At 63.4% G+C, this 52,015-nt stretch carries 70 protein-coding genes (1 of these 70 cut by a window edge); 46 read left to right on the top strand and 24 right to left on the bottom strand.

Features of this window, described 5'->3' with window-relative positions:
• The 13 genes from HNO88_RS14690 to HNO88_RS14635 all read right to left on the bottom strand — a co-directional run.
• Window positions 1–112 carry the start of a RecT family recombinase gene (locus tag HNO88_RS14690; RefSeq protein ID WP_184247001.1) on the bottom strand. 941 nt of this gene lie to the left of the window's left edge, so only the first 112 of its 1,053 coding nucleotides appear in the window; it begins with the start codon at window positions 110–112; its stop codon lies beyond the left edge, outside the window.
• Entirely contained in the window at window positions 112–687 is a 576-nt protein-coding gene (locus HNO88_RS14685) for a 3'-5' exonuclease (RefSeq protein WP_184246998.1), read from the bottom strand. Before HNO88_RS14685 ends, HNO88_RS14690 begins: the two co-directional genes overlap by 1 nt.
• A gap of 13 nt (window positions 688–700) precedes the next feature.
• Window positions 701–1,507: a hypothetical protein gene (locus tag HNO88_RS14680; protein WP_184246995.1), complete on the bottom strand. Its 807-nt coding sequence runs from the start codon at window positions 1,505–1,507 to the stop codon at window positions 701–703.
• Window positions 1,508–1,523: 16 nt separating this feature from the next.
• Window positions 1,524–1,916 (bottom strand): hypothetical protein, encoded by a 393-nt coding sequence (locus tag HNO88_RS14675; protein WP_184246992.1) that lies wholly within the window; start codon window positions 1,914–1,916, stop codon window positions 1,524–1,526.
• Window positions 1,913–2,092, bottom strand: a complete 180-nt coding sequence (locus HNO88_RS14670) for a hypothetical protein (protein WP_184246989.1) — start codon at window positions 2,090–2,092, stop codon at window positions 1,913–1,915. Before HNO88_RS14670 ends, HNO88_RS14675 begins: the two co-directional genes overlap by 4 nt.
• Entirely contained in the window at window positions 2,089–2,211 is a 123-nt protein-coding gene (locus HNO88_RS22700) for a hypothetical protein (RefSeq protein ID WP_281384031.1), read from the bottom strand. The genes HNO88_RS14670 and HNO88_RS22700 overlap by 4 nt, the downstream gene beginning before the upstream one ends.
• Window positions 2,208–2,504 (bottom strand): hypothetical protein, encoded by a 297-nt coding sequence (locus HNO88_RS14665; RefSeq protein WP_184246986.1) that lies wholly within the window; start codon window positions 2,502–2,504, stop codon window positions 2,208–2,210. The genes HNO88_RS22700 and HNO88_RS14665 overlap by 4 nt, the downstream gene beginning before the upstream one ends.
• Window positions 2,501–2,773: a hypothetical protein gene (locus HNO88_RS14660; protein WP_184246983.1), complete on the bottom strand. Its 273-nt coding sequence runs from the start codon at window positions 2,771–2,773 to the stop codon at window positions 2,501–2,503. Before HNO88_RS14660 ends, HNO88_RS14665 begins: the two co-directional genes overlap by 4 nt.
• On the bottom strand, window positions 2,770–3,171 hold the full coding sequence (locus HNO88_RS14655) for a helix-turn-helix domain-containing protein (RefSeq protein WP_184246980.1): 402 nt from the start codon (window positions 3,169–3,171) through the stop codon (window positions 2,770–2,772). The genes HNO88_RS14660 and HNO88_RS14655 overlap by 4 nt, the downstream gene beginning before the upstream one ends.
• A complete protein-coding gene (locus HNO88_RS14650; RefSeq protein ID WP_184246977.1) occupies window positions 3,168–3,485 on the bottom strand; it encodes a hypothetical protein in 318 nt (105 codons plus the stop codon). Before HNO88_RS14650 ends, HNO88_RS14655 begins: the two co-directional genes overlap by 4 nt.
• Before the next feature lie 79 nt (window positions 3,486–3,564).
• Entirely contained in the window at window positions 3,565–3,993 is a 429-nt protein-coding gene (locus HNO88_RS14645) for an HIRAN domain-containing protein (RefSeq protein WP_246381824.1), read from the bottom strand.
• Entirely contained in the window at window positions 3,994–4,635 is a 642-nt protein-coding gene (locus HNO88_RS14640; protein WP_184246974.1) for a hypothetical protein, read from the bottom strand. It abuts the gene before it with no gap.
• A 14-nt stretch (window positions 4,636–4,649) separates the two neighbouring features.
• Window positions 4,650–5,315 carry a S24 family peptidase gene (locus HNO88_RS14635; RefSeq protein ID WP_184246972.1) on the bottom strand — a complete coding sequence of 222 codons (666 nt, stop codon included), beginning with the start codon at window positions 5,313–5,315 and terminating at the stop codon, window positions 4,650–4,652.
• A 93-nt stretch (window positions 5,316–5,408) separates the two neighbouring features.
• Here HNO88_RS14635 and HNO88_RS23040 point away from each other — a divergent pair, with 93 nt between their 5' ends.
• Window positions 5,409–5,633 carry a carph-isopro domain-containing protein gene (locus HNO88_RS23040; RefSeq protein WP_376768778.1) on the top strand — a complete coding sequence of 75 codons (225 nt, stop codon included), beginning with the start codon at window positions 5,409–5,411 and terminating at the stop codon, window positions 5,631–5,633.
• A 60-nt stretch (window positions 5,634–5,693) separates the two neighbouring features.
• Here the strand turns inward: HNO88_RS23040 and HNO88_RS14630 are convergent, their stop codons facing one another.
• A complete protein-coding gene (locus tag HNO88_RS14630) occupies window positions 5,694–5,960 on the bottom strand; it encodes a hypothetical protein (RefSeq protein WP_184246969.1) in 267 nt (88 codons plus the stop codon).
• A gap of 104 nt (window positions 5,961–6,064) precedes the next feature.
• On the opposite strand from HNO88_RS14630, the gene HNO88_RS14625 reads away from it, so the two are divergent.
• From HNO88_RS14625 to HNO88_RS14475, 32 genes are all read left to right on the top strand, one after another.
• Window positions 6,065–6,313 (top strand): hypothetical protein, encoded by a 249-nt coding sequence (locus tag HNO88_RS14625; RefSeq protein WP_184246966.1) that lies wholly within the window; start codon window positions 6,065–6,067, stop codon window positions 6,311–6,313.
• A complete protein-coding gene (locus tag HNO88_RS14620; protein WP_184246963.1) occupies window positions 6,306–6,761 on the top strand; it encodes a hypothetical protein in 456 nt (151 codons plus the stop codon). The genes HNO88_RS14625 and HNO88_RS14620 overlap by 8 nt, the downstream gene beginning before the upstream one ends.
• A 104-nt stretch (window positions 6,762–6,865) precedes the next feature.
• Window positions 6,866–7,543, top strand: a complete 678-nt coding sequence (locus HNO88_RS14615) for a hypothetical protein (protein ID WP_184246959.1) — start codon at window positions 6,866–6,868, stop codon at window positions 7,541–7,543.
• Window positions 7,544–7,625: 82 nt separating this feature from the next.
• Window positions 7,626–8,231, top strand: coding sequence for a hypothetical protein (locus HNO88_RS14610; protein WP_184246956.1), 606 nt, complete (start codon window positions 7,626–7,628; stop codon window positions 8,229–8,231).
• Entirely contained in the window at window positions 8,228–8,449 is a 222-nt protein-coding gene (locus HNO88_RS14605) for a hypothetical protein (protein ID WP_184246953.1), read from the top strand. The genes HNO88_RS14610 and HNO88_RS14605 overlap by 4 nt, the downstream gene beginning before the upstream one ends.
• Complete coding sequence (locus tag HNO88_RS14600) at window positions 8,446–9,141, top strand: hypothetical protein (protein WP_184246950.1); 696 nt, start codon at window positions 8,446–8,448, stop codon at window positions 9,139–9,141. Before HNO88_RS14605 ends, HNO88_RS14600 begins: the two co-directional genes overlap by 4 nt.
• Before the next feature lie 8 nt (window positions 9,142–9,149).
• On the top strand, window positions 9,150–10,046 hold the full coding sequence (locus HNO88_RS14595) for a hypothetical protein (protein WP_184246947.1): 897 nt from the start codon (window positions 9,150–9,152) through the stop codon (window positions 10,044–10,046).
• A gap of 13 nt (window positions 10,047–10,059) precedes the next feature.
• Window positions 10,060–10,500 carry a hypothetical protein gene (locus HNO88_RS14590; RefSeq protein ID WP_221420034.1) on the top strand — a complete coding sequence of 147 codons (441 nt, stop codon included), beginning with the start codon at window positions 10,060–10,062 and terminating at the stop codon, window positions 10,498–10,500.
• Window positions 10,475–10,852, top strand: coding sequence for a hypothetical protein (locus HNO88_RS14585; RefSeq protein WP_184246941.1), 378 nt, complete (start codon window positions 10,475–10,477; stop codon window positions 10,850–10,852). The genes HNO88_RS14590 and HNO88_RS14585 overlap by 26 nt, the downstream gene beginning before the upstream one ends.
• Before the next feature lie 38 nt (window positions 10,853–10,890).
• Window positions 10,891–11,058: a hypothetical protein gene (locus HNO88_RS14580; protein WP_184246938.1), complete on the top strand. Its 168-nt coding sequence runs from the start codon at window positions 10,891–10,893 to the stop codon at window positions 11,056–11,058.
• The gene (locus tag HNO88_RS14575; RefSeq protein WP_184246935.1) at window positions 11,058–11,759 is read left to right on the top strand and encodes a hypothetical protein; all 702 of its coding nucleotides are present in this window, start codon (window positions 11,058–11,060) and stop codon (window positions 11,757–11,759) included. The genes HNO88_RS14580 and HNO88_RS14575 overlap by 1 nt, the downstream gene beginning before the upstream one ends.
• A 212-nt stretch (window positions 11,760–11,971) precedes the next feature.
• Window positions 11,972–12,514, top strand: coding sequence for a hypothetical protein (locus HNO88_RS14570; protein WP_184246932.1), 543 nt, complete (start codon window positions 11,972–11,974; stop codon window positions 12,512–12,514).
• Window positions 12,507–14,648: a terminase gpA endonuclease subunit gene (locus HNO88_RS14565; RefSeq protein WP_184246928.1), complete on the top strand. Its 2,142-nt coding sequence runs from the start codon at window positions 12,507–12,509 to the stop codon at window positions 14,646–14,648. The genes HNO88_RS14570 and HNO88_RS14565 overlap by 8 nt, the downstream gene beginning before the upstream one ends.
• Window positions 14,645–14,899, top strand: coding sequence for a gpW family head-tail joining protein (gene gpW, locus HNO88_RS14560; protein WP_184246924.1), 255 nt, complete (start codon window positions 14,645–14,647; stop codon window positions 14,897–14,899). The genes HNO88_RS14565 and gpW overlap by 4 nt, the downstream gene beginning before the upstream one ends.
• 1 nt (window position 14,900) lies before the next feature.
• Window positions 14,901–16,523 (top strand): phage portal protein, encoded by a 1,623-nt coding sequence (locus HNO88_RS14555; protein ID WP_184246921.1) that lies wholly within the window; start codon window positions 14,901–14,903, stop codon window positions 16,521–16,523.
• Window positions 16,520–17,413, top strand: a complete 894-nt coding sequence (locus tag HNO88_RS14550) for a S49 family peptidase (RefSeq protein ID WP_184246918.1) — start codon at window positions 16,520–16,522, stop codon at window positions 17,411–17,413. The genes HNO88_RS14555 and HNO88_RS14550 overlap by 4 nt, the downstream gene beginning before the upstream one ends.
• Before the next feature lie 170 nt (window positions 17,414–17,583).
• Window positions 17,584–17,988, top strand: coding sequence for a hypothetical protein (locus HNO88_RS14545; RefSeq protein WP_184246915.1), 405 nt, complete (start codon window positions 17,584–17,586; stop codon window positions 17,986–17,988).
• 1 nt (window position 17,989) lies between these two features.
• Entirely contained in the window at window positions 17,990–18,388 is a 399-nt protein-coding gene (locus HNO88_RS14540) for a head decoration protein (protein ID WP_184246912.1), read from the top strand.
• 30 nt (window positions 18,389–18,418) lie between these two features.
• Window positions 18,419–19,450, top strand: coding sequence for a major capsid protein (locus HNO88_RS14535; RefSeq protein WP_184246909.1), 1,032 nt, complete (start codon window positions 18,419–18,421; stop codon window positions 19,448–19,450).
• A 13-nt stretch (window positions 19,451–19,463) separates the two neighbouring features.
• On the top strand, window positions 19,464–20,201 hold the full coding sequence (locus HNO88_RS14530; RefSeq protein ID WP_184246906.1) for a hypothetical protein: 738 nt from the start codon (window positions 19,464–19,466) through the stop codon (window positions 20,199–20,201).
• Between the two features lie 3 nt (window positions 20,202–20,204).
• Window positions 20,205–20,552: a hypothetical protein gene (locus HNO88_RS14525; protein ID WP_184246904.1), complete on the top strand. Its 348-nt coding sequence runs from the start codon at window positions 20,205–20,207 to the stop codon at window positions 20,550–20,552.
• Window positions 20,545–21,027, top strand: coding sequence for a hypothetical protein (locus tag HNO88_RS14520; protein ID WP_184246901.1), 483 nt, complete (start codon window positions 20,545–20,547; stop codon window positions 21,025–21,027). Before HNO88_RS14525 ends, HNO88_RS14520 begins: the two co-directional genes overlap by 8 nt.
• 19 nt (window positions 21,028–21,046) lie before the next feature.
• Window positions 21,047–21,406, top strand: a complete 360-nt coding sequence (locus HNO88_RS14515) for a hypothetical protein (protein ID WP_184246898.1) — start codon at window positions 21,047–21,049, stop codon at window positions 21,404–21,406.
• Window positions 21,407–21,430: 24 nt separating this feature from the next.
• Window positions 21,431–22,624: a hypothetical protein gene (locus HNO88_RS14510; RefSeq protein ID WP_184246894.1), complete on the top strand. Its 1,194-nt coding sequence runs from the start codon at window positions 21,431–21,433 to the stop codon at window positions 22,622–22,624.
• 59 nt (window positions 22,625–22,683) lie between these two features.
• Window positions 22,684–23,481: a hypothetical protein gene (locus HNO88_RS14505; RefSeq protein WP_184246891.1), complete on the top strand. Its 798-nt coding sequence runs from the start codon at window positions 22,684–22,686 to the stop codon at window positions 23,479–23,481.
• A gap of 29 nt (window positions 23,482–23,510) precedes the next feature.
• Window positions 23,511–23,633, top strand: coding sequence for a hypothetical protein (locus tag HNO88_RS22695; RefSeq protein ID WP_281384030.1), 123 nt, complete (start codon window positions 23,511–23,513; stop codon window positions 23,631–23,633).
• Window positions 23,620–24,339: a hypothetical protein gene (locus tag HNO88_RS14500; RefSeq protein WP_184246888.1), complete on the top strand. Its 720-nt coding sequence runs from the start codon at window positions 23,620–23,622 to the stop codon at window positions 24,337–24,339. Before HNO88_RS22695 ends, HNO88_RS14500 begins: the two co-directional genes overlap by 14 nt.
• Window position 24,340: 1 nt before the next feature.
• Complete coding sequence (locus tag HNO88_RS14495) at window positions 24,341–29,098, top strand: M23 family metallopeptidase (protein WP_221420033.1); 4,758 nt, start codon at window positions 24,341–24,343, stop codon at window positions 29,096–29,098.
• Window positions 29,098–31,950 (top strand): hypothetical protein, encoded by a 2,853-nt coding sequence (locus tag HNO88_RS14490; protein ID WP_184246885.1) that lies wholly within the window; start codon window positions 29,098–29,100, stop codon window positions 31,948–31,950. The genes HNO88_RS14495 and HNO88_RS14490 overlap by 1 nt, the downstream gene beginning before the upstream one ends.
• Window positions 31,947–32,489 carry a hypothetical protein gene (locus HNO88_RS14485; protein WP_184246882.1) on the top strand — a complete coding sequence of 181 codons (543 nt, stop codon included), beginning with the start codon at window positions 31,947–31,949 and terminating at the stop codon, window positions 32,487–32,489. The genes HNO88_RS14490 and HNO88_RS14485 overlap by 4 nt, the downstream gene beginning before the upstream one ends.
• A 12-nt stretch (window positions 32,490–32,501) precedes the next feature.
• Window positions 32,502–32,891 (top strand): hypothetical protein, encoded by a 390-nt coding sequence (locus HNO88_RS14480; RefSeq protein WP_184246879.1) that lies wholly within the window; start codon window positions 32,502–32,504, stop codon window positions 32,889–32,891.
• Window positions 32,891–33,253 (top strand): hypothetical protein, encoded by a 363-nt coding sequence (locus tag HNO88_RS14475; protein ID WP_184246875.1) that lies wholly within the window; start codon window positions 32,891–32,893, stop codon window positions 33,251–33,253. The genes HNO88_RS14480 and HNO88_RS14475 overlap by 1 nt, the downstream gene beginning before the upstream one ends.
• Here the strand turns inward: HNO88_RS14475 and HNO88_RS23035 are convergent.
• Window positions 33,250–33,432 (bottom strand): CrpP-related protein, encoded by a 183-nt coding sequence (locus HNO88_RS23035; RefSeq protein ID WP_376768777.1) that lies wholly within the window; start codon window positions 33,430–33,432, stop codon window positions 33,250–33,252. The genes HNO88_RS14475 and HNO88_RS23035 overlap by 4 nt on opposite strands.
• A gap of 128 nt (window positions 33,433–33,560) precedes the next feature.
• Here HNO88_RS23035 and HNO88_RS14470 point away from each other — a divergent pair, with 128 nt between their 5' ends.
• The 7 genes from HNO88_RS14470 (at window position 33,561) to HNO88_RS14440 (ending at window position 40,808) form a co-directional block, all read left to right on the top strand.
• Window positions 33,561–34,061, top strand: coding sequence for a M15 family metallopeptidase (locus HNO88_RS14470; protein WP_184246872.1), 501 nt, complete (start codon window positions 33,561–33,563; stop codon window positions 34,059–34,061).
• Entirely contained in the window at window positions 34,058–34,432 is a 375-nt protein-coding gene (locus HNO88_RS14465; RefSeq protein WP_184246869.1) for a ubiquitination-like system serine protease family protein, read from the top strand. The genes HNO88_RS14470 and HNO88_RS14465 overlap by 4 nt, the downstream gene beginning before the upstream one ends.
• Window positions 34,429–34,698, top strand: a complete 270-nt coding sequence (locus HNO88_RS14460) for a hypothetical protein (RefSeq protein WP_184246866.1) — start codon at window positions 34,429–34,431, stop codon at window positions 34,696–34,698. Before HNO88_RS14465 ends, HNO88_RS14460 begins: the two co-directional genes overlap by 4 nt.
• Entirely contained in the window at window positions 34,695–34,835 is a 141-nt protein-coding gene (locus HNO88_RS14455) for a hypothetical protein (RefSeq protein WP_184246863.1), read from the top strand. Before HNO88_RS14460 ends, HNO88_RS14455 begins: the two co-directional genes overlap by 4 nt.
• Window positions 34,836–34,887: 52 nt before the next feature.
• Window positions 34,888–35,151 (top strand): hypothetical protein, encoded by a 264-nt coding sequence (locus HNO88_RS14450; protein ID WP_184246860.1) that lies wholly within the window; start codon window positions 34,888–34,890, stop codon window positions 35,149–35,151.
• 3 nt (window positions 35,152–35,154) lie between these two features.
• Window positions 35,155–39,585: a cellulase family glycosylhydrolase gene (locus HNO88_RS14445; protein ID WP_184246858.1), complete on the top strand. Its 4,431-nt coding sequence runs from the start codon at window positions 35,155–35,157 to the stop codon at window positions 39,583–39,585.
• 149 nt (window positions 39,586–39,734) lie between these two features.
• Window positions 39,735–40,808 carry a cellulase family glycosylhydrolase gene (locus HNO88_RS14440; protein ID WP_184246855.1) on the top strand — a complete coding sequence of 358 codons (1,074 nt, stop codon included), beginning with the start codon at window positions 39,735–39,737 and terminating at the stop codon, window positions 40,806–40,808.
• 14 nt (window positions 40,809–40,822) lie between these two features.
• Here HNO88_RS14440 and HNO88_RS14435 read toward each other — a convergent pair whose 3' ends face one another.
• A complete protein-coding gene (locus HNO88_RS14435) occupies window positions 40,823–41,926 on the bottom strand; it encodes an acyltransferase family protein (protein WP_184246852.1) in 1,104 nt (367 codons plus the stop codon).
• 102 nt (window positions 41,927–42,028) lie between these two features.
• Between HNO88_RS14435 and HNO88_RS14430 the strand changes: the two genes are divergently transcribed.
• From HNO88_RS14430 to HNO88_RS14415, 4 genes are all read left to right on the top strand, one after another.
• Window positions 42,029–42,367: a hypothetical protein gene (locus tag HNO88_RS14430; RefSeq protein ID WP_184246849.1), complete on the top strand. Its 339-nt coding sequence runs from the start codon at window positions 42,029–42,031 to the stop codon at window positions 42,365–42,367.
• A gap of 201 nt (window positions 42,368–42,568) precedes the next feature.
• Complete coding sequence (locus tag HNO88_RS14425; RefSeq protein WP_184246846.1) at window positions 42,569–43,717, top strand: M48 family metalloprotease; 1,149 nt, start codon at window positions 42,569–42,571, stop codon at window positions 43,715–43,717.
• A 351-nt stretch (window positions 43,718–44,068) separates the two neighbouring features.
• Entirely contained in the window at window positions 44,069–44,440 is a 372-nt protein-coding gene (locus HNO88_RS14420; RefSeq protein ID WP_184246843.1) for a hypothetical protein, read from the top strand.
• A 3-nt stretch (window positions 44,441–44,443) separates the two neighbouring features.
• The gene (locus HNO88_RS14415) at window positions 44,444–45,247 is read left to right on the top strand and encodes a hypothetical protein (RefSeq protein ID WP_184246840.1); all 804 of its coding nucleotides are present in this window, start codon (window positions 44,444–44,446) and stop codon (window positions 45,245–45,247) included.
• A 79-nt stretch (window positions 45,248–45,326) separates the two neighbouring features.
• On the opposite strand, the gene HNO88_RS14410 is transcribed toward HNO88_RS14415, so the two are convergent.
• From HNO88_RS14410 to HNO88_RS14385, 6 genes are all read right to left on the bottom strand, one after another.
• The gene (locus HNO88_RS14410; RefSeq protein ID WP_184246837.1) at window positions 45,327–45,608 is read right to left on the bottom strand and encodes a hypothetical protein; all 282 of its coding nucleotides are present in this window, start codon (window positions 45,606–45,608) and stop codon (window positions 45,327–45,329) included.
• A 13-nt stretch (window positions 45,609–45,621) separates the two neighbouring features.
• Complete coding sequence (locus HNO88_RS14405) at window positions 45,622–46,605, bottom strand: DNA polymerase beta superfamily protein (RefSeq protein ID WP_184246834.1); 984 nt, start codon at window positions 46,603–46,605, stop codon at window positions 45,622–45,624.
• Entirely contained in the window at window positions 46,602–47,120 is a 519-nt protein-coding gene (locus tag HNO88_RS14400) for an HD domain-containing protein (protein ID WP_312857083.1), read from the bottom strand. Before HNO88_RS14400 ends, HNO88_RS14405 begins: the two co-directional genes overlap by 4 nt.
• Before the next feature lie 20 nt (window positions 47,121–47,140).
• Window positions 47,141–47,758 carry an ATP-dependent DNA ligase gene (locus tag HNO88_RS14395; RefSeq protein ID WP_184246828.1) on the bottom strand — a complete coding sequence of 206 codons (618 nt, stop codon included), beginning with the start codon at window positions 47,756–47,758 and terminating at the stop codon, window positions 47,141–47,143.
• Between the two features lie 38 nt (window positions 47,759–47,796).
• On the bottom strand, window positions 47,797–47,964 hold the full coding sequence (locus tag HNO88_RS14390) for a hypothetical protein (RefSeq protein ID WP_184246824.1): 168 nt from the start codon (window positions 47,962–47,964) through the stop codon (window positions 47,797–47,799).
• A gap of 230 nt (window positions 47,965–48,194) precedes the next feature.
• Complete coding sequence (locus HNO88_RS14385; protein ID WP_184246821.1) at window positions 48,195–48,800, bottom strand: HNH endonuclease; 606 nt, start codon at window positions 48,798–48,800, stop codon at window positions 48,195–48,197.
• 132 nt (window positions 48,801–48,932) lie between these two features.
• On the opposite strand from HNO88_RS14385, the gene HNO88_RS14380 reads away from it, so the two are divergent.
• Together HNO88_RS14380 and HNO88_RS14375 are read left to right on the top strand one after the other, a co-directional pair.
• Window positions 48,933–49,178 (top strand): hypothetical protein, encoded by a 246-nt coding sequence (locus HNO88_RS14380; protein ID WP_184246818.1) that lies wholly within the window; start codon window positions 48,933–48,935, stop codon window positions 49,176–49,178.
• Complete coding sequence (locus HNO88_RS14375) at window positions 49,175–49,384, top strand: hypothetical protein (RefSeq protein WP_184246816.1); 210 nt, start codon at window positions 49,175–49,177, stop codon at window positions 49,382–49,384. The genes HNO88_RS14380 and HNO88_RS14375 overlap by 4 nt, the downstream gene beginning before the upstream one ends.
• Here the strand turns inward: HNO88_RS14375 and HNO88_RS14370 are convergent.
• Together HNO88_RS14370 and HNO88_RS14365 are read right to left on the bottom strand one after the other, a co-directional pair.
• On the bottom strand, window positions 49,378–49,635 hold the full coding sequence (locus tag HNO88_RS14370; RefSeq protein WP_184246813.1) for a hypothetical protein: 258 nt from the start codon (window positions 49,633–49,635) through the stop codon (window positions 49,378–49,380). The genes HNO88_RS14375 and HNO88_RS14370 overlap by 7 nt on opposite strands.
• A 132-nt stretch (window positions 49,636–49,767) precedes the next feature.
• Window positions 49,768–51,918 carry a recombinase family protein gene (locus HNO88_RS14365; protein ID WP_184246810.1) on the bottom strand — a complete coding sequence of 717 codons (2,151 nt, stop codon included), beginning with the start codon at window positions 51,916–51,918 and terminating at the stop codon, window positions 49,768–49,770.
• Window positions 51,919–52,015 lie beyond the last annotated feature (97 nt).

The following is a 52,015-nucleotide window of genomic DNA, read 5'->3' as shown; positions in this document are numbered from 1 at the left end:
TGCGCGGGCGGCTCTGCTCTGCCGTGCGCGCCGCGATCGCGCGCTCCTGGCTCTGCTCGATCGAGCGGTTCTCGTTCGCGACGGCGCGCGAGCGGGCGGTGGTGGCGTTCATTAGGCGAGACCTCGCTCTTTCAGGTGGAAGAAGATGCGCGCCGAGGCGTCGGCATCGGGCCGCGCGCGGTGCGCGTCGGTGTGCGGTTCGGCGAAAAAGTGCTCCGTCGCCTCGCCGAGCGTCGGCCACTTCCAATCGGTGTCGAAGCGGGGCTTAGCCTTGAGCTTCTTCACGATGCCGGTGGTCTTGCGCATGGTGCAGAAGCTGGGCTTCGGGCAGTCCCACTTTTCGCCCAGCACGCGCGCGGCCAGAATGCGCTTCATACGCAGGTCGAAGCTGACGTTGTGGCCGACGATGACGACGGCTTTGGCGACCATGGCTAGGAAGTTGTCGAGGGCCTCAGCAGGCTCGACGCCCTGCTCCTGAGTCATCTCGGTCGTAATGCCGTGAATGGCCACGACCTCGTCCGGGATCTCGACCCCGGCGTTGATGAGCACGTCATAGCGCTCGATCTCCACGCCAACCGCGTCGTAGAGGCTGCAGGCAAGATCGACGATGTGGGGCTGGCGCGGGTCGTCGCTCGGATCGTTCCAGAGCGGCAGGCCGGTAGTTTCCGTGTCGAACACGAGATACATGGTTCGGATCCTCTCAGTAGGTGCGCGCGACGAGTGCTTCCCAGCACTTCACGCCAGGCTGGTTGCGCAGGCCGGCGCGCATGCGGCGCTTGGCGCAGGCCTCGATGGCTTCCTTGACCTTCTCGTCGTCGAGCATCTCAAGGACAGCGATGCCGTGGTCCTCGACCACCAGCTGCCATTCCTTGCGGCCTGACACCGCGGCGCCGGTGTCGACGCTGCGGATCGGCTCGGGTGCTTGGCGGACGACAGCGGGCGCGGCGACGGCCTCGACCTGCTCCAGCGCTTCGAGATCGCCCTGGCCTTCGGCCTCAGCGCGGGCGCGCTCGGCTGCAGCAACACGCTCAGCCTCAGCGCGAGCGCGCGCCTCTTCCTCGCGGCGCAACTTCTCGCGCTCGGCTTGCTGCTGACGCAGGAAGTCGGTCTGCTTGCGCTCCACAGCGGCTTTCGCCTGGTCGAGACGAGTGGTGTGCTGGGTCTTCAGGCCGTCGACGATCTTGCCTGCCTTGAAGAACGGCTCCTTCACGATCTTGTGAGCATCAGCGATCGCGTTCGACATCGCGCGGATTGACTTGACGAGATCGCCGCTCTTGCCGGCGCTCTCCTCGCTGTTGATTACCGCACGCTCAGACGCGGCGACCAGATCCTCGATACGCTGCTCCCACGTCGGCAGCTTGCCGAACATGGCCTCGCGAAAGTCGATCACGACTTGCTCTTCAGGCGGCGGGTTGTTGTGCCCGAGCGGCGCGGGGCTGCTGGCGGGGTTCTCGCCGGGAAGCGCTTCGGGCGCCTCCTTCACGGCAGCGGCTTGTCTGATACCCATGTGGTTGAACCTTTCGTCAGAACGGGAGGAGCGCGGTCAGCGGGTCGTGACGCTGGCGGGGATTGGCGAAGGAGGAGTCGGGCGCGTGCTGCTGCGCCCAGCGCTGCTGCGCTGCGTATTCGCGGTACTGCTGCTCGGTGATTGACTCGTCAGCACAGGCGGGCCAGATCGCGTCGAAGTCGACCGGCTCGCCGTTTGCTTCGGCCTGCCAGCGCCAGGAGCGATCAAGCTCCTCACCGGTGACCGGATCGAGCGGGGGGCCGTGCCAGATGCGGATGCCAACCAGCACGCCGCCGCCGCGAAGCTTGCCACGGTAGTGACCCGCAACAGGCTCATCGACCGCGAAGCCGTAGCCTGCCGGCGTCTGCCACTGCCGGCGCTCGCCATAGGTACGCTGCGCCCGGCTCACTCCGGCAACTCCTTGAGCGCAGCAGCCAGCGCGATTGCTGCCTGCACGTGCTTTGGCTGCTGATCGAACGGCAGCGGCTCGTCCTGCTCACCACCGCGCTGGCAGTGATCGATGACGAACACCTCGACCTCGTCGAGCAGCTCAGCGACCGGGATGGCTTCGCGGGCGCGGCTCACATCGAAATCCAGTGAAAGCCCGCGCCGCCGAACGCAGCGGCGGCGAGCACGACGACGATCAGCGCGATCTCAACCCAAGTCGGGCAGTCCGACTGCTGGCGGTTCTCGGGCGCGCTCACTTGCCACGCTCCGCGGAAGCAAGAACCCGGTCGACCGACTTCACGACCATGGGCCGCAAGATGTTCCAGAGAGCATCGGCCGCTTGATCGCCCGACGTGTGTCCGCCGCCGACCGCCAGATGCACAGCCAGAACGGTGCCCGCAGCTGTGCCGAGCGCCGAGCTTGCGCCTGCCAGAGCGACCGCCGACATAGCTGTGCCACCATCAACAAGCTTCATGTTGCGATGGATCGTGGCGGTGACGTCAGCCTCGCACTTGAGCGCGACATCCTTAAGGATCTGCGCGGCGCTCACTTGCCGCGCTCCGGTCCACCAGCGGTCACCAGCAGCATGCCGGCGAGACCGCCCAGCGCCACGACGCCGCCCAGCACCAGCAGCGGCGCAACCCACCACTGCATCATGAAATCGACCAGCGCAGGCTCGCGACGCATCACGCTGGCGATCAGCGCGTCGGCGCCGAAGAGCAGTGCGGTGAAGGCGGCGAGGAAGGCGACGACTGCGATCATGTCGATCGCCACGCTGAAGCCGTCGACCCGGCCAGCTTGGTTCTCGGGCGCGTTCATGCGACCATCTCCTCAATGCGAGATTGCTTGCGGGCGAGCGTTGCAAGCCGACCGCGAACCGAGTTCGACTTGCGGCCCAGGCTGCGCGCGATGTCGGCGATGCCATCGCCGCGCTGCTCCATCGTGAGAAGCTGCTGGTCCTCGTCGGCGGTGAAGGTGCGCATGACGTGCCCGCCGCGACTGATCACCATACCCGGCCGCAATGCGTAATGCGGGCGGCGGCGATCCTCAGGAAGGTCGGCGCCATGGGTCAGGCAGACCCACTCGATCGACCCGACGGTGACTTTCACGCCGCGCGTCGCGAAGTGGTTCGCGATCTGCTGCAGGGTCTTGCCGGCTTCCCGCATCTCGCAGGCGGTTGCGACCTGCTCGTCGGTCAGGATGCGCTTGCCGCTCATGCTGCCATCGCCTCGCGCTCGGCCGCAATACGTGCGTCGATCTCAGCGTCGGACCAGCCACCGAACGGCGTTGGCCTGCGCGGGAAGCCGTTGCGCACCAGCCACGCGAAACGCTCCTGCGTCGGCTTGAACTGGAAGCACGAGACGTCGACCAGGACTTCTCGCGCACCCTGGCGCGCTACGTAGTTATCGCGCCAAAAGCCGTCGCTGTCCTCTTCCTCAAAGGAAAGGAGCGACCAGCCATACACCGGCTCGATGCCGGTGACGGTGTCAGCTGCGAAGCTGTGCCGGTGTTGTAGAGGTGAGGTTGGCATTGCCATCTCCATGCGGTGTGGAGATGGGTTATGCGATTATCGGAACTGTCGCAACACTAAAGTTGCGAATATCGGAATATCAGTCGTCGCTCCACTGCGGGGGCGGCCATTCATCATCATGCGACCACTCGCGCTCGGGCTGCCAATCGTCCACCGGCTCCGGCTTGGATCGCCTCTCCGGCAGCGTAGGCTCGTCCGAGTCGAATGCGGTCCGAACGACCGCGCCGAACCTGGTTGCTTCCTGAAAAATGGTCGTCAGCACGCGACCCTGTAAGATCATCTGCTGGATACGGCCGCATCGCTCAGCCGACAGGTACCCAATCTGCACGCCGCGACAGCTGTACACGGCCACGGCTCTTGGGTCGGCAGGGTTCTTGGGTTCGGGCCGAAGTTCGACGGGCTCGCCCGGCGAGCACATCGCAATTTCGAAGCGACGAGTTGGACCGCGCTTGTTCGGGAAGTCCGCGCCGACGACCGCAAGTGAAAGCTGCGGAAGAGGCGCGCCCATTCAGACGACCACCTTCACCAGGCGATATCGCAGTCCCATGCCGGACACGCCTAAAACCTCGATCTGAACGTTCTTGATCCGCACCATCGCAGGGAATGCTTCGCGCGGGACCGTGATCTCCTCTGTGAACGCTGGTCGCGCGAGATCGAAGTTGAACTCGCGATAGGAGAACCGCAGGCTATCGCCGCTTGCGCCTTGATAGAGGATCACCCTTTTGATCGCGTCTTCTCGAGCTATTGAGATGGCAGCCTTCTCGTAAGGCACCGGTGCGATCAGTTTCTGCGCGACATTGTAGTCGTTCGTGGCTTGCCGGTCGAACTTACCGTCTCCGTCGTCGTCCATGAAGCAAGGTCCGGCCGGATCGAACGTGCCTTGGGCAGGGACGCAGCCTTTATAAGTGGACTTGGTCGCGACTGGGACGAGTTGAGTGCCTGCGGCAACCGATCGGCCCCGGAGGTATGAACCCGGGCCACTATCGGCTGTGAGGCGCGCGCCATCAATCGTGTAGAGGCGACTGAAGGAGTAAACGCCCTCACCCGGTGCGACGGTAGCTTCGGCGCCTACCGGCGGCTCGGTCACTATCGAAAGTGTCTGCGCGACAGCGCTCACGCTGAGCAACAATGGTCCGAAGGCTAAGCCCATGCGCAAGGATCGCATCATACTTCCCGTCCGATCCAGATGACCCTCCCGAGGATGCGAATGTCGTCTGCATCCACAACGCGATTCTCACGAGCTGGGTTGTCAGAGATCACATCGACCTTACCTGGCGCCACCGGTTGCAGGCGCTTGATGGCACCGGCCCCATACAGCGAGATCGCCCATATCCGATCATCCAAGTTCAGCCGGGTTTGTAGCGGATCGATCAGCACCATGTCGCCGTTCATCAGCGTCGGCAGCATGCTGTCCCCAGATCCGCGTGCGACGAAGAGGCGCTCGGCCGGCGTCCTCGTGATCCGTCGTAGGATACCGGGGTCGAAGTCCATCACGCCTTCTTCGGCATAGTCATCGATGTCAGTGCCGTCACCCATCGACAGGTTTAGATCGAAGACCCGAAGCTTCACAGGGCCATCGTCCTCTGTAACATCTCGTACTCGAGGTAGATCGGACGCGGGCCGGTGTTTCCCCTTCTCCATCTGATCTAACCATTCATGTGCGGCGAGAACTTCGGACGCCTGGAACTGGCGTTCTCCGCTCTTCACCTTCGAGACCTTCACTGCTTCGAGTTGAAGGGCTGCAGCGAGATCCCGCTGTTTCAGGCCAAGGCTCGTTAGCCTGCGAAAAATGTTGGCTGCTTCAGGCCGAATGGTGGTGCTTGCACTCATGCGACCATTGGCCACGCGTTTGCGACTATCGCAATTGCGAAGATCGGAAGTTTCGAGTTGCGATTGAGTTCCGATTATCGCATATCGGAGTTCATGGACACTCTCGCAAACGCTGTGATCGATCATCTTGGCGGCACCAGTGTGACTGCCAAGCTGATCGAAGCCCCAACCTCGACCGTGCATAGCTGGCGCGAGAACGGCATCCCGCCATCTCGGATGGCGCACCTGCGCCTAGCTGCCAAAGTAGACGGGAAGCCGCTACCAGAGGACCTTTCCGAGCTCCTAACCCCCAGTCCCGCCTCGCAGGAGGCGGCGTGATGCAGCCGCTCGCTCACACGCCAGAGACGCTCCGTCGAACCATCGCTGAGTGTGAGCCGGTCATATCGGCCCTGCGCCAGAAGGTGGCCCAGGAGTATCGTACAGCCCCTCGATCGTTGCCAGCGCGCGCTGCAGGAAGAGGTAGCTGTGGCTGTTAGGATCGGCGTTGGCCATGCCCTGCTCCAGCGCCCGGCATACGTTGTCGCGGCGCTCGTTCCTGTGCACTTCCAACGGCCATGTGCTGAACACAAGGTCGATGAGCACAAGCTCGTAGGCGGTGCACTTCGCACTGAGTTCCGCGACCATATCGGCCAGTTCTTCGGACATGTTGCATCTCGTGTTGGTCTCGACAGCCGCACGATGGCCGAAGCCGGGGCGGCGTCAAGCCGCTCCGGTGGAGGGTCGATCAATGACAACTGGCCGCTTGAGCCATGGCACTGACCGAGCCCTTTCCTCTGCTCGACGACCAGCACCAGCGCGGTCGCATGGTCCCGGCAATCCTCGCCGACCTGCGCGTCGTCGCCGCACGTCTTTTCCCAGAGGTCACGTGCGCCACTCCGGCGCGCCTCGAAACCGGCCGCTGCCCTGTGGCCGGTGCGCCCGTCGCCGTTCTGCCCCCTGCGGCGGCGGGCGCTTCCCTGTTTGATCCTTTCCATGCTCCCGAGGTATCCAATGTCTGACCAGAACGCAGTGTGCGATGCAGCAATCGTCAGCCCTGATCGTGTCCGACAGACCGTCCAAGCGATCCTGCGAGCCGCGCAAACAGCCGGTTGGACTGACGAGCAATTGGAGAATGTGTCCGGTGTGCGGGCGCGAACGATCAAGAGCTACCGGATCGAGGGCAAGGAGCCTTCGCTCTCGAACGCGCTGTCCCTTGCGGTGGCTCTTGGCGGCAAGCAGCTCAACAGCATCCTGTCGCTGATCGGCTATGTCGCCCGACCGCTGGACGAAGCCGATGCGATCAACCCGCATCTGCTCGTCGCGAACGTCTTGCCGCACATTTCCACCCTCGCCGCAGCAGCTGCTGATGGTCGCATCGATCACGTCGAGCTGCCCGGATGCCGAGAGGCAGCAGACCAGATCATCGCGACCGTACTTCCGCTGTCCAGCGCCGGAGCGGCGGTGTGATCAACTCGGCGACTACGCGGGAACTCTGGCGCAACCTGCGGGCTGCCGGCCGGGACCTGATGGTCGCGAAGGGCCCTGCTGCCCGCGCTGCCTGCAAGCAACGCATGAACAACCTTTCCGCGGCGATCGCAGCCGCCCCTGCCGCTCCCACCCCTCTCGCGCGTGCGGCCGCGCCCACTCAGGAGAACGACGACATGGCACGGATGGCACGAGAGCCGAAGGAAGACGCGGAGGCCGGCGAAGGTGGCGGCATCAACGGCGAGTATCAGCGGCCCGACGCCGCGGCGGCGTTCAAGATCTACGATGAGCAGATCAAGCCGAAGGAAGCGCACCTCGCCACGATCAAGGGCGACATGTCAGCGCCCTACCAGGCGATCAAGGACCAGGCGCACTTCCCGCGCAAGGTGCTCAACTTCATCATCGGCTTGGAGAACGAGGAGGACGCCAAGCGCGACCATCTGCTCCTCGCGCTTTCCGAAGGACTGAAACACCGCCAGCTGTTCCTGCCGCGCGACCTGGTGACGATGGCCGCTGGCGAGGAAGGTGGAGACGTCATCCCCACCGGGGAGCGCGAGGCCGACGACCTGCTCGTCGACGAGGATGAGGACGGCGACCAAGAGGAAGCTGATCTGCCGCTCGCAGCAAAGCCCGAGGCTTTCTCCGAGGCCAGCCCGGAAGAACTCTCCAAGCAGGAAGGCCGTGGCCGCAAGCGCACCACCACGCCTCCCCGCTCCGCTTCCATCGCCTCGATCAGCTCGCCCGTCGAAGCGCGCCCACACTGAAGTCGCTCCGGGCTCGGCCCGGGCGCACCCGGACCCCGGCCGATCTGCCGGGGCGAGGATTGCGCAGACGATTGGAGTTCCCATGAGCTACCTCGCGCTCGACCTGAGCAAGAGTTCCACCGGTTGGGCGCTGTGGGCGCCAGGCAGCGACGCGCCGCGCTATGGACATTGGCAGCTAGGCTCCGAGTGGACCACCGAAGGCGGCTGCTATGCCAAGCTGCATCGCAACCTGTCGGATTTGCACAAGGTCGCCGGCTTCACGCACCTCTACTTCGAGGAGCCGATCAACCCTGGCCACCTGACAGGCAACACCAGCATCGCCACGATCTGGCTGCTCTCCGGGCTTGCTGCGCACGCGCAGAGCTTCGGCCACATCAAGCGCTGTCGGATCGTCAAGGCGGTCAACGTCGAGAGGTGGCGCAAGGACTTCATCGGCGACATGGTCGTTCGCGAGGTCAAGGCGGGCACTCGGCGCCGACGTAAGGCAGGCGACAGCAAGGCGAGCAGCACCGACCAGCTGAAGAAGCTCGTGATCGAGCGCTGCAAGCAGTTCGGTTTCGCGCCCAGGAAGAACGACGAGGCGGATGCGATCGGTATCCTGACCTATTCACTCCTGCTCGATGGCGTCACACCGCCGTGGATTGCCAACGAGACGCTCCGTCCCGCTCTGCAGGGCGTCGCTGCATGATGCAGGTTCCCGATCATGCCCAGTTTGCACGCCGGCTTGGACGCAACGAGCGCGAGCTGCTCCTGACGGCCTACGAGGGGCGGCGCGGTTGGCAAGTGGTCGAAGGCATCGACACCATCCTCCGCCCCTACAGCCTGGTCGCCGCTCGGGGTCCTCACCTCAGCGCCTTCGGCCTGAAGGTTCGGCGTGCGCTGCTCGACATGCAGGTGACGCAATGACCGCGACGGTTTCGATTCACCCTCAACACGCGCTCGGCGCCGGGCGCTACTTGCTCGACGCGGACGGGCGGCTGCATCCGGAGCGCTTCAGCGGGTTCATCAGGGCCGTGGTTGCCGTCAGAGTGCGCTGCAAGCCCGAGCCAGTGATCATCAGGGCTCAGGGAAGCGGGCAGGTCGCTCAGATCCTCACGGCTGAAAAGCTGTCGCACCCGGATCGCGGTCGCCTTCGCTCTGGGCGGAAGCCAGCGCGCAAGACCGAGAGCATCCGGGCAGAGTGTGCCGCCGAGGCAACGGTCAACGAAGCTAGGCTGCGCGAAGCGAAGCGGCTGTCGACTGCTAGACCCCTGCCGGTCACCCCTCGCCCCCGCGAAATCGATCGCCCGCTGGCACGGCGCAAGGTCCCGCCACCCGCGCCGGCGCTGTCCGATGACGACGACGTCATGGTCGACTTCAACGCCGCTCTTGCAAAGGTGCAGTCGCGTCGTCGCGGCAAGGCTCGGGTGATCAGCAAGCCGGCCGAGCCGAAGATCGATGGCAAGGCGGTCGCGGCAGCGTTCGCGCGCAAGAAGCGCGGGGCAGCGCCTGCCAAGCCAGCGCCCACGCAACGGGCGCTGAGCGGGGAAGGATGCGAGTTCTGCGGCGTTCCCGGGCGCCGGGGTTGCGACCATTACCTGCCGTGCGAGGGGGGCTGACAAAACCCGTGTCCGGCTTCATCGCCCTTCACCGCGAAGCGACCGAGCACCCGCTCTTCGCCGGCAGTGCCGAGCGCTTTGGCGCGTGGTTCTGGCTTGTCGCAAAGGCGGTCTGGAAGCCCACGCGGTTCAACGTGGCGGGTAAGACGATTACCCTCCAGCGAGGGCAGTATTGCGCCTCCGTCCGCGAACTTGGTGAGGCCTGGGGCTGGTCCAAATCGTCAGTCGACCGGTTTTTGACCCGGTTGCGAACCGAGACGATGATCGTGACGGACGCCGGGACAGGACGCCTCGTCATAACCATCTGCAATTACGAGAAATATCAGACTTCCGAGCGTGAAGCTGGGACAGTGACCGGGACACCTGCCGGGACAGCAGCGGGACAGCAGCGGGACATAAAAGAACAAGGGAACAAGGGAACAATAGAGGAAGAGACTTACGTCTCTCCCTCTAGCGCGAGCGCGACCAAACCCACGAAGGCCGATCCGTTCCCACGTCCCGATTGGGCGGACGCAGGTGTCTGGCGTGATCTCCTAGTGAACCGGAAAGCGAAGCGGCTTCCGAACACCCCGACCGCTCACGCCAAGCTGCTGAAAGACATCATGGCGATGAGCGACGACGAATGGCCGCCAGGCAGGCTGCTGGAAGCCATCGTTGCCCGTGGATGGGCCGCCGCATACGACCCAAGAGTACCTGCAAATGACCGAAGCACACCAGCTCGGGGAGGTTCTTCCCCCGCTCACCTCAACGTCCAACGTGGTCCCGATCTCAACGAGTGGGAGCGACGCGCTATCGAAGCTCGACTTCGAGAGGGTTCCGGAGCGCCTGACCGACGCGATGATCGCGAAGCTCGAGCCGATGGCGAACTGCCCCTTGCCCCCGCCCGCGCCCTGCCCGGAAGGTAGGTTCATGGAGGCCATGTCCGCGATCAGCGCCTGCCTGCCTAGCCAGCATCGCGGCGAGTTCTCGCAGAAGCTACGGTCGGAATCGTACTGGCGCATGCTGGGCGGCTACCCCCTCGCCGCGATTGAGCACCTGCAGCGGGTCGCACTGGAGCGCTTTCGCTGGTTCCCGACGATCGCCGAGTGCATCCCGGTACTCGACGAGATTGGCCGCAAGCCGCCGCTCACCGGCAAGCAGCAGCGAGTCCGCGCCGCGATCAACCGCGAGCGCCAGGCGCGCTTTGACGACGCCATGGCCGCGCTTGCCGTCGGCGACGTCGAGCAAGCCTGGATCAATGCGCTGCCCGAGCGTTGGAAGCTGATCGCGGAGGCTCGCATGCTGCTGTGGCTACACGATGACGGCTCGTTCACCCTGCGTCGGGAGGTTGCCGATGTCGCGCACAGCACCGCTCGCTGACCCCGCCGACCGCATGGCGGTTGAACCGGCGCCTCTCTGGACCTTCGACGAGATGCGCGCCTGGTGCCAGCGCCAGAACGACAGCCCGATGTTCGCCGAGATGGAGCACTGGTACTTCGTCGACACCGTGTCGGTGCCCGCCGATCCAGACCGCAAAAGCAATCAGATCACGCACCTCGAAGGCGTTGACGCGACCAACGCCCGCAAGCTGATCCGCGGCCGCCTTGACGACTTCAACGGGTGGGACGAGCAGCGGATGGACAAGTATCGTTCCTGGCTGCGATCACGCATTCGCCGCGGCATGACGGATGAGCGGCTGGGCCGGATCAATCAACCGGGGCTGGGCCTGTGAGCTACAGTCGCGGAAGCCTCACGCCGTACGCAGCGCAGATGCGCGACCCCGACGAGCGCGGCGCTCACCGGCTCGCCGCTCGCATGTGGCACACCGAGGGCGCCGTTGTCCTGCGCCCCGAGAGCATCGCCCGCCTCGACCCGCTCGATCGCGACTACGTCCGCGCAATCGCAGCCAAGCTTTACGGACCGAGAGAGGATCGATGATGACCGGGGGTAAGTCCGCACTGGAGCGGGCAAAGCGTGCGCAGCGTGACGAGCGGCGCCGGGTTCGCGACCTTGTCGAGCGCGATCGGGCCGATACGGCGCGCGAGGAGATGCGCCAGGCCGCCGAGCTTGAGGTGCGTGAGGGTGTGTTCGTCAACCTCGATGACACCGTCGTGGCGCCTACGCCCGAGTGGATGTCCAAGGGGCCGACGCGCAAGTTCACGCCCAAGGCGCCGGATGGGACCGCGCGGTCGGTGAGTTCGGTGCGGCGGGTGCTGACGCCGGTCATCATAGCGCTTTGGACTTCCGACAAGCTCACGCTCCGCCAGGCGTCCGCTTGCACGCTCTACCGTGACACGTGGGAGCGGACGGGGCTCGAAGGCCGGTGTTCGTCGAGCCAGTACAGCCTGACGGCTACCATCCACGGCTCACCCGTCGGTGGTCGCATTCCGATGACCGAGTGGGAGGCTCATGCTCGCGGGCTACTCCGCTCTGCTCGGCTCTCGATCCCGGCTCACCTGCGCAACTTCTTCGACGCGGTGGTTGTCTCCGACCTGCCACTACGTCGCGCCGGGAGGTTCACGCGGTGCCGGAACGGACGCGAGTTGCCGCTGCTGCGCCAGGCCGCCGAGGCACTTGCCGATCACTTCGAGTCTGTTGGCCAAGACCTCACGTCCGAAGGCGTCAACGATGTTGGTTGACACGGGGACACGCAAAGAGCATTGGGAGACATGCCTTGGAGTTGCGCCTGCAGAGCGCCTTCGAGTGTCCCAACCTCCATTTCAGCTGAAAGTCGCGTCGTTCTGACATGGCGCGTCCGTCCACTAGCGACCGCGTAAAGCTCGATCGACTTCGCAGAGCGAGGCCGAAAGCAGAAGCTTTGCCGCGCGGCACGGTCTTAGACGCGAAGCCCATGGCCGAGCTGATCGGCACGCAGTGGTCGACGCTGCGCGACTGGATCGACGCAGCGCCGGAGCTGGAAGGCAAAGGCGCGCTGATCCGCGGCGGCAACGGCGTACTGTGGCAGATCAAGCCGCTCCGCACCATCGATATGCTGATCAAGCGGTTCGAGAAAAGCGTTGAGCAGCAGGCGGCTCGAAACCGCAAGGTGCGCCAGGCAACGGGGATCAACCTTCCGGACGCTGAGGACGCCGCAAGCTTTGCCGAGACGAAGCAGATGGTCGACATGACCTTGGCGATAGTGGCGGCGCGCGAGAAGCAAGGCGAGTTTGCACCTAGGCGCGAGGTCCTGACCTTCCTTGAAGGTTACAACGCAAGTGTGACCGCCGCCATCTTAGGTGTTCGGACTAGAGCAGACCCCAACGGCAATCTGCCGCCCCACGTCCGCGCCCAAGTAGATGACTACCTGCGAAGCGTCGCGACTCAGGTGCATGCCCAGGCGGCCAAATACATCGAGGAGCAACGTGCGCGTCTACAGCAGGAGCGAGTTGGCTAAGCAGGCACAACTGCTCGCCACGAACGACTTCTGCCATAGACCGCATGACATCGCCGTCGAGGCGCTCGCCGCGCTGAAACCGCGAGTGTCGCTGACGACAATCGAGTGGTCGACCACCCGCCGCGTTGTCCGCAAGCCGGATGGCACCAAGACAGATTGGTCGCCAACCCGTTCCAAGGCGCTGCTGCCGATCATGGTGGCGCACGACAACCCTGCCGTCCGCGAGATCATCGTGCCCAAGCCGTCGCGCATCGGCGGCACCATGATCGCCGAGAACTTCGCCGCCAAGTGCCTCGACAACGGCCCGTCCTGGGACGTGATGTGGTACCTGGCCGGACCCAACGAGGTCACCAGCTACGCAGACCGCGTGCTGCGACCGCTGATGGAAGATCATTTCCCGGGCCGGCTGCCCAAGGCCGGCACCGACGGAAACACCAAGACTCTCAAGCGCGTCGGCTCGCAAACCTTCGAGCTGATGGTGATGAGCAAGACGACCACGACCAACCGGCAGGCCGGCTACATCGTGTTCGACGAGCCGGACAGCTACGGCAAGGCCTGGCGCTCTAACTTCCTGGAGCAAGGCCGCCAACGCCAGAGCGACCTTGGCACCGACCGCAAGATCTACGCCTGCGCTCACCCGGACGTGGGTTGGTCAGGCGGGATCGCCGCGGCATGGATCTTGTCGACCCAAGGCATCTACGTGTTTCGCTGCCCCAAGTGCGGCACGCACGGATCGCCTTACCCGACCAAGCACTGGCCTGACGTGCCCCGCTTTCGCCTATCCTACGAGAAAGCGGAGGAAGGCACGCCAGTCGATCAGCGGCTGGCGCTGGCGGGTCGCACCGCCGCGATCGCTTGTCCGCACGGCTGCGAGCTCGGCGAGCTGGAGCGCGGCCAGATGATCGATGACGGCGCCTACATGCACAAGGGCCAGGTGCTCGACGTCGAAGCCGGGATCATCGGCGAGGTCGAAGAGAACGAAACCTGGGGCTTTTGGGTCCACGTGCTGATGTCGGGCCAGGTGCCCCTATCAAGCCTGGCCCGACAACTCGAGGGCGCGCTCGAGCACAAGGAACGTACCGGAAAGAACGACAAGCTGAAACAGGTGCTCGTGCGCACTTTCGGTGAAGCGTTCGAAAGCGAGGCGGACTTGACGGGCATCGATGCCGCCGCGCTGCGCCGGCGCACCGCTGCTCTGGCGCGGCCGAGTTCTGCGGAAGACGAGGGTGTGGTGGACTTCCCGATGGGCTTCGTGCCCCGACAAGTCCGCTTCATCACCGCATCGGTCGACCCCGGCCACCGCAAGGCGGACGTGCTGCTACGCGGCTGGGATCTGGAGCGCCGGTCCTGGCTGATCGATCGGTTCACGATCCGGCAGCGCAAGCACGCGGACGGCATGATGCGCGACATCGATTTGCTCAACGTACAGGACGATTGGCACGTGCTGGACGCGGTGATTGACCGGCTGGTGCCAATACAAAACCGGCCGGGTGAAGCACTGCCGGTCGCGGTGATGATGATCGACAGCGGCGACGGCAACATCACGCACAAGGCTTACGAGTACTGCCGCCGGATGGCTGGCCGGAAGTGGGGCGCATGGCCGCGGGTTCGTCCGCTCAAGGGCATGGCCGGCAAGCGCCCTCACCTCGGCATCAAGCCGACATGGCTGAGTGTCGACGATGACGGCAAGAAGATCGATCCGCCGGTGCCGCTGCATATCGCGGGCGTCGATGGACTGAAGGACGACCTGTTCGGCAACGATGACGGCGCCGGCTTCCTGCTGATCGACGACGGTTCGCCGGGTCAGATCTACTTCGCCTCGGACTTCCCGCAGGCAGGATACGACGAGCTCTTCCGCGAGCCCAAGATCGAAGGAACCTACGTGCGCAACGGCGCGCAGGAGACCATCGACTTGCTCGCCTACACCGAATGCGGACGGCTGCTGCTCAAGCCTGACCGTGAAGACATCGACTGGGCCGGGGGCAAGCTGCCGCCTTGGGCCAAGCCCGTCTCCCTCAAACCGAAGGGAGGTGATCACGCGGACGCGGGACGGGATGATGCGCCGGCCAAGCCGGTACCAGCAGCACCGAAGCGGACCGCTTGGGACGCGATGAACAGGAACGGACCACGATGACGCAGCGCACGCGGGAGGAGATTGCAGCAGACCTTGCCGCCGCTCGCGCCGCGCGTACGCGCTTCATCGCTGGGGAGACGATCACCGAGGTGACGAAGGACGGGCGTGGCATGAAGTTCGCGGGCATGAAGCTCAGCGACTTCAACGCCGTGATCGCCGACTTGCTCGCAGAGTTCGAGGCGGCGCCCGAGGTCCTTGGAGCCGAGCGGCCCCGCACCCGCCGTTCCATCCGCTTGGGCTGGTCGAACTGACATGGGTGTGATCGCCTCGCTCAAGAAGCACGCATTCTCGCTTTTCGGCGGCAACACCCGGCGTGACGCTGCGCGCAGCGACATCTCCGAACTGCAGGGCTGGAACCCGGGCAACCGCCATGCCGGCGCGGGTCGTGACTACGGGCTCGACCTAATCCTCAATCGCAGCCGCGACCTAGACGAGAACAATGGCTGGATCAACGCAGGGCTAGACCGCCGCGTCGAGTCCGTCATCGGTGTCTCGATCCGCCTCAGCGCCCAGCCCAAGTATGAGCTGCTAAACCGCGACTATGCCTGGCGCATGGATTGGACCGGCAAGACGCAAGCCCGGTTCGATGTCTGGAGCAACGACATCGAGCACCGCAACGATGCGCGACAGATGCTGACTTTCGGTGCCCAGGCGCGGCTCGCCTACCTCAGCTACGTGCGTGACGGCGAGGCTTGCGCTGAAATCCGCGACGATGCTCGCGGCCTGGCGAACACGACCAACGTCCTGCTGATCGAACCTGAGCGCGTGGTTACGCCGCCGCTTCAGAAGGGTCAGGAAGGCCCGAACCTCCGCGATGGCATCGCCTACAACGATAACGGCGCCATGACCGGCGCGTGGGTCGTGTCGCGTCATCCGGGCGATTACAGCGCTACTGCGAAGGAGCGGTACACTTTCATCCCGGCGCGCAGCAGCACCGGACGCGCTAAGTTCATCCATGTCTTCAACCCACGGCGCGCGGAGCAGAACCGGGGCATCAGCCGCCTAGCCGAGATCATGGTCCCGGCGAAGATGATCGACCGGGTTGATCGTGCCGAGGTCAATGCGGCCCTCAAGTCCGCTCTGCTCTCGATCTTCATCAAGTCCGCTGGCTCGACGGACGACATCAGCGACATGCTGGCGCCGGCGAACGATGAGGCGCTTGATCCCTGGCTCGACGCCTACGTCGACTTTCGCACCAAGAACCCGGTGCGGGTGGACGGTGCTGACGTCTTTCAGCTGTTCCCCGGCGAGGACGTTGTCACTCCGGCCGCAACGCATCCGAACAGCAACTACCCGCAGTTCATTCGTTTTGTTCTGCAGAAGATCGCGGGCTCGCTCGGCATCAGCTACCCGCAGCTCTCGCAGGACTGGTCCGGGATCAATTACTCCAGCGCACGTGCGCTGCTCAACGAACTGTGGCGGTCGTTCATGGAAGACCGTCGGTTCTTCACGCAAGCGTTCCTGACGCCGATCTACGCAGCATGGCTCGAAGTCGAAGTCGCGAACGGTGACGTGAAGGTCCCCGGCGGCCCGGCGAACTTCTACCGGAACAAGACGGCGATTTGCATGGCCGAATGGATCGGTCCGGGACGCGGCTCAGTGGATCCGCTCAAGGAGGCCAACGCGGACAACCTGGATACCGCCGCCGGACGCAAGTCGACGGTCGAAGCAATCTTGGAACGTGGCCGCGATCCTGAGGACGTGCTGTCCGAAGAGCAATACTACCGGCAGCGCCGCGCCGCGCGTGGCCTGCCGGAGGTCAATCACAACCTGAAAGCGGCCGCAGACGAGTCTGACGCGCAAGCAGCGCAAGAGACCGCCGACGACAACGCCAACACGCCGCCGGCGAGCACCAGGGAGCAAGTACCCGCATGACTTCGTTCCCGCTGTGGGCCGAGCGCCTCTACAACCGCCCGCTCGCGCTCGACCAGTTCAAGAACGAGGTGCTGTGCGAGTTCGCGCAGAACCGGATTACCGGCGCCCGGCCCGAGAAGATCACGGCGACCACGCTCGATATCCAGACACAAGCGCTCGCCGCCGACGCCGTGACCATCCGCGATGGCGTTCGCCTCCCATATGCGACGAGCGGCGACATCGCGATTGTACCGGTGCGCGGCACGCTGGTCCACAAGGGCAGCTGGGCTGACGCAGAGAGCGGTCTCGTCGGATACGACAGGATCCTGAGCCAGGCACGTGCTGCCGTCAGCGACCCTCAAGTCTCGGCGATCTGGATGCCGTTCGATTCGGGCGGCGGCGAGTGCGCGGGCATGTTTGCGGCAGCTGAAGAACTGGCGACCATGGCGAAGTCCGAAGGTGGCAAGCCGATCTACGCTTGGCTCGACGAGCGCGCCTGCAGCGCCGCCTACGTGCTCGCTAGCGCCGCAGACAAGATCTACGGGCGTCCCGAGGTTATGGGCGCCTCCATCGCGGCGATCATCAACGTGGTCGACAAGTCGAAAGCCTACGAAAAGATGGGCTTGGAGCCGATCGTAATTCGTGCCGAGTGGGCCGATCGCAAGGCACGCGGTCAAGCCGGCGAGAAGATCGACAAGGACACGATCGCCAAGCTCGGCGCCATTGTCGACGAGACCAGCCAGCAGATCATCGAGTTCGTTGCCGCGATGCGAGGCACCTCAACGAAGGCGCTGCGCGACCTGCGCGGCGACGTGTTTACCGGGCCCGACTTGGTGAAGTTCGGCCTGCTCGATGACACGCTGTCCGAGCGCGAAGCGTGGGACGCCCTCAGGGCTGAAGCCCGGGCCTGATCAAGGAAATCGTGATGACAAAAAGCAAGCGCCTCGCGGCGTTTCGCCAAGCTGCGCGCGCAGAGGATCAGACCTCGCCTGCAGAGCAAGAGAATCCGACCCCGGATGGTCCGGGTGAAGACGACGGGACCAACCCTCCCACAACCACGTCCAACAAGAAGGAGAAATCCATGGACGACGAAACGAAGGCCGCCATCGACGCGGCGCGGACGGAGGGCCGTGAAGCCGGTTCCAAGTCCGCCACCGAGCGAATGAACAAGGTTTTCGCATCCGAGCACTATGCGGGCCGTGAAGCTGCCGCAGCCAAGCTGCTCGGCAAGCCGAACCTCTCCGCGGAGGACATCACCGAGTTGCTTGCCGACATGCCCAAGGCCGGAGTGCCTGAGGCGCCTGCTCTCACCGAAGAGCAGCAGCGCGCCGCCGCTGAGGAAGCTGGTCGCAAGGAGATGCAGGCCGCGCTCGAGCAGAACAAGAACAGCGACATCGACGCTGGCGGCGGGGCTCCTCAGCCCGACAAGCGCGCCGCCGCCGACGCAGTCTGGGACAAGGCCTACGGCCTGAAGGGAGCACGCTGACATGCCCGCAGTTACCTTCGAGAACCGCCGCGATGGCTGCTACCTTGGCGAGAGCGCAGCCCTCAACATCATCAACGAGGAGATCGTCGTGGCTTCGGGCCAGGGTGTGCTCTTCCCCGGCACCGTGATCGCCAAGATCACCGCGTCGGGCAAGTATGGCATCCACGACACCGCCCTCTCCGACGGTTCGCAGCTGCCCGCCAATGCCGTGATCCTGTTCAACCGCGTTGATGCCACCAGCGCTGACGTCAAGGCGGTCGCCAGCGTGCGCGGCCCGGCGACCATCAACGGCAACATGCTGACCTACAAGGCCGGCATGTCCAACGCCGCCAAGATCGCCGCGCGTAATGCGCTGCGCGTCAAGGGCTTGGCCGTCCTCCCCCAGCACGCCGGCGAATAAGCCAGCACCTTCCCCGAAAGGAACTTACCGATGGCCATTTCCATGGCAGTGTTCGGGGGCGACGCTTTCACGCAAGCCTCCATGATCCGCGGCCTCGACCGCCGCCCGTACATCCCCAACGAACTCGACGCCATCATCGGCTTCGAAGCGGTTCGTGCCACCACCGACACGGTCTACATCAACAGCCGCAAGCGGTATGTGAACCTGATCCGCACCACCCTGCGCGGTGCGCCGATCGAAATGGCTCAGCCCGAAGACCGCGACGCGCGCCCGCTGCGCATCCCTCGTCTCGCGAAAGGCGACAAGCTGTTCGCGCACCAGCTTGCCAACATCTCGCCGCTGGACGACGAGACCGAAACGCAGGCCGCCGCAGCTCAGGTCGCGCGCAAGCAGGACAAGCTAATCGCCGACACTGAGGCGACTTTCGAGCGCATGCGTCTGGGATCGCTCAAGGGCGTCATCCTGGACACCGACGGCAGCACGCTGGTCGACTTCAACTCCGAGTTCGGGCTTGTCGCGCCTACGCCGTTCAGCCTCGGCTTCACGGACCCGAACGCCACCATCGGCGACATCCGCAAGCGCATCGGAACGCAGGTCGTCATGCCGATCGCGCGGGCCTCGGGCGCAGGCAACGACGCGCGCTTCCGGGTCAAGGCCATCGTCGGCGACGACTTCTGGTTCGCCCTTACCGGCCATCCCGAGATCGAGAAGACCTACCTCAACTACGCCGCGGCTGCCGAGCTGCGTGGCGAGCGGTTGTGGGAAGACTTCAGCTATGCCGGCGTCACGTGGGTTCATTACCGCGGCACCGACGATGGCAGCACCATCGCCGTCACCTCCAACAGCGCGCTCATCTTCCCAGTCGGCGTACCCGGAATGTGGCAGCACGTCATGGGCCCGATGAACGAGTCCATGCCGCTGCTGAACCAGCCCGGTCGCCGCTACTACCCGTTCCTGGAGAAGGACAAGAGCGAGAAGCAGCAGTGGGTGCAGCCGGAGATCTACTCCTACCCGCTCTTCGTCAACGCGCGGCCGGACCTTGTCCTGCCCGTCACGCTCTAAGGAGGGCGATATTATGGCACGAGACGTATCTGTCGTAGTTCGGCAGCAGAAGGTCTTCCACGACGGCAACGGCATGAACGTGCTGCTCGTGGGCGACGACAACGCCAAGGTCGAGGCCAAGGACATCCAGATGCTGCTCGACGAGGGCGTCATCGAGGATCCGGGTAGCGACGCGGTCGCGGGCGCGCATATCGGTGGCTATGCCGACGGTGGCGAGCAGAACGGTCCCGGCGACACGACCTTCCGCCAGCCCATCGGCGAGTTCACCGGTGAGCAGGAGCGCAACCTTGCGCAGCAGAGCCAGGCAGCGGCGGTCGCAGGCGGTGCGAGCTCCCCGTCTGGAAGTGAGGACGACAGCGAACTGGTCGAGCTGCGCAACCGGGTAGCCGAACTTGACGAGGAGTGCGACACGCTCGTCGCCGAGCGCGATGCGGCGTTGAAGGAGCGCGACGAACTCCAGCGTCAACTCGACGAGGCGCGGCAGGCGACCACGATTCAAGGCACGGTCGAACAAGGCGGCGCGCCACTCTCGGCCGGCACTCAGATCGGCGGTTTCGACCACGATGGTGACGGCACCGCCGGCGGCAGCAGGCCGTACGACCCGCCCGCCCTCACCGGCAAGAACAAGGCCGAGCTGCTCGCCATCGCCGAGGCCGAAGGCGTCACGATCGAGGATGGCGCCACCAACGCCGCGATCATCGAGGCGATCGAAGCGGCGCGTGCGGGCGAAGATGAAGCGCCGGCCGCGTAAGCCATGCCCCTACTCCGCCTTCAGGACGTCGACGCGCTGCTTGACCGCACGTGCGTCGACGTCCTGGGCGACACCATTCAGTACCGCATTGCCGGTGCGACCGCGTTCACCGCTGTCTCCGCGCATGTCGACTATGCCGACAAGCTCCGCTCGATCGAGGGCGTCGAAGCTGTCGACCAGGACATGCGCGTCGAGCTGCTCAAGTCGGACGTGCCAAGCAAGCCGGGCGCCCTCTGGCGCATCCAGCTGCCCGCCCTGCCCGCTCGCACCTTCAAGCCGGTGAATGTCGGCTCGGATGCGTCGGGCTCTCATTGGGCGTTCGACCTGAAGGACGTACCAACCGATGCCTGAGCCGATCGCGCCGGACGCCCTCGCCAAGATCATCGATGCTTTCGTGGTGCTTGCGCAGGGCCACCAGCAGCTTGCCGACGAGCCATTCTTCGCGGACCGCTCACCCGAGGACGCCGTTGCGCCGGAAGAGATGCCTGCCTGGGTCGTGTTCGCCGAGGCCTGGGACTTCGAGCCCGCCATGGAGCAGGGCCAGACCCGACATCAGGCGCTCATCAACTTCGAACGGCTTGAGACCAGCGCCAGCGTCGGCGTGATCAGCCGCGCCAACCGCGCCGCGATCGCGCACCTCGTGGCCGCGATCCACTCCGACCGCACCCTTGGCGGACGGCTTGAGGATACGCAGGAGCTGAACGTCGCACCGCCGCTGGAGAACGGCCGCAGCGTGGGCGGTGCCTCGCTGCAGGTCGCCGTCACCTTTTACACGCCGCGAGGCCACCACTTCACGATCGTCAACGATCGCGACCAGACCTTCTGACAGCCCGAGGATTTCCGACATGACCGAGACCCGCCTGCCGCCGCTGCCCAGCGCAGCGGTCGAGTTCAATGTGCTTCATGATGCCCTCGCCGCCGGTGACGACCCGTTGCTCGCCGCAGCCAAGGGCATTGCCGCTGGGCGAGGCGAGGATCTGCAGGGCGGCCCCAGCCTCTCCGGCAAGTCGAAGGCCGAATTGCTCAAGATCGCCAAGGCCGAGGAAGTCGTGTTCGCCGACGACGCCACCCGCGACGACATCATCGCCGCAATCGAAGGCAAGCGCATTGCCGACCTGCTCGGGCCCGACGCCTACGTGATCGCCGAAGGGACTATCCCGGCCGACAAGGCGCCGGATGCCACGCTCGTCGGCGACAGCCAGTAACCGCCAGCCTGGAAGGACCAACGCATGGCACGCAAGACCAACAAGACCACGATGGCGGTCAAGATGCAGGCGCAGTCCGGCGTCTTCGAAGCACCCTCGCCCGTCACCGACATCTATCCGATCTCAAACCTGCAGTTCAGCATCCAGGGCGTGACGGTGGCGAATCCGGAGTACACTGGCTCCGTGCATAAGAACGGCCCTGACCTGGCCGGCAAGACGATCTCGGGTTCGTTCAACATCAACATGCGCCCGCCGGGCGGCGCTGACGTGCCGCTGGCCGACGCCTACATCCCGGGCCGCATCCTCAAGGCCGCCAAGTTCACCGAGAGCCGCGTGTCGGCAGCCATTCCGGCCGCGCCGGAAGCCGTCGGTGCTGCCACCACCACGACCGTAACGCTCGGCGCCGGGGCGGTCGGCGCCGCGAGCCTGTACAAGGGCATGGCACTGCTGCTGCCATCGATCGCGGCGCAGCCGTACGACCAAATTACCGCTATTCGTTACTACACCGCTGCGAAGTCAGCAGGCCTCATGGAGCTACTAGCGGCGCCTCCCGTCGGCAATTATCAGATCCCCAAGCAGCTGAGCTACCAGCGATCGATCAGCGAGAGCGATGCGCCGTTCTTGTCGGTCAAGCTCTGGCTCGACGGCCTGCGCTACGACCTAGTCGACTTCCGCATCTCCGGCTTCCGCTGGGTCATGCCGGTGTCGACCCGCGATGGCGCCACCACGCCGACCTTCGAGGTGAGCTACACCGCCACCATCGACGACTACGACGACGAGGCCACGCCCTCGGTGCCAGCGCTGGGCGCTACGCCGCTGTTTAAGGACGGCAAGCTGTTCGTCGCCAACAAGGCGGTGGGTGGTTCCAACCTCTCGATCGACTTCGGCCTGCGCACCGCCTACCCGCCCGATCCGAACTATGCGGACGGTTCCGCCGGCGGCGAGCTGGTAGAGACCACCACCACGGTCAGCATGGATCGGCAGGCCTACCTCAAGGCGCAGTTCGACACCTTGGCGATGGCGGAAGGTCAGGCGCAGTACGCCGCCTACGCGCAGTGGGGTTATCAGTCGGGCAAGCTCGTCCAGGTGGTCGTGCCCGACTTCCGCTTCGGCTATCAGTCGCCTTCGCTGGGGCAGGACTACATCACCGAGACCGGCGACATGTACGTCGATGTGTTCGACCGGAACGTCTGCGTGAATTTCCCCTACTGGGGATAAGCCTCCCCCAGAGCTTACCCCATAAGCTCTCCCAATCCCGACACATAAGGTCCACACCTATGTCCACTTACCCGCTCGAAGCGGGAGAGGCGGAGCCGTTCGTGCCCGCCTCGCTCCGCGACCTGCCCGATCTCCCGCACCCACCGACGTTCTTCCTGCGCTGGGGCACGCCGCGCGAGAAGGAGCGCATGCGCCGCATCCTCGACGAGGAAGGATGCACCCTCTACTCGGAGGAGGCGATGCGCGCCGAGATCCTGCGTGGCATGAAGGACCTGTTCTCAGCAGAGGACTTCGCCACCTGGGAGCCGGCGGTGAAAGCTTGGTGGGATGCCAACGATCAGTTCACTGCGCAGAACGCCAAGCTGCCGGTGGATGAGCGCGAGGAGTGGTTCTACGAAGGCGAGCAGCTGATCGTCGAAGTGCAGGAGCAGATTGCCCGCGACTGGCGCCCCTATCGGCTGATGAACGCCGACAACAACGCCTATCGCCGCACACAGGGCCACGCCATCAACGCGGTGGTCATCGAGCGCTACGAGAACCTGGACGCGCCGATCAAGAAGGCTGGCCGGTACCTCGACTACAACTGCGCCGTCCTGATCATCGAAGCGCTGGACAAGCTCAGCGCCAAGCATGCGCCCGATGCTCCGGTGCGCGCCTCGTCCGAACTCGGCATCGAGTGCTTGAAGCGCCTCTTCCTGGATCGCGATGCGGAAAAAAACTCCGTCTCGCCTGCGCCATCCGACAAGACCCCGCTCAGTTCGAAGACTGGCGCGGCGTCAACAAGTGGGAAGTCGCGGGCGTCGGCACGTTCGAAGAAAACCCGCGAGGCCTCGTCGGCGAACGCGAGTTCGGTCTGATCTCGATGTACCGAAGCTGCGACATGGGAATGGCCGGCATGAAGTGGCCGGACGGCGGCGCCTACCTCGATCAGCCTTGCGTGCTCATCGACGCGTTCGGCGTGATCGCGAAGAGCCTGCACGACTTCGATCCGAAGCATGTTCCGGAGTGACGTGCGCGGCCCAACCCGGGCCGACTTCGATCAGTACCGGCGCTACGCCATCCAGACCTTCGAGCGCGCTGCCGTGCGCAGCGTCGCTGCCGCGGCGCGCCGGGGTAAAGCCGATGTTCGTGGCGCGTTCGGCGGAGCCGGGCTCGCGCGGCTTGGCAACGCCATCGATGCCCGCGGCGAGGAGCGCGTCACCCGCTTTGCCGGCGATCGCTTCTCCGTCTCGGCGCAGTTCTTTATCCGCTCGCGCTCGGAGCGCACCTTGGGTGCGATCAAGGCGTACACCGAAGGCGCCTCGATTCGTCCGGTACGCTCGCGCTGGCTCTGGATCCCGACCGACAACATCCGCCGTCTCGCCGGGAGCAACCGGCAGGGTCAGGGTCAGCGTATGACACCCGCGCTGTGGCGCGAACGCGGCTTCGAGAGCCGGATCGGCCCGCTCGTTCTCGTGCCCAGCGTCAACGGCAATCCGCTGCTGGTGCTCAAGAACGTCGGCGTCGACCTATCCGGACGCAAGCGGGGCGCGAAGTCGCTCACCAAGAAGGGTCTCGCTCGCCGCGGCCAGGTTGAAAAGCAATTCGTCGTCGCCTTCGTTGGCATCCCGTGGACCGCTCGCGCTGCACGCGTGAACGTGACCGCCATCCTGAACAACGTGCGGGCCGCTCTGCCCGAGATCTTCGCAACCGAGCTTGAAAGGGAGGCGCGCTAACATGGCCGGCAACGCGCCCACCCAGCTGCCCGCGTATATCGCGCTGCGCTACGAAGAGAACGGCGTCTTCGATAAGTTCCAGAGCGAGGCCGAGCGCGCCGCATCGGAGACGAAGAAGCGCTTCAATCAGGCGTTCTCCGAGACTGAGCGCGTGGTCACCGGCGCGGTGGGTCGCATCAACTCACAATTTGGCAAGATCGACCTCGGCGTTGGCCAGTTTCGCGAGCAGCAGGCGCAGATCCGCCTCTACCGCGATGCGCTGGACGAGACGGCTCGAGCAGGTCAGCGACTCGCCAAGGAGACCGGCGACACGTCGGTACGCACGCGCGAGTACTTGCGCGCCCTGACCGAGCAGCGTGCCGAGGCCGATCGCGCCCTCAACGTTGCGAACGCCCAGGTCGCGACGTACACGCGACTACAGTCAGCGCTCGACGCTGCCGCCAACAGCAGCAGCCGTCTCGCCGCTTCTCAGCGGGAGGTGTTCGCCGAACAGGCCCGAGCTGCGCGCGAGGAGGTAGCCGCTCGCGAACGTCAGAACCTCTATGCGGTGGGCTTCGGATATGACCGTCCGGCGAAGAGCGCGGCAGCGTCGGCCAGCGTGTTCGAGAATCAAGGCTACAAGCCGAGCGCCGACCTGCGCGACGCAGTTCAGAAGATTCGCGACGGCGACGCCGCAATGGACCGCGCCGCGCTCTCTGGTGTCACGCTCGAGCAGGTCCTTGGCCGCGTCGCCGGCAAGAGCCGCGAAGTCACCGCTGCCGTCGCCGCGCAGGCTCGCCAGGATGCGGAAGCCGCGGCGGAGAACCTGAAGCTCGCGCAAGCGATCGACCGGCTGCATGCCGAGATCGATCCCCTCGTGGCGATACAGCAGCGCTATACGTCGCAGGTCGCGCTGCTTGATGAGGCCCTGCGAAAGGGCGCGATCGACGCGGAGCGCTATGCGGCAATCCATAGCCGTCTGAAGAACACTCTTGACGAAGGCACCACGGCTACCCGCAATGTGATCAACTCGCAGGGTGCGCTGCGCCAGGCGACGCTGCAGAGCGGTCAGCAACTGCAGGATATCGCTATCTCGCTCTACTCCGGGCAGCAGGCGAGTGTCGTCTTTGCGCAGCAGCTGCCTCAGCTCGCCTTTGGGCTCAGTGGCTTGGAAGGCAGCGCGAACAAGGCGCACGACCGCATTGGGCGGTTTGCCACCTTCCTGTCGGGGCCATGGGGCATCGCAGTCGGCTTGGCAGTCGGCGTTGCGGGTACGCTGATCACCGAGCTACTCGGGATTGGCGACGAGGCGGACAAGGCAGCCGGCAAGACCTACGACTTCACGCGCTCACTGGACGTGCTCAAGACCAAGGGCACCGACGCCGCCGAGGCGATGCGCCAGTTGGCGGCCGAGACACGAAGTGCGATCCGCGAGCAAGGTGACTTCCTGGACCAGCGCGCGGCGAACGCGCGGACGAATGTCGGAAGCCTTGAGGCGGGTCTCAGCGCTGACCGAAAGGCACTCAGTGAGCGGCAGGCCAAGGTGGGCACCTTCGGTTTGGACCTGGTCGGAGCGGCCTACAACCTTCGCGAGATTTCCCGTCTGCAAAGCGAAGTCGCTACCAAGACCGCCGCTTTGGCGGACGCCCGGCAATCCCTCGTGAACGCTGACCTCGCGACGTCAGAGCGCCGCGTCGCCGGGAGCATCGATGCCTCGCGCAAGGCCACGGACGACTACAACATTGCACTGGGCAAGTTGCAGATCCTCCGGGAGAACTCTGCCAAGCTGGAGAACAACGGCGACCCGCTGGCGCGCGCAACCAGCAATGCCGAGTATATCTCGCAAGGTGAGTACGAGCGCCGCCTGACCTCGCTGCAGAAGGTGCGCAACGCCGCTATCGAAGCGGCACGCGAGGCGAACAAGGCCACCACCAGCCTTGAGCGCGCCACTCTGCTCCGCCCCGTTGAAGGCGGTCGCATCACGGGTCGCGTCGGAGAAGCACGCCCGGGTCACACGCACGCCGGCGTCGACATCGCAGTACCCGTCGGGACTCAGGTCCGCGCCCCCGCCGGCGGTGTCGTCGTCGAAGCCGGCCGCATGGGCGCCTACGGCAACGTCATCTTCATCGACCATGGCTCGGGCACCATCTCGCGCCTTGCTCACCTCAGCCAGATTGGCGTGAAAAAAGGCGACGTCGTCGAGCGCGGGCAGGACGTCGGTCTCTCCGGCAACACGGGGCGGAGCAGCGGTCCGCATCTGCATTATGAGGTGCGCCGCGGCGGCAAGGCCGTCGACCCATTCGGCAGCTATCCGACCGACGCGATCGGCACGCAGCAGAAGGCCCAGCGCTTGCAGGAGCAGGCCGCTCGTGCAGCCGAGAAGGCCGCGCGGGAGCAGCAGGAGCTTGCCGACTTCGGCGCTCGCTCCGCCGAATCGATCCAGCGTCTGAACGAGCGCTTCAACGAGCAGCCACGCCTTGTTGACCAGGCTGCTGCCGCAACGCGCAATTTGGACGCTATCGTCGCCGACCTCGAACAGCGGCAGCCGCCCGGCTTCGAGAAGATGATCGCCGATGCACAGACGGCAAAGGGCGTCGTGCAGGATGCGCTTGTTCGGCCGTTCGAGGATCTGGCGAAGTCGAGCGAGCGCCGCCTCGCTGTGCAGGCGGCACTTGCGTCCGGCAACCAGGACAAAGCCGACACGCTGCAGGAGGTTTACCGCCTCACCGACACCATCGGCAACCTGACCCAGGATCAGGTCGATTACGTCCGCAGCATCGTCGAGCACGAACGGGAACGCTCGCGTGAGTTGCAACGGCAGCAGGCGCTCTGGGAAGCGCAGCTTGAGGTTGTCGACACGGCGCGCCGCAGCATCACCGGCATGCTCTCTGGGCGGGGTAACAATCCCTTTAAGGAGATCACGCAGAGCCTCAAGGATCTGCAGGGCGCGAGGCTGTTCGATCAGCTGTTCGGCGACGTGTTCGACGATCTAGAGAACGAGCTGCGTGGGCGCTCGCCACTGGGCAAGGAGAGCCAGCGCTTCGCCGACGAGATGAGCGTCGCCACCAACGTGCTCGGCGAGTTCACGACCGGGCTGCGCGGCGCGATCGGCGGCGTGGCCGCAAACGACAATTCGGGACTCGGCCCTGTCGCTGACAACGCCAGCTTTGCCGAAGCTTTCTCGCGCATGATCAACAATCAAAGCGTCGGCTGGGACGGGCGGACGCTGCCACCCGGCGTGCTCTCACTGGCTGGCGGCAACAGTGGCGAAATCGTCGTCACAGCCAAGCTCGCGAAGCCATCTGTCATGGACATGGCCGACAAGATCGCCGGCGCTATGACCTCGCCGCTAACCGATGCGCTGTCGAAGGCATTCGGCACTGGCTTTGGTCAGATGATCGGCGGCGTGGTGCAGAGCGCGATCGCTGGCAAGCTGACCGGTGGCGACACGGGTGGCATCCTCGGCGGACTAAAGGGCATCGTCGACCAGACCGGTATTTTCGGCGGCGCCGGCGGTGGCGTTTCGGCTGCACTCGGCGGAGCGATGGCCGGTGCGCAGACCGGCACCATGGCGTCGGGCATCATGAAATCGCTCGGCATCAAGACGAGCCAGACCGGCGCGCAAATTGGCGGTGCCATCGGCAGCTTCATCCCGATCCCCGGCGGCGAGATCATCGGCTCGATCGCTGGCGGCCTGCTCGGCGGCCTCTTCAAGAAGACCAAGAAGGGCTATGCCAACAATATCATGATCGGCGCCGATGGCGACGCCAGCTACTCGACCAACGGCAACTCCGCGAGCCGCATCAAAGCAGGTGGCGAAGCGGCCGACAGCCTCGTCTCCGCGCTCGACAACATCGCCGACCAACTCGGCGGCGGCTTGCTCAACACGCTCAACCTCGGCTCGCTGGGGATGCGGAAGGACAAGTACACCTTCGACCCAACGCCGGGTAACAGCGCGGGCCGCCAGGAATTCGAGAGCCAGGAAGAAGCGGTGCGTGCCGCCATGGTCTACGCCATCGATAAGGGCGTCATCACCGGCATCCGCCAGAGCACGCAGCGGCTGCTCAGCGCGGGCGATGACCTCGACAAGGCACTGCAAGACGCGCTCACCTGGGAGAACGCGTTCAAGGAACTGCGCCGCTACAAGGACCCGCTCGGCGCGGCGATCGACGAGCTCAACACCGAGTTCAAGAAGCTGCTCGACCTCGGCACTCAGGCTGGTGCGTCGGTCGAAGAGATGGCGCAACTCGAAGAACTCTACGGCATCAAGCGCAACGAGATCGTAAAGGACAAGGCGAAGGAACTGACGTCCTCGCTAGCGGACCTGCTCGACGAGTTGACAGTCGGCGACAGCGGCCTTTCATTGCGCGATCGCCGCGCCAACGCGCTGTCGCAGTACAACCCGCTCAAGGATCGGGTCGCTGCCGGTGACACGTCGGCTTACGACGAGTACGCCGATGCGGCTCGCGCGCTGCTCGACATCGAACGCGATCTTTACGGCAGCCAGCAGAGCTACTTCGATCGCCTCAATGAGGTGACCGCGCTAACCAAGGACCGGATCGGCGCGGAGACCAACGTCGTCTCGATCGCCGAGAACCGCGAAAGCCCGTTCGATAGCGCCGGCAAGGTGAAGGACAGCGTTGACCGTCAGACCGATGTGCTGTCCTCGCAGTTGGACGCCATGAACATCAACATCGGGAATCTGCCCGCTCGGATCGCTGCTGCCATCGGCGGCGGTTCGGCGTCAGGCCCAGCCTTCTCGTTCTCGTCCTACTACTGATGCTCGGCTGCCTCGTCACCCTCTCCCCGCTGGATCCCGCCAGCGGGGCGCGGCAGACCGTGCGCATCTGCTCGGTGAACGACAGCCGTGTGACTGGCCTAGGCGGCCTCGAATGGGAGCCCTGCGTCACCAAGGCACCCAGCATCGGTGTGCAGTTCTGGAATGGCGACTTCGAGCAGGGCAACGACCCTGCGCAGGTGGCCCTCGCCTTCAACCTTGCGCAAGCTCGCAAGCGGTACCCGGTCGCGATCACGTCGGCCTGGATGGGCTGTCCGGTGGAAGTGCGCGTCGGCCGTGTCGGCGATCCCTATGCGCAGTGGCCGGTGCGCTTCGTTGGTAAGGTGACCGACTATGCCGGCGACGCATACCCGGCGATGAGCCTGCGGGCGGCGGTCGATCTCGAGCCGCTCAAGGCAAATGTGCTGACCGCCACCTATGCGGGGACGGGCGGCGCTGAGGGTGGCGCCGACCTCAAGAACCGGTTGAAGCCGCTGGCGCTAGGCCGCCCGCGCAATGTCGAGCCGGTGCTGATCGATGCGGTCAACAGCGTCTACCAGTTCAGCGGCTATGGACCGATCGAGGCGGTTGAGGCCCTGTTCGAGCGCGGCAGCCAGTTCGCGCCGGCAGTGGCCAACTATGCAAGCTACGCGACGCTCGTGGCGGCAGCCATCGCACCCGGACGCTGGGTGACCTGCCTGGCGCAAGGGTTGGTGCGCCTCGGTGCGCCGGCAGCGGGTGTGATCACCGGCGACATTCGCGGCCATGCCGTGGGCGGGGTAGCACCGCGCGGCGCTGGCGCCCTCGCCCTTCGTCTCGCGAGCATAGTTGGACTCGACGCCGGGCTGATCGCCGCGGCAGCGTTCAACGCGCTCGATGCCGAAGGCGCGTCGAACAGCGATTTGATGCTCACCGACCAGGTGACGCTGATCGATGCGGTGCGCCAGCTGGTGCTCCCCTGCAACTGGCAAGTGCTCGTTTCCAACTTGGGCGTGCTCACCGCCTTGAAGCCGAGCCTCGCGCCTGCGCCCACTCTGACCCTGCACGCGCAAGGCAAGGCGCTGCCGCTGGTCAAGTCGGTGGTCGAGCAGAGCGTCAGCTTGCCTTACTACCGGACCGTCATGGCGGCGCAGCGCAACTGGCGGCAGCAGAGCGCGGACGAGATCGCCTTCGAAGCGCCGCTGATTGACAAGGGCAACTACAACCCCGACGAGACGTATCGCGAAGGCAACTACGTCACGCTGACCGACGGCTCGCAGTGGCTCTACATCAACGCCACGCCGAGCAAGGGCCACGCTCCGCCGGTAGGCACCGGTGGCGACCAGTGGTGGGCGAACATGCGCCCCTCCACCACCGCCGACGACATTCGGTACTCCGATGGTCAAACGGTAGGCGAACTGCAGCCGGGCGAGGCCGGAGCCGACGTCACGGGCAACAATACGTCGAAGGACACAAACGCAGTCGGCGGAGTCGACGCCGACATTGTTCTTCAGCGGATCCAAGCGGTGCGCGAGGGGATCGATAACCTCGACGCCGACGTACAAGACATCATCGACAATGCCGAGCAGCTTAGACAGGAGGTAGACTCACTCTCTGTCTCCACATCGACAAACCAACTCACCAACAGCGACCTTGCCAACGGTAAGGCGGGCTGGGGTCTCATCACTGCAACGCCGCAGTCGTTCGTTTGGGGCGTGGATAATGCAGGGTTCGTCGTGCCCAACGAGCACTACTTTGGCTTGCTCTGCCTTGAGCAAAACGGCGATCGATCGGCAGACATCGTCAGCGACTGGATCGCCATCGACGCCGATCACTGGGCGCAGGCCTCTACCTATCTCGCGGCACGCGAATGCGTGAACAGCATCAGGCTTCAATGGGGCGATGGCGGCGCCAACTTCCTGGCGGAAGGTCCATCGAGCGAGACGGTCTACCACCCGTTCACGGGATGGGGAAACCTCGATGGCTTCAAGCGGGTATGGTGTAAAGCCAAGCGGCCGCCGAACGCGCGCTTCTACCGCGTTGTACTTGCAAAGGGATCGTTCCTCTCGAACTCAGGCAATTACCTGTCTTGGCTGTTCGCACTGCGTCCCATGCTGGCGACCTCGATCGATGAACCGAACGAGCCACTACCATATTCACCGCGGGGCGGCGGGGCCGGTTTGTCAGCAGCGGCCGCGCTGATCGAAGAGGTTCGCACCGTTGCTGTCAGCGCTGGTGAAGCAGCAGCGCAAATTCGTTCGCTTCTCCAGGTGGACGTAAGCGGCCAGAGCGCGCGTCTTTTGACCGTCGAGCAAGTTGCCGCCCGAGCCGACGACCGCACCTCAGGCGCTCGGTGGTCAAAGGAAGCGGTCGCAGGCAATGGTCGCGCTCAGCTGACGGTCTACGCCTTTGACAACAACGGCAATCTCATGTCCGGCGTCGACATCATCGGCGACCTGACGCTCAGCGGCAATTTGATCGTCTCGGGCTCGATCATCACGGGCAAGCTACAGCAGAACGCGGTGACGGCTACCAGCGCCATGACGCAGGCAGGCAATCTCGGTGCGGCATTCCAGCTCACACACCAACCGCGCAACTCTGAATCCACGTTGCAAATCACCGTCTCGGGCGTGGTTGATGTGCCGGCCGGTTCAGCGATCAGGGCATTGGGCGATCTCTACATCGGTGGAGTGCTGGTGAATGCCGGCATCCGCCTTGGCAAGAACAACCAGTCAAACACCTACAGCCTCACTCGCTTGTGGGGCGGCTCGAATGGGCCGGTGACCGTGAGGCTCGAGACCTCACAGGACGGCAGCAGCCCTGACGGGCCGGGCTACGTCGATTGCACCATCGTCATCACGGAGTTGAAGCGGTGACCGAATACTACGTGGTCTACGATATTGAGACGGGTGCCGAGGGGCACCGGGCGCAGGGGCCGGAAGGCGCCGCGATGGTGCAGACGCTACCTGAGGGCAAGGCGGCGATGATCATCCCGTTCGCTGCCTTCTACACCAGCCCTCTCGATCTCGACATCATCAAGGCCTCTTACGCCGCCTCGATCGATGCCGATGCCGACAAGGTGCGCTCGATGTTCATCACGAACACGCCAGGGCAGATGGCGACATACCTCGAGAAGGAAGTAGAAGCGCGTCGCGTGCTGGCCGGCGACACCAGCAACACCGTGTTTCTGAGCGCAGAAGCCGCAGCCATTGGGGTGAGCCTTGCCGATCTCGCCGCCGAGGTGGCGGCACAAGCCGATCAGTGGCGCCCGCTTGGGGCGGCGATCGAGGCGGCACGGCGGAAAGCCAAGGTCGACGTGGTCGCGGCGACGAACCTGGCGGAACTAGCCGCCGCGACAAAGATCGACTGGCAGGAAGTTGTAGCACCAGGGTCGGCTGAAATCGCCTCTGCCTAAATCGAGGACGGCATGAAGCTTAGTTATCTCGCCTCGGCAGCGGCTACGGCCGGTGCCGGTATTATCGCGCCCTCTGCGCCGGGCCTGTCTGGAGAGTTCCTGAAAGCAGCCGGAGTGACCATCCCGATGCCTGTGCTTGCCATGGGCCTGTGCTTCTCATCGGCCGCGGGCTTCATCGCCATGAGCTTCTCGCCGCCGGAGTACCGCATGGACAAGTGGGCAACGCTCTTCGCCGCGCTGCTCATGGGGCTGCTCACGGCCATCCTTCACCCCCACATCCCGTACGTGAAAGATCTGCCGGTCCAGGCCGCCATGATGATCGCAGGACTCGGGTCCAAGAAGGGCGTGGACCGGGTGCGCGACCTCGACTTCTCGCTGCCTTGGTCGAAGAAGGGCACCTGATGCTCGCCGCCATCAACGCCGTGATCGTGCTTGGCTACTTCGTGCTGATGTCGCTCCTGCTCGACCACGGCACGCATGCTGCCGAACCGCAGGTTAGGCGGCTGAAGTTCGCGTCTCTAGGTGTCGCGTTCATGTGCTTCGGCATCGGCCGCATGGGGTACGTGCCCCCGCCTCACGATCCCGATCAGTGGATCTTCGTCATGGGGCATTTCGCCATCCTGCTGTTCGGCGCGATCTACTTTTGGACGGGCTACCGCGACACTCACGCCGAGGACAAGGCCGGTATGCGACGCCAGGAAGAGGCGAAGATCAACGCCCTGGTGCGGCTCGTCGCCAAGCGGATTGAAGAAGAGAAAGACTAACAGCTAAGCTGTTGAAGGCCCTTCGCGATCTTCCACCCGTCATCCCAGGCGATAACTTTGTCAGCCCAAATCTTGATCGGCTCTCCAGTCATGCGCGGGAACTCGGACTCGTCAAGGAACGGATTATCTAACTGGCTCAGGCCAATCGCAGCCGCGGACGCTCCCGCAGAAACAAGCATGTGACGCATAAATACCCCCTGCCGCCTGCACTAAGAGCGACAAGTTAAGCCTGCCCAACGGGTCAGAGTTAAAGCGGCGCTAAAGTCGCGAGCCGCAACTGTACCTAAATTGCTGGAAGGATCTTCTGATGACCTATGCTCTGGGCCAGCGCTCGCTGGCGCGGCTCGAAGGCGTGCATCCCGTTCTCGTCGCCGTGGTGAAGCGCGCGATCGAGATCAGCACGCAGGACTTTGGCGTCTACGAAGGCGTCCGCACGATGGAGCGCCAGCGCAAGCTGGTGGCGAGCGGCGCGTCCAAGACGCTGAACTCGATGCACATCCCGGCCGTCGATCGGCTCGGCAACACCACCGAGCGCCTCGGGCATGCCGTGGATCTGGTGCCTTGGATCGACGGCGAGTTCCGATGGGAGTGGGGGCCTTGCTACGCCATCGCGTTCGCGGTGCGCACCGCTGCCGCCCAGCTCGACGTCGCCGACAAGATGAACTGGGGCGGCGTCTGGGATCGCTGGATGAGCGACCTGCCCGGCACTGAGGCCGGCATCAAGCTCGCCGTCAAGCAGTATGCCGCGCGTCACCCCGGCGTGGATTTCCTCGACGGCCCGCACTTCCAGATCGGTCGCAAGGGATGAACCGGCTCCTTTCTCCCATTCTCGCTGACTATGGTGAACATGCGGTCGGCTTCTGGTGTCCTGGCTGCAAGTCTTCGCATGTGCTGGCAATTAGCGGAGCCGGCGCGATTTGGGGCTGGAACCGGGACGTGGACCGTCCGACGTTCACGCCCTCAGTTCTCTTTCGCACCGGCCATCACATCCCGAGCCAAGTAGGAAAGCGCTGCTGGTGTGACGCTAATCGTGAGCGTGTAGAAGAGGGCAAGGAACCCTACGGCTTTACCTGCGACATCTGCCATTCGTTTGTGACGGAAGGGCGCATCGCGTTCCTCAGCGACAGCACCCATGCGCTTGCAGGCCAGACCGTCGATCTACCGGAGTGGCCGATATGACCGCTCGCGAGCAACTGATCGCGTATCTCGCGACCCTGGGCACGCTGGCCTTTATCTTCGGTGCTGCGCTGTTCGCGGCGGGGCACAGCGTCACCGTTAACGAGGCCTTTGGGATGGGAACCATCACTGGAGGCCTGATCGGCGTCTTGCGCATCCCGTCGATCGGCAAAGTGACCGTCGACAATCCGCCGAGCGATCCGGTGCCGACAACAGCCACCCCCATCAGCAGCCCGAACCCACCGGCAAACGACGGAGAACAAGCATGAAGATCAACATCGGCAAGCTGCTCGGCGCAGCGGTCAAGGTCGTCAAGAAGAACCCGAGCCTCGTCATCAGTGCGGTCACCGCACTCGGCCCGGTCGTGCAGGCGATCAAGGCCGAGACGAAGAAGCCGCGGCTCTAACCACCGCTGATTTGGCCGCTCTGGCCGCACACCCACGAAAGGATCTCGATCCATGGCTGCCAACTCCCCGAACTTCGCTCCCACCGACACCTGGCAGGACCTCTACGCTCAGGCGGGCTACACCGGCCTCGCGAACCAGAAGGTGACAGTCCAGACCGTCGCGCGTGGCGCGGTCAAGCTCTACGCGGGCGGCACCACACCGCCGGCCGATACAGAGCAAGGCTTCACTCTGGCGGCTGGCCAAAGCTGGACCGGCACGACCGATCACCTCTGGCTGCGCGGCACCTCGCGCGTCGCCGTTGGCGTGGAGGACTGATCGATGGGCCTCTCTCAGAGCATCAATTCACGTGATGCCGGTGGTGCCTCGGCCAAGCAGCGTACAGCTACCGGTCCGGGTCCCGTTGCGGTTCTCTCGCGCTCGCTCGGGCCGGGTTCGACGATCGCGCTTCGCAGCGGCTCGAACGCAAACCTGACGCTCAGCAATAACGTCATCAGCGCCACGTCGGCCCTTGCGGCGGGTGTAAGCCAAGTCGCATTGATCCGGGAGTCGATCGGGTCTGGAGCGGCGTTGCTGGCGCTCGAATACGGCGTGACGATTACCGGTGCATTGGCAACGTCCACTCCGTCGCCTACGCCTGGCCCAGGCTCGGCAATTGGAGAGTCTTTCGCCTTCGTTGCTCCATCGAGTGCAGCAATCGGCGACACGCTCAGTTACGTGCCTAACAAGAGCGCAGGTTCAACCCTCGCCGTCGTTCCGAGCGATGGATCGGTGACTGTCTCCGGCTCCGATTTGAACGGATGGACGGTAAAGCGGGGCTCGGGCGCACTCAGCACCTCTTACTCTCTGCGCGAGACCAAATCTGATGGGTCGCTTGTCGACTATCCGATGGCGATTACGCAGGGCAACACCAACCTCGACGCCCTACTACCTTGGGGCGTGAACTTCGGTGCTGGGGCAGGCGGCAGTTCTGCTGTTCCTGGCACCATCGGCTTCAATTACAACTACGGCACCACGGCGCAGGTCGACATGGCCTACTTCTATGGGTCACGCCTGTTCCGCACCCCCTTCCTTGAGGAGCGGGTGTTGACAACTGCCACTGGCGGGACGGTCACAAGCCAATACACATCGGGCTTGAAGCCGATCATCGAGAAGATCTTGTCACTTCCTGGAACCAAGGTGATTCCCGACCCGCATAGCTACGGCACGTTTTTCAACGCGAAGCTCAAGTCGGACCAAGTCGCAAATGTTGTCGCGATGTGGAACACCGTCTTCGGCGAGTACAAAGGCAACGCGCGGTTCATTCCCTCCATGCAGAATGAACCGCATGGTGCCTTCACTGTGGACGAGTTCACCGGCACCGCCTCAGAAATTGTCGCTCAACGAGCGGCCGCTTGGTGGCAGGTGGTGAACCAATGGATCGCGGCGATGCGGGCGGCTGGTTGGACGCAGAAGCTGATCGTGCCGGGCATGTTCTATCAATCAGCGGAGGACTGGGTAGCCGAAGGCAACGCCGCTGGCGCGCTTACCGTTACAGACCCCGACGTCATTATCGAATGCCATCAATACGTGGATGGTGGCGCGGGCGCATCGACGACCGTTCTGGCCAACTCACAGAACCGCTTCGATGCCATCTTCGCAGCCGCGCGGGCGGGCGGTTACAAGGTTCATATCGGCGAAACGGCAGTTCCAAATACAACGGCTGGCGATGCCCTTCTTCCGTTGCTGTATGAGAAGTTCGAGGCGAACCGCGACGTTCTTTTCGGGGTTACGCTGTGGTCGTATAATACGCAGCAACCCCTGTCGAACTACTTTGCCGGACTGCTGGAGGATAAACCACTCCGTCCGTCAGCGTTGCTGTTGAAGCATTATGACGTTCGTCGAGCAACGACCCCCGGCTTTGTGTCGACCCCACAGCACCCCGAAGAGGCCGTTATCTCGCCTCCAAACACGGCGGTGCGGTCGACGTACAGCTTCACCAAGCAGGGCATGATCACGGGTCCGAATGCCGTCATGTCGGCTCGTACCCCCGACAGCAACGGGCCATACTTCCCGACCAAGCCTCTTCATCACCCGAGCGCAGCCTATCCTGACCGTCACCTCGCGTTCTATACGACTGACCACGACGACTCGTTGAAGGGGCCAGCTCCCTACGCAGGAACTGGCGGCTTCTATGTCCTTGTCTGCGTCGCCAAACCAGGCATTCCAGCCAACTGGAAGGTTTATGCCGACGCTGTCGCGGCGGGGTGGCTCGACGACATTCCGAACAAGCCTGCTGCAGAGCCGATCTACATCGGCCCATTCTCTCCAACCACTCTCGTTCAAGCGGAAACGGCTTGCATCCACTGGGTGCCGGAAGCAGGCAAGTGGGTCGCCACCTATCAGGTGACGGGCGGCTACAGCAAATACGCTAACGGTGCGAATTACATTAATCAGGGCACGATTATGGCAACTTCGTCCGACCTTTTGAACTGGTCGGGCAATGACATTTGCGTAACTCCGCTGGCTGCTAACGAACTAGGTAACGGTCATTGCGGCTACTTCATGTGGGGCAAGAATCCCTTCCCAGGCTTGATCAACCCGGCCACGGGAGAGCCATGGAAGTATGTCGGTTATGGCAGCATGGGCGGCGGCGGTGCCACGCCGGAAGCGCAATGGGGCAGCGATAATCCTGGTGTTCAACCGACTGGCCCCGGCAATCCGACGCCGTGGACGATGCTCACTCGCATTAGTCCGTGGCTCGGCCGTGCGGCGCCGAACTTCCCGAACTCTAACTCAAACACCAACCGGCTCGTGACGCGCTGGCTGGATTTAGAGAGCTTCCGCCCCACACGGCAGGGCTACGCAGGCTTGATGACCGGCGGACCTGCAAGCGCGGGCGCGGGCGGGAGCAACCGCTCCGTCTGGGAGGTCCTTATGGACGACAAGGGGCGTGAAATGCTTGGCCGCCCTCAGTTGTCGCTCACCTACGGCGGTGGCGCTGGTACATATTCCAACACCAGTGCACATGCCATGAACATTGCTGATTTTGAGAATGAGCGCGTCGGGCTTTTTGAAGGTCAGGGTAATGGTAAGAATGCCATCGGCGTTGCCACCTCGCCTAAGCGCAATCCCCAGAACACTTGGTTCAATGCGCTTGATCCTGTGCTTCCTCTCGACTTCGGAGAGGTGGTTCGTTCGCTTAAGGGTGCTTCAGCAATCCCCAGCGGCTTCAGCCCTGTCACGGCCGGGTCGCCTGCTGCCCCCACGTTTGACGCCAACGGTATGACCGTGACGCTGACCGCCGGTCAAGAATACTACCTCATCGACGATGTTGGGTTTGTTCCGGCAAACACCGACTACATAGACGTGTTCATTGAAGACTGGATCAGCACCAACAGCGGCGGTGCCCGCATTCCTTACATCGGTTACATTCGCGAGAAAGACGTTCGTGCAAATATGCAGAACGGCGTGTTTATGACCAACGGTGAAGGTACGGGCGTTTATCCGCTCCTTACTGGTCTGGTAAACGGCACTGCTGTCAACGGCGGCGATTGGGGCGACCACTACGAAGGTATCGGCTATACAGCGGGGAATTCGGGCGTTGCAGTGGAACTCAAGGATATCGGCATCCGCTGGTTCCCGAAGGTCACTACTGCGAACAAGAGCCTATTCGGACTCGGCCTTGGGCGCACCGAAGTTTGGACCGACACCGCTAACGTCACCTCCGGCCTTGATCTGACACAGCGCTACTACGTGGTCATCGGCTTCAAGGGCATGGCCGGAACCGCCAAGGAACGCATCGGCAAGATCACGGTCCGCAAGAAAGAAACCGTGGTCGGTACTGGGTCCGCCGACACTACGCCGGATGGATTTGGCTTCACCGATGTAACCGGCGCTGCACTCAACACGGTCTACGAGAGCAACACCATCACTATAGCGGGTATCGACTCTCCGTCCGCTCTGGCAATCGCCGGAGGCCAATACTCCAAGAACGGCGGTGCGTACGCGTCTGGCCCAACCACGGTAGTCAATGGGAACACGATCAAGGTTCGTGGGACCAGTTCGTCCGCAAGCAGCACCGCCGTCAATGTAGTGCTCACGATCGGCGGGGTCTCGGATACCTATACCATCACCACGGCCGCTGCTGCTGGGGTTCTGGTGTCCGATTCCTTCACCGGAGCGGATGGCACTGCCGCCACGGCTCACACGCCGGAAACCGGCCCGGCACCTATAAAGCACATCACGTCCAGCCCTGCGGATGCCGTGATCCAAGGCGGTCGTGTCGCTTGCGGAGCTAACGGTGCGCCACGCCTCGTTTATCCTGTCACGCCTTCAACGCCGAACTATGAGATCGAATGCGACTTCGCATTCCTCGATCTTACCGGGGACGGTGGCCTAAACGTGCGCGGATCCACTGACGGAACGACCGCTACCTATGTCAGGTTCGCGTGGATACCTGGCACGGGATGGCGCATCACTCGTTATACTCCTTCTGCTGCGGCGGTTGGTTCGGCAAGCCTGACACCGGCACCTGCTGCGGGACAGACATGGCGTGCTAAGCTGCGTTGTCAAAACGATGCAGGCAACGCGAACGCGACATTCACGGCATGGGTGAAGGGACCTAGCGACGCAGACTTTGTTCAAGTCGCGACAGGAACAAGCAATGCAGCAAGTATTCTACCCACCGGCCGCCCTGGCTTTGATTGGCGTACCGCCACGGCATTGAATGCGGGCGTTCAGATCGACAACGTAATCGTCAGGGAGATTTAATAAGCAGGCATGCCTCGTTCTGAGCGGCTTAGTAACCGCTCAGAACGTAAGCCACGTGACCCGGTCCGCCTCCGCTAACGCGATCTGCTCACAGGAGCTTGGTACCATTGATGCGAGCGCCTACGCTCGGGAAACTACGGAGCCGCTTCATGAAGAACCTCATCATCGCCATCTTCGCTCTGATCGTCGGCCCAGCCACAGCGCAAACCTTCACCAGCGCCGAACCACTTCCTGTTGGGGCACCAATTGCCGACTGCGGCCGAAAGGGAGACCTGTACCGCTACGGCGCCGGCAAGTGCCCTGACCCGCTGTTCGGTGCCAATCTCTCGGGCGCGGAGGCCAGTGGCGGCGATGCCGTGCGGCCCACGCTCGACGACCTCAAGCTCTACATCGACCGCTATGGCTTCAAGCTGATCCGCTATCCGTTCAAGCCGGACCGGATGACGCCAGCACGTATCGCAGAGTTGCGTACTCTGACCGACTATGCACGCTCTAAAGGCGTGCCGATGATCCTGGACGCGCACACGTACAAGTGGCTTCCGCCTGGCGAAATGGTCGCCCAGTGGACAGCGTTTGCTCCGCACTTCCCCGACGACGGCTCGGTCATTCTCGACCTCGTGAACGAGCCAAAGGGTTTCGACGATCCGATCGAGACCAACGACTTCGTGCAGTGGGCGCGTGATACAAACGTTATCATCGCTGGCCTGCGCGCGAACGGCATAAAGCATCCGATCGCTATCGAGTACCCGCAGTGGTCCGCCAGCTTTCGCTTTGACAAAGGCGAGGGTCCCGCGCCGTCTCACTGCGGCAGCGCAGGGTGCGCACTGGACCGCATCGGCGGATTGAAAGACCCGCTGAACCTTACCTTCATCAACGCGCACCGCTACTTCGACTACGGCTCATCGGGCACGCGGAAGGACTGCCGCGCCGTAACCAGCAAGTGGGTCCAGTTTGCAGCGCAGCTCCGAAAGCGTGGGCTCAAGGCGTACATCACAGAAGCCGCATTCGGCTCCAGCTCTAGCGTGCACACGACCTGTGTAGCTGTGGGCAAGGAAGCCATTGCCGCGCTCAAGGCCAACTCGGACGTGCTGCTCGGGATCACCTGGTGGGGCGGCGGGCGCATTTGGCCCGAGAGCTACATTTTCAAGATCGATCCGCCCAAGACCACGCGCTTCACCGCGCCGGTGCCTGACTATGTGCGTCGACTGACTGGCGCTGAATGACGGCCCCTCCCGGCCTAATTCCGACGACCCGCGTTCAGATCGACAACTCCAAAGCGACGGCTCTGTGATTCCCGTTGGCTGATCCACCGCTTGCCGAGATTGCTAAATGCAGTCTCGGCATAGCGGTAAGAGAGCCAGGCAACAGGCAAGGTGACCATGATCCCTACGGCTGTCACCACCGCGAACCGACCGTATCCGGTGATGCTGTCGTGCATGGCGAGATCGATTTGCTTGAGCACAAGAAAGTGCAGCAGGTAGGCTGAGAAGCTAATCTGACCGACCCAAACAGTCAGTCGGTTCACAATGAGAACCGAGGGTGTCGCAACAAGACTCATCGCCAGGAGCAGGAACCCGCCAGTGGTCCAGTAGTGGCTGGGCACGATCGGCAAGGCATTGGTGAAGCCGATCAGCGCCATTGCTACAGCGGCCATCAGCAACCCTAGGTTCGCACTTTGAGTAGTCAGTCCATTCGGATTGCTCTGCACCCAGTAGTAAAGGATCATGCCGAAGCCGAAGCATGGCAGCTGGCTCGGGAAACTCCGAAACCAGTATTGATCGATCCCAGGCACAGCGTCCGCGCCTGTTGATATAAAGATGGCGCCGAAGACGAGGCTAGCGGCTGTGAAAGCCATGGCGTCGCGCAGACTTTTGACAACCCAAAACCATAGCGGCGTGGTAAGGTAGAAGAGAACTTCAACACTTATTGACCATCCGCCTGGGACCACTGAACTTGTAGCAGATGGTACTAGGACGTTCGTAAGCGTGAGATGCAACGGGTAGTGCCAAAGCTCTGGGCCATCTTTCCATCCGCGAGAGGCGAGCCCGTACACCGCGGTGTAAAGCACGATGCCCAACCAGTACATGGGCACGATCCGCATCAGTCTGCGGGTGAAGAAGTTCTTGGTTGGGAAAGTCTCACGTTCGAGGGCGCGCTTATACGTTAGAAAGATCGTGAAGGCGCTCACGATAAAGAAAAGCTGAACGCCACGACCGCCGAACTCGACAACCCGGCCAGGCACACCGCCCAATTTAGTCAGAGATCCGGCATGAGTAACAATGACGCCCAAGATCGCCCAACCGCGAAGGGCGTCGATGTAGGCAAAGCGATCATGTTTCACTGCGCGGAACCCCCCGATTCAAAGGCTCCTTAGCAGCTTTCGTGACGATGCGCCACGCACCTCTTTCAATAGCCCACGTTGGGCAAACCACGGAGAAGTACCATGAAGAAGATTGCACTCGCCGCTTTCGCGAGCGCCGCCGCGCTGGCCGCTCTCGCCTCGCCTGCCCTCGCGATGGAAACGAAGCGAAGCTCTGCACCTGCAGCCGAGCCGAGCCGCGAGCTGCTGGCTCTCCAGGCCCGCATGCAGACCCTTGTGGACGCCTGGAACGCCGAACCTGGCACGCGCGACGCCGTGAAGACCGATTTCACGCGTGCGCAGAACGCTTACTCGAACGCTCGAACGGCCGACCAGAAGCACGACACTGCGGCCTTCGATCGTCAGGTCGCTGCTTTCGGCCCCGCGTATGACAAGGTCTGTGCCAGCCTGAGCGGCTGCTGAGAATAACGGGGTCGCTCGGCTAAATGGGTGGCCCCTTCTCTTATATTCAGAGGCTAGCCCCTGCATGCTGCCACCGCGTCGGTTTCCAATGCGCTTCGCGAAGCCAGCGGGTCGAAGGCTGCAAGCGTTCAGCTGCGCCGGGACGTTGCGGTTTTCCGCCCGGAAGCTATGACTGCCGGACCATCGTGAGCGGAGCTACAAATGTCCGAGGCGTTTTTCGAACTGGCACGGGAACTCGGCTTCGAAGTCTGGCCGCATGACGATGATGATGATGTAATCACCGCATTGCACCGCTTCTACGGAGCGAACCAAGCTCGACTTCAAGACGGATCCAAAAACGGCGGCGACATGGTTGTTGATGTCTTTGTTCTGGACCATCCCGATCTTAACGCCTTTGCGGTTTCACTTCCTGATGAAGATGTGATCGCGCTTTTTAAAGGCATGTTTCCTCTGCTAAAAAACACCATGCGCGGCCTTGTTAACAATGGACTCTTTGCGTCTGGTGGGATCAGCGACGACAACCCACCCTTTCAATTTGCGATCCCGGCTCGGTCGGCCGTGTACGGACATTCCTATAACGAACTTCCAAAGCTTGCAAAACCAAAGCACGAAGAGTTGGCCAGCGACTTGTATGGTCTGACCGTTCAGTACATCCTGAGTCACGAACTCGCGCATATTTACAACGGCCATTGCGATTGGGCCGGACAGCGGCAGCGCCTAGCTTTGATCAGCGAGATGAGTTCCGAGAAGATTGGCGTTCATAGCGGGCTTGAGCGAGAGACCTTGGAGTGGGACGCGGATTGTTGGGCAATCCAGCACTTGCTCCAAATTGTATTGCACCCAGACGTTCAAATCGTAGACGGCATTAGCGCGTGGTCTCTTAAAGAAAGTCCATGGGGACCGATCGACCATGCACTGAAAATGGTGCTAGTGGCGGTATTAACTTGTGCTCGTTTCTGGTCGCTTAACGATAGTTCTGATTACACAGACCCCACCCCGCGCGAGCACCCTCACCCGTACTTCCGAGCTCTGACAGCATTCGGCCAAATCGACCATGTATTGTACTTCCGCACCGGGCAAAAGCACACGCAGATGGTTGCACGTGTATGGAACGAGACTATGGACGCGTTCGCTTCATCCTGGATGGAGCTCTTTCCAGAAGCTGCTAAAGAGCCAGCTTTTCTGGCTGACCCCGCGATCCACGACGTCTACACTAGCAGGTTGAAAGACTACGCACGCACGTGGGCAGCGATGCATGACGAACTGGATAGAGTGAAGCGTGGTGGCCGCCTCGCGCCAGCCATTCCCAAGCCTCACCCTGCGTACCCTGCTCGTGACGTATCGGGGTAAGTCGATTGTTGAGTCGAGATATAAGACCTCTGGAGCGCTACTGCCGGGACGGAGCGCGATCACGTCGTGTCATCGCGATTGAAGATGGTCAGGTAGTTTACGTTGTCGATGGCTTGCTGAGCCAACGACCCTTTCGTATTCCCCTCGCGGAATTTGCGCGCTGGGCAGAGCGCCGCAACTCTTGATGCAGCAACCCCGGTCCTCTGTCGCCTCCAACCAAGATGGCGCGCTGCGCGGCTCGTAGAGCAGCTAGACGACCCGTGGCTCTGCTGCGTCTGCCGTGGTTCAAAAAGTCGCACCCCGCCTGAAAGCTAGGCTGCGCCTTTCCCATACGTTTTTGGAGCACCGCAAATGCCCGCCACCCCTGCCCGCATTGGCTTCATCCTGGAGCCATACCGCCGAGCCGTGTCCGAGACCGCCAGCACCAAGGCGCGCCACGGCAACCTCGCCCGTCAGAGCGCCGACCCGATCGACAGCTGGTTCGCCAGCTTGGCCGATGCCCAGCTGCGCGCCGATCAGCGCCAGGCCCTGTTCTCTCCCGAGCGTCGCCGCTTCGACATCGTCACGAGCGAAGTCGAGGGCCTGGATGCCCTACTCGCCTCCGAACAGGCCCTTACCGCCACGCTGGTCGACGAGGAGCGTGGTCTCAACAAGCCTATGCTCATCACCGCCCTGACGCTCGATCTCGATGCGCAGCGGGCGCAATTCTCTCTCTGGGGTTGATCCATGGTCGCTTTGCGCAAGCCGTTCTTCGTGGTGCCAGTGTTCCTGTCGAACCTCTCGGCGAGCGACTCACGGGCCGGATTCCCGCCGTCCAATGTGGCCCGTCTGGACGTCATGGGGCTGGTGTGGTCATGCCCTGGGCCGTCTGGCGGTTGGATAGCTGGTCAAATGCCTGCAAACTCGTCCATCGATTTCCTCTCGATGGTAAACGGCGGCATCTACACCAACAGCGTCTACCGTCTCAGGCTCGGTGATAGCCTGGAGGAGGTCACGGGTAGCAGCGCAAAGTATGACAACCTTTCAACGCCCTACCTTGATGGAGGGCACACCGGGCAAGCGGACGGTCGTTATCACTCACACCTGGAGCTGCCATCGCCTGTCAGCGCGTCATGGTTTCGCATCGACTTCGGCGGTATGGGCGGCCCGTTCGAGCTTGGCGGCATCGTCCTGGGCAAAAAGCTTGAGCCGAGCCGGTTCTACGACAAGGACTTCGAACGGGGCAGCGAGGATTTGGGCAGCGTGGAGCTCAACCGCTTCGCCGTGCCTGACTACACGCCAGGTGCCAAGCTGCGGACGCTGAGCTTCACCCTCTCATGGCTGAACGAGGCGGAGTACGAGCTGACCTTTGCCCCGTTCTTTGAGCTTCTCGGCACGACCAGCGTCGTGTTCTGCTGCTTCGATCCAGCGCTAAGCCCGTACCGCCAGAACCGGACCTATCTAGGCTGGCTGCGCAATCCGCCGTTCGCCCGAGGCGGCGCCAAACCGCGCAACATGTCGATGGAGTTCCAGATCAGGTCTCTCATCTGAGGCCTGCCAAGCTCGGGTGGCGCATGCCCGAGAGCGGGGGCGGTGGCTAGTGGACCGGCTGCCGTCCCCGCGTTATCGCCTATGTGGCGATCACCGGTCTGGTGATGTTCGTAGCAGTTCCAGCAGTCTCGGCTAGCGCGGTGTCGATCATCGTCTGCCAGCAAGCCGTCATGTCGACCGAGCACGGTAATGCGTCGGCCGCAGCGAGCATCGCATGGCTAGGCGTCCGGATTGCCGTGAGCACGGCGATCACCTCAGGCAGGTAGTCCTGCCACATAGGCTTGCCGTTCATGGTGATGTTCTGCGGATGGCCGTCCAGCTTGCACAAGGCTCGCGCGGCGTTTTCGTGTGGCGGCTTCATGCAATCTCCATCGTCAGCTTCCACAGACCTGCGCACGATATTCGCGCCGCACCAAGCTATCGGCGATAATTGGATCGGAGCTTTCTGGCAGCTCTGATTGCGCGCTCGCAAGGTGCACCTCCTCCACGAGAGACTCAAGCAATTGGCTCACATCGGCATAAGGCCGCTGCCCCAGCTTGATCGCACGCAGTTCGGCCGCGTCCGGGCGCGGGAACGTAATCTGGCCCGTGTTCAGCAACTCGATCGCCTGACGCGCCACCCGCACGGCATGGCTCATCGCCTTCCAGTCGATACCTTCGTTCGACATCGCGGCCCGCGCCCGCTCACCGTAGTTCTCCCAAACCTTCTCGTAGACCTTGGTTGCCTCGCCGATGCTCGAGGTTATCGGCATAGCGCGATCGCAGCAGCGGATGTGCCAGAGATCGGCGCCGTTCGGGCTGGGAATGTTCACCCACTCGGCATGCTCGTGCCGCTCGGCGAAGTCCTGCAGAATGTAGTCGATCTCGCGCAGCTTGGCGGCCGGTGATCCCAACTGCAACTGCCGCAGGCGGAGCACATCGATCAGCGCTTTGACCGCGCTCATCCGCGAGCCCTTGATGCCGTACTTGGCGGCCTGGCGGACGCAGTAGCCCACGAACCCTTTGCATTGCCGATTCAACAGCTGCCGGCCGACTGTCCGCACCTCACTCCAGCGCGGATCGGCGTCGGCGACCGGCGCGAACAGGATCTCGGTCGCAACCGTGTCGCCCTTCATCAGCATGTCGAAAAACTTTTGGAGCGAGTAGCTGTCGCTGTCGATTGCGCTCGCGTCGTTCTTGTTCGTGCCGGCGGCTTTTGACGTCACCCCGGTGTTAATGACGTTCTCGGCGCGGCCCATGACGATCCCCTCGCCGCTGGGCAGGTGCACGCCCTTGAAGTCCTGGTCGGATAATGGCGTCGATGTGCCGTAGAGGTGCGACCCGTGCGCGATCCTGACGAGCTGGACGACCGGCTTCATGGTCGGAAGCCGATGCTGGTCTGGGCATCCGCCACGAGGCGCCGCGCTTCGGCATACAGGCCAGGATCGCCATCGCGCATCGCATCGAGGATCCGCACCTTCTCACGCAGGTAGACGAAGGCAAACCCGCGATCGTGAGCGACGATCGACCGGCTGTTGCTGATCAGGTCCGCCAACTTCACCGTCTGCCCCTCCGGTGAGATTGTGCCCAAGCGTGCCGCTTCTGCCGCCTTGCGCGTGGCCCGGTTGCCCTTGTGGCATTGGTCTGTCAGTTCCAGCACCAGCTTGCCCACGGCGGGGCCGAACTCGTGCTCGATGTCCTCCTGCGTCACAGGAGTATCCTCGACCGTGTCGTGCAGCAGCGCCGCGGCCAGCATCTCGTCGGTATGGTGCGCAGCCGTTCGCACGATCTCCATGACCTCGATCGGGTGGTTGATGTACGGCTCGCCCGTGTACTTGCGCACGTGGTTGATGCTGCCGTGAGCCTCGGTGGCAAAGGCGAGTGCTCGCTGCACGAGATTCGATCCATCCTTCGTCATGCCGCTGCCTTCCACTTGCCGGCGTTCGCCTGCTTCACCTTGAGCCACGATGATGTGCGAGAGCAGATATACGGCGCTGCTGCATCCTTCAGCATTAATCCCTCACCATCCTGTGCCCACACCCGCTGAGCTTCGGTCAGAACCTGAGCGTCGTCGAAGAGCCAGGTGTCTGCGACTAGCTGCACGCAGCCCGCCTCGTCAGCACCGTGGCTGCCCTCACGCCATTCCCATGTGTCAGCGGGCATCTGCTCAACCAAGCCCGCGAGCAATGCCTTGCGCTCTATCAGCGGCGTTTCCGCACCCCCTGCCCGCCACTGCGCCTCAGCCATAACATCGAACAGGTGGAGCGTGCCATCTACCCCGCCTTTGCGGTAACCGCGCTCGAACCACTGCTTGGTGGCTGCCAGCGTACCGTCCACCACCACTTCACCGTCTATGAACAGGTTTTCCCCAGCCTGCTCCTCTATGAGCATGAGGCGGTGCAAGATGTGGTCGGCGCCTTCGAGTGGCATGCCGTTGCGTGACCAGAGGCGGGGCTTGCCGTCGAGGCCTCGGAAGTAGAGGCAGCGCCAGCCATCCCACTTGCGCTCTGCGAGGACGCCGCCTTCTGGCACGAACCCATCCCAGTCACGGGCGAGTTGGCACAACTGGGTCATCGACGACCACCATGCTGACGTGCGATGCGCTTCAGGCGTTGCCGCTCTTCCCATGCGGCGATGTGAGCGACGGGCACGCCATCGAAGTAAGCGGCCTCGGAGTAGAGCGTGCCGCCTTGCAGCTTGAGCGATGAATTATGTTCGGGCAATTGGCTCACAGCCATCGAATCCTCCTAGTGGGTTCGGTTGGTCAGGGCAGGTTCGGCGTTGGCGCGTCGTTCCTGCCCGCTGCTCATGTGAGCGCGTGATACGCTACATGCAACAGTAATCCGTAGTATCGCGCGAGAAAAACGCGGGTCCTACCTGGGCTGGTTCAAAAAGGTAAGCGCATAAGGACCGCGAAACCTACCCGACACCCACTTGTTACTAATTTCCACAGTTAGAAGTATGTGTTTCAGCGATCCTTTGCTGGCACGAACTTATTTGTCTTCTCTCGGCGCTCGCCATGACGCGTGTGATATCCGAGTTCTCGTTCTGCTTGTTTTCGCGCCGCTGCTGCGTCCTCAAGCCGGGCGAACGCTCCCAGGCTCTTCGTTCGGCCATTTTCGCCAATGAAGGCCTGCCATTTCCCGTGCACTTTGTTCCATGAAACGCCAGGCACACCGCTCCTGTTAGCTTTGCTCAGGCGGCAGTTACGCTGGACCTGCACGTGCGGGACGTCGGAGAGATTGTTGATACGGATGTTGCTGGCATCGCCGTCTGCATGACCGATCTGGTGGGTCGGCCACACCCCATGGTGAATGGCCCAAGCAACACGATTGGCCTTGAAGTAACGCCGAAAAATCGTTCCCTGCCTGTATCCACCGCCATCTAGACCTATGAAGGCCTCCTTTCCTGCGAACTGCGCGTTCCACTTGGCGCAGGTGCGATGTGGGTGCTTGCCGCCCCGCGCGACAAACAACGCGAGAGGGCGCTCTCGCCAGATTAGAGAGCCGGTGTCCGGATTATACTCAAGGAGTTGACGCAGTTCTTCAGGCGTCGGTAGGGGCGCGTTAGCCATGGCGAGTCCTATTCGCTGTTGGTCAGGACCGGATCGAGGTAGCCGCCTCTTTCCGGTCCGATCTAGCTAGCACAGCGTAGCCCTGAACGACAGCCTGTTCCCCAATCGTTCTCACAGGGTTATGCTGGCGGCATGCCTGAGTCTGACGCCCCCTTCCCCGAAGTCCTCACCCGCGATCAGCTGCGCTTCGAGATCAAGTTCGGGCTTCAGCAGGTCGGCAAGTGCGTCATCCGCGACTGGGCCAGCTCCAACCGCGAGAAAGCTGAGCAGGCGCGCGGCGCCGTGATCGACAGCGTCCTAGTACGCTTCGACAAGCTCCAGGTCCGAGCGCCTGCGCCGGCCGAGCCGATCTTCCGCGACAAGGTCAAGTCGTCATGAGCCGCTGCCGCATCTGCACGTCCAACGACATCGAGGCGCTGGTCGAGGAAGTCGCCGAGGCCATGTGGCTGACGCAGGAAACTGCCGATCCCGCCAACGAGTGGCGGCCGTGGGAGAAGGCTGGCCCCTACTGGCAGCGCATCATGCGCGAGTACGCCAACGCTACGGTGAAGGTGCTCTCAGCCGAGCACGCCGCGCATCAGTAGGGCAGATCGATCTCAGCCCAGAACGTCGGCGCCGCAGCGGCCAGCCACAGGATGCCGTCGGTCTCGTCATCCGTTTCGTTGGTCGCCCACATGCCCTCGTCATCGTCCCAGCGCGCGAGGTGAAGCTCGTACGGGAAGTCCGGGTCCGTCCGTCCGCTTGCCAAGCGGTTCGGCACCGCCAGCAGCACCTGATCACCGTTGAAGGGAAGCGCCGAGCCGCGCTCCGGAAGCTTCTGCCAGTCGATCGCCATGTCCAAACCCCTCATGCGTGTCCGCATTATAGCGGCGGCGGCGAGGTCCACCACTCGCTTGTGATGACCAGGACCGCGACCGCGGCCAGCATGAGCATCGCGCCGAGCAGTGATCGGTCGGCTGGCTTCACGTCAGTCGAGCCGAGGTATGGCGATGTAGTCGTCCTTCTGGCGCAGGCGTAGCGTCAGCAACGGCACGAGGCTGACGAGGTCTGCCATGTCGCGTGGGCCCTTCAGCTTCTTGGCAACCGCCCGCTCGAACATCGCGTCGAGTTCATTGGCAAGCTGCTCGTTCGTCATGGCTTGGAGACGGTCGATGTCGATCATCGCTGCATCATGCGCAACCCGGGCCTGTAAGGGAAGAGGGCGAGCTGGTAGCCCTCGCGCGGGAACTCGCGATCGAGGCGCCGGCACTCGGGGCAGACGCAACGCTCCGCCAACGCCACCCTGGCCACCAAACTTACCCGCTGATCTGGGCTCATTTCGGTTTACACTCGCTCGGAAAGTGACGGAAAGCTGCGGGCTGTTGCGGCGTAGGTTTACAAGAATATCGTTGTAGTTCAACGCGACCCTAGAAATCATAATCCGCGTGTCGGGGGTTCGAGTCCCTCCTCCGCTACCACCACCCTCCCCAACGAGGGTGGTGGTGGATGACCGTCCCGCCTTTCGGCTCAATAGAGCGTCCAGACCTCCCAAGATTTCGACCGAGATTTGTCGGCGCTCAAACGGGTTCGACGGCTTCTCGGCGAGCGGAGTCACCACGATCCGGTCCACCACCGCCCGGATCATCTGCGCTGACGGCTGGGAGCCATCCTCGCACAGAACATCGGTCAGGCCGTCGAGGGCGCTGGTGAAGCGCGCGACCGCGACGGGATGAAAAGACGGCGCTGCCGCAGGCGCGGCGGTGGCGGACAGCTTCGCCTCCAGCGCGGCGCGCTCGGCCACCAACGGCGGATAGTCGCGCTCGAAGTCGGCCTCGTCCGTGATGCCTTCCCGCGCCCATTTGCGCGCCCGGTCCATCTGCGCCGTCAGGGCGGCGAGTTGCTTCGCGATGGCCTCGTGATCGTTGCCCGCGCTCGACGCGAAGCGGTGCCGTTCGGCCATATACTCGTCGATATACGCCTGCCGCATCATCGGCGCGGCGAGATGCTTCCGCAGGGCGCTCATCACGACATTCTCGATATCCTCAATGTAGCAGCCGACTGGATCGCCACAGACGCCCCGGCTGGTCTTGCCGCTACACTTCACCCGCAGGCGGTCATTCTTGTCCCAGCCAGCGGAGTTCACCGACAGGCCGCAGCTGCCGCATCGCAGCAGGCCGCTGAACAGCCGCTTGGGCCGTTGCGCCTGTCGCTTGGTCTGCTTGAAGCTGCGGTCCTCCTTGCGGGCCTGCGCCGTCGCGAACACCTCGTCAGACACGATCGGCAGCGTGTCGTCAATCTTCACACTGATCCAGTCGCTGGCGTCATTGGCGCGGCTGACGCGGCGCGCGGTGTCCGGGTTCTTCGGCATCCCCACCCGGTTCCAGTTGCGACGACCGGCATAGAGCGCATTATGGAGGATGCCGGTGCCGCGTGCGCGGTTGCCGTTGATCGTGGAATCCGACCACAGGCCGGTGTTGAACCCGTTCTTGCCCTTGAGAGAAGCGCGGGGAGACGGGACGCCGCGCCGGTTCAGATCGGCAGCGATGGCCTTCGGGCTTTCCCCGGCGATATAGCGGATGAAAATCTCGCGCACGATGTCGGCTTCATGGGGCACGATCTCGATCATGCCGCCTTTTCCCTTATCGCTGTCCAAACGCGGGAGCGAGCGGTAGCCATAGGATCGACCGCCTGCCGACTTCCCGGCGAGAACAACGCCGGTCATCCCGCGCCGAATCATCTCCGCGCCCTGCTCGCGGGCCTGCTCGGCCATTAGGGCATTGATCGCGGCGTTCATCTTTGTCAGTTCCGCGCCGTTCTCGTTCGCGCAGAAGATTTTGACGCCGCGAAACTTGGCCTGCTTCATGAGATGGCTGGAGTCCTCCAGATCGCGGGTCAGTCGCGAAAGGTTCTCGACAACGATGCGGCTGATGCGGCCCGCCTTCATGTCGTCGAGCATCTTGAGGAAGCCGGGGCGGTTGAGGCGGCTGGCCCCGGAGATGGCGCGGTCGCTGTAGACGACGATCGGGCCTTGCCACTCCATTCGTTTGATGAAGCGGCGATTGAACCGCTCTTGGTCGATCAGCGAGGTCTCGGATTGTAGCTCGGTCGAATATCGACCGTAGATGGCTGTTGCTGTCATATTAGAGCATTTTCAGCATGAGCGTTGATATCCTGCGGCTTGGAAGAAGTTGGCGCATTCGTCTGGCAGGAAGCGATCGAGCAGCTTGCCGATACGA

Source organism: Novosphingobium chloroacetimidivorans, assembly GCF_014204535.1.
Taxonomy (GTDB): Bacteria; Pseudomonadota; Alphaproteobacteria; order Sphingomonadales; family Sphingomonadaceae; genus Novosphingobium; species Novosphingobium chloroacetimidivorans.
The sequence above is the reverse complement of the archived record's forward strand: the minus strand, read 5'-3'. Positions and strand labels throughout refer to the sequence as shown.

Bases quoted from the DNA above. Each gene is read 5' to 3' on its own strand.
- HNO88_RS14685 (WP_184246998.1), bottom strand. From the start codon at position 687: ATGTATCTCGTGTTCGACACGGAAACTACCGGCCTGCCGCTCTGGAAC.
- HNO88_RS14680 (WP_184246995.1), bottom strand. From the start codon at position 1,507: ATGGGTATCAGACAAGCCGCTGCCGTGAAGGAGGCGCCCGAAGCGCTT.
- HNO88_RS14660 (WP_184246983.1), bottom strand. From the start codon at position 2,773: ATGAACGCGCCCGAGAACCAAGCTGGCCGGGTCGACGGCTTCAGCGTG.
- HNO88_RS14655 (WP_184246980.1), bottom strand. From the start codon at position 3,171: ATGAGCGGCAAGCGCATCCTGACCGACGAGCAGGTCGCAACCGCCTGC.
- HNO88_RS14650 (WP_184246977.1), bottom strand. From the start codon at position 3,485: ATGCCAACCTCACCTCTACAACACCGGCACAGCTTCGCAGCTGACACC.
- HNO88_RS14645 (WP_246381824.1), bottom strand. From the start codon at position 3,993: ATGGGCGCGCCTCTTCCGCAGCTTTCACTTGCGGTCGTCGGCGCGGAC.
- HNO88_RS14640 (WP_184246974.1), bottom strand. From the start codon at position 4,635: ATGGGCTTAGCCTTCGGACCATTGTTGCTCAGCGTGAGCGCTGTCGCG.
- HNO88_RS14635 (WP_184246972.1), bottom strand. From the start codon at position 5,315: ATGAGTGCAAGCACCACCATTCGGCCTGAAGCAGCCAACATTTTTCGC.
- HNO88_RS23040 (WP_376768778.1), top strand. From the start codon at position 5,409: ATGGACACTCTCGCAAACGCTGTGATCGATCATCTTGGCGGCACCAGT.
- HNO88_RS14630 (WP_184246969.1), bottom strand. From the start codon at position 5,960: ATGTCCGAAGAACTGGCCGATATGGTCGCGGAACTCAGTGCGAAGTGC.
- HNO88_RS14625 (WP_184246966.1), top strand. From the start codon at position 6,065: ATGGCACTGACCGAGCCCTTTCCTCTGCTCGACGACCAGCACCAGCGC.
- HNO88_RS14620 (WP_184246963.1), top strand. From the start codon at position 6,306: ATGTCTGACCAGAACGCAGTGTGCGATGCAGCAATCGTCAGCCCTGAT.
- HNO88_RS14615 (WP_184246959.1), top strand. From the start codon at position 6,866: ATGAACAACCTTTCCGCGGCGATCGCAGCCGCCCCTGCCGCTCCCACC.
- HNO88_RS14610 (WP_184246956.1), top strand. From the start codon at position 7,626: ATGAGCTACCTCGCGCTCGACCTGAGCAAGAGTTCCACCGGTTGGGCG.
- HNO88_RS14605 (WP_184246953.1), top strand. From the start codon at position 8,228: ATGATGCAGGTTCCCGATCATGCCCAGTTTGCACGCCGGCTTGGACGC.
- HNO88_RS14600 (WP_184246950.1), top strand. From the start codon at position 8,446: ATGACCGCGACGGTTTCGATTCACCCTCAACACGCGCTCGGCGCCGGG.
- HNO88_RS14590 (WP_221420034.1), top strand. From the start codon at position 10,060: ATGTCCGCGATCAGCGCCTGCCTGCCTAGCCAGCATCGCGGCGAGTTC.
- HNO88_RS14585 (WP_184246941.1), top strand. From the start codon at position 10,475: ATGTCGCGCACAGCACCGCTCGCTGACCCCGCCGACCGCATGGCGGTT.
- HNO88_RS14580 (WP_184246938.1), top strand. From the start codon at position 10,891: ATGCGCGACCCCGACGAGCGCGGCGCTCACCGGCTCGCCGCTCGCATG.
- HNO88_RS14575 (WP_184246935.1), top strand. From the start codon at position 11,058: ATGACCGGGGGTAAGTCCGCACTGGAGCGGGCAAAGCGTGCGCAGCGT.
- HNO88_RS14570 (WP_184246932.1), top strand. From the start codon at position 11,972: ATGGCCGAGCTGATCGGCACGCAGTGGTCGACGCTGCGCGACTGGATC.
- gpW (WP_184246924.1), top strand. From the start codon at position 14,645: ATGACGCAGCGCACGCGGGAGGAGATTGCAGCAGACCTTGCCGCCGCT.
- HNO88_RS14555 (WP_184246921.1), top strand. From the start codon at position 14,901: ATGGGTGTGATCGCCTCGCTCAAGAAGCACGCATTCTCGCTTTTCGGC.
- HNO88_RS14550 (WP_184246918.1), top strand. From the start codon at position 16,520: ATGACTTCGTTCCCGCTGTGGGCCGAGCGCCTCTACAACCGCCCGCTC.
- HNO88_RS14545 (WP_184246915.1), top strand. From the start codon at position 17,584: ATGGACGACGAAACGAAGGCCGCCATCGACGCGGCGCGGACGGAGGGC.
- HNO88_RS14540 (WP_184246912.1), top strand. From the start codon at position 17,990: ATGCCCGCAGTTACCTTCGAGAACCGCCGCGATGGCTGCTACCTTGGC.
- HNO88_RS14535 (WP_184246909.1), top strand. From the start codon at position 18,419: ATGGCCATTTCCATGGCAGTGTTCGGGGGCGACGCTTTCACGCAAGCC.
- HNO88_RS14530 (WP_184246906.1), top strand. From the start codon at position 19,464: ATGGCACGAGACGTATCTGTCGTAGTTCGGCAGCAGAAGGTCTTCCAC.
- HNO88_RS14525 (WP_184246904.1), top strand. From the start codon at position 20,205: ATGCCCCTACTCCGCCTTCAGGACGTCGACGCGCTGCTTGACCGCACG.
- HNO88_RS14520 (WP_184246901.1), top strand. From the start codon at position 20,545: ATGCCTGAGCCGATCGCGCCGGACGCCCTCGCCAAGATCATCGATGCT.
- HNO88_RS14515 (WP_184246898.1), top strand. From the start codon at position 21,047: ATGACCGAGACCCGCCTGCCGCCGCTGCCCAGCGCAGCGGTCGAGTTC.
- HNO88_RS14510 (WP_184246894.1), top strand. From the start codon at position 21,431: ATGGCACGCAAGACCAACAAGACCACGATGGCGGTCAAGATGCAGGCG.
- HNO88_RS14505 (WP_184246891.1), top strand. From the start codon at position 22,684: ATGTCCACTTACCCGCTCGAAGCGGGAGAGGCGGAGCCGTTCGTGCCC.
- HNO88_RS22695 (WP_281384030.1), top strand. From the start codon at position 23,511: ATGGCCGGCATGAAGTGGCCGGACGGCGGCGCCTACCTCGATCAGCCT.
- HNO88_RS14500 (WP_184246888.1), top strand. From the start codon at position 23,620: ATGTTCCGGAGTGACGTGCGCGGCCCAACCCGGGCCGACTTCGATCAG.
- HNO88_RS14495 (WP_221420033.1), top strand. From the start codon at position 24,341: ATGGCCGGCAACGCGCCCACCCAGCTGCCCGCGTATATCGCGCTGCGC.
- HNO88_RS14490 (WP_184246885.1), top strand. From the start codon at position 29,098: ATGCTCGGCTGCCTCGTCACCCTCTCCCCGCTGGATCCCGCCAGCGGG.
- HNO88_RS14480 (WP_184246879.1), top strand. From the start codon at position 32,502: ATGAAGCTTAGTTATCTCGCCTCGGCAGCGGCTACGGCCGGTGCCGGT.
- HNO88_RS14475 (WP_184246875.1), top strand. From the start codon at position 32,891: ATGCTCGCCGCCATCAACGCCGTGATCGTGCTTGGCTACTTCGTGCTG.
- HNO88_RS23035 (WP_376768777.1), bottom strand. From the start codon at position 33,432: ATGCTTGTTTCTGCGGGAGCGTCCGCGGCTGCGATTGGCCTGAGCCAG.
- HNO88_RS14470 (WP_184246872.1), top strand. From the start codon at position 33,561: ATGACCTATGCTCTGGGCCAGCGCTCGCTGGCGCGGCTCGAAGGCGTG.
- HNO88_RS14465 (WP_184246869.1), top strand. From the start codon at position 34,058: ATGAACCGGCTCCTTTCTCCCATTCTCGCTGACTATGGTGAACATGCG.
- HNO88_RS14460 (WP_184246866.1), top strand. From the start codon at position 34,429: ATGACCGCTCGCGAGCAACTGATCGCGTATCTCGCGACCCTGGGCACG.
- HNO88_RS14455 (WP_184246863.1), top strand. From the start codon at position 34,695: ATGAAGATCAACATCGGCAAGCTGCTCGGCGCAGCGGTCAAGGTCGTC.
- HNO88_RS14450 (WP_184246860.1), top strand. From the start codon at position 34,888: ATGGCTGCCAACTCCCCGAACTTCGCTCCCACCGACACCTGGCAGGAC.
- HNO88_RS14445 (WP_184246858.1), top strand. From the start codon at position 35,155: ATGGGCCTCTCTCAGAGCATCAATTCACGTGATGCCGGTGGTGCCTCG.
- HNO88_RS14440 (WP_184246855.1), top strand. From the start codon at position 39,735: ATGAAGAACCTCATCATCGCCATCTTCGCTCTGATCGTCGGCCCAGCC.
- HNO88_RS14430 (WP_184246849.1), top strand. From the start codon at position 42,029: ATGAAGAAGATTGCACTCGCCGCTTTCGCGAGCGCCGCCGCGCTGGCC.
- HNO88_RS14425 (WP_184246846.1), top strand. From the start codon at position 42,569: ATGTCCGAGGCGTTTTTCGAACTGGCACGGGAACTCGGCTTCGAAGTC.
- HNO88_RS14420 (WP_184246843.1), top strand. From the start codon at position 44,069: ATGCCCGCCACCCCTGCCCGCATTGGCTTCATCCTGGAGCCATACCGC.
- HNO88_RS14415 (WP_184246840.1), top strand. From the start codon at position 44,444: ATGGTCGCTTTGCGCAAGCCGTTCTTCGTGGTGCCAGTGTTCCTGTCG.
- HNO88_RS14410 (WP_184246837.1), bottom strand. From the start codon at position 45,608: ATGAAGCCGCCACACGAAAACGCCGCGCGAGCCTTGTGCAAGCTGGAC.
- HNO88_RS14405 (WP_184246834.1), bottom strand. From the start codon at position 46,605: ATGAAGCCGGTCGTCCAGCTCGTCAGGATCGCGCACGGGTCGCACCTC.
- HNO88_RS14390 (WP_184246824.1), bottom strand. From the start codon at position 47,964: ATGGCTGTGAGCCAATTGCCCGAACATAATTCATCGCTCAAGCTGCAA.
- HNO88_RS14385 (WP_184246821.1), bottom strand. From the start codon at position 48,800: ATGGCTAACGCGCCCCTACCGACGCCTGAAGAACTGCGTCAACTCCTT.
- HNO88_RS14380 (WP_184246818.1), top strand. From the start codon at position 48,933: ATGCCTGAGTCTGACGCCCCCTTCCCCGAAGTCCTCACCCGCGATCAG.
- HNO88_RS14375 (WP_184246816.1), top strand. From the start codon at position 49,175: ATGAGCCGCTGCCGCATCTGCACGTCCAACGACATCGAGGCGCTGGTC.
- HNO88_RS14370 (WP_184246813.1), bottom strand. From the start codon at position 49,635: ATGGCGATCGACTGGCAGAAGCTTCCGGAGCGCGGCTCGGCGCTTCCC.
- HNO88_RS14365 (WP_184246810.1), bottom strand. From the start codon at position 51,918: ATGACAGCAACAGCCATCTACGGTCGATATTCGACCGAGCTACAATCC.